The sequence below is a fragment of the Candidatus Thiodiazotropha sp. AKAK2 genome, assembly GCF_058244685.1.
Genome location: NZ_JBSYOP010000016.1, coordinates 57672 through 114382 on the forward strand (window position 1 = coordinate 57672; position 56711 = coordinate 114382).

Here is a 56711-nt window from a genome sequence, read left to right on the forward strand (position 1 = left end):
ACCCAACACTGATATTAAGGTGCCGGGTTTATATTACATGAAATCCCGTTATTGTCTGACTAGGACCTGTTAACACGAATCCAACCGGCACTGTTGTGACTATTTTTTATCAAACTGGGGGGTTGCCCCTGAAAAAGCACCACTCTGCGTCGCTCGTCGTTCATTTGGAATAGCCAAACCTCTCTCCCCGCGCCTTGATTGACGCTTTTTCAGGGGCAACAGGACCGATTGGATTCGTGGTAACAGGCCCTGGATCCCACTACTCCAGGCAAAAAAAAGCGGCAGTTGCAAAATTCAACTACCGCTAACTTTGGCAAATTCGTCCTTGAATCAGGGGTTACAAATGTGACTTCAGAAAACCGTTTTGGTCACCGGGTTGTCTCAACGGATCAATCATCCAGTTCAACCTTATCGATCGTGCCATCAAAACCTTCATCCTTGAGCTGGATGGTGCTACCAATACTCAATTCGGAAAAAAACTGCTCCATGCTCACTGATTCGTCATCAATCTCATATTCAGCTGACGATTCAACCGGAAATGTCGCACCAAGCAGGGTCAGCGAACTACCTGAAGCATAAGCTTCTAGCGGGGCTTCTATCTCCAGATCCGAGAGTTCATCCTCTCTTTTTGCCTTCACGGCAGTGAGTTCACCGGCAGACTGGATCGCTTCGATTTCGATGAAATCTCCAGACATCAGCTCACTCAGATTGAAGCTGTCATCATCATCCAGATCAGAATCCGAGTCATCTTTATAGTAAGTGGCATTGTTGAACTGCACCATCAGGGTTCTACCACCACCCAGATCCAATGTCACTGTACCGTTTTTCTCATCAGTTGCCGTCACATTGGAGACAGCCGCTTCTATTTCAATCTCACCCCCTTCTGACTCAACCTTTTCGGCTACCAGAAGTTCACCTTGCATATGACCTTCCACCTCGAGTCTCATGCCGGCTGTTAAGCTACCTTCAAGGCTTGAAGGCTTATAGACAGTGGTTGGGGAGACGACGAACTCAACGCCATCCAGTGAGTAAACCTGATCACCACTGACCACCAGAATACCCTCCAGCGAGATATCGTCATCGCGATCCTCAAGCCGATCGCTATCTTCCGTTTCAATGTGCACGGCTTCCACGATACCGCCCCGATCTCTCAACTCCACTTCCACAAACAGTCCGACTGGATCCTCGGGTATATCGAGCTCAACCTGATCACTCAATGGATAGGGGCCTGCAATCGCACCATTCTGCAGCACCAGCGCAATACCATTCTCATCATAGGAAGCCACAGTGCCTTTGATCTCAAAATCATCTTCACCATCCGACTGTAACTCAATGCGTGATGCGACAATCTGGCTACCATCGAAGTAACCACTCACTTCCAATTCCTGCCCTTCGGCCAGACCCTGGTAGCTGGCGCCGTCATCAAATACCGTCTCATTGATGTCAGCCTGTACCGCCATTCCCAATATGGTAAAGGTTGTCACCAGTTCGCCCTGAACCAGACTTCCGTTATCGATCGGTCCCTCCAGATCGTCATCATATTCAATATGATCCGCTATCCCTGTCGTACCATCATCACTGACCTGCCCTTCGACCCGAACCACCATGCCCAGACCCAGAGCACTGTCATCAAACTCCTGCTCGCCATCCACCTCGTAGCTGGTCTGGCTGGTATCAAACTTAATCCCATTCACATAGACACTGCCGAATCCATCGATTTTACCGACAGTTGTCACTGAGGAACTACTGCTACTACTACTGTCACCACCACCTCCTCCTCCACAGGATCCAAGACCGGTGGCAATGGCAACCATCAAACAAGAAATTTTTTTATACCGTGTCATGGCCTATCCTCCCGCTGGTTAGGGCCAGATGCGCTGAAGCAATCCTTAATCAAACTTTAAAAAATGGGAATATTTTCCCAATATTGGAAATTATAGCGCTCATTCTCATAACTTCAAGAAAAAAATCAAAAACGAGAATAAATATAAGGTATTGATTTATATCACTAAAATAAATTACGGTGTTTTTTAGTAATCAAACGGAGGGTATGAAAGGTCTTCAGAGGCGGAAATCAAACGATTTGGCTGCCGGTCAGGAAACGGTGATTATGATGAGATCTCGATACTTTCCGGGGGAGCGACTTTCAGAACCTCTTCTATGGTGGTCAGGCCCTTCATCACTTTCTGTGCGCCACTCAGGCGCAGTGGCCGCATACCGTCGCTGATCGCCTGACGGCGCAACTGATTGATGTCACAGTCACTGGTGATCAGGCGCTTGATCGCAGAGTTGATCACCATCATTTCATAGATTCCGACCCGCCCGTAATAACCTGTCTGTCGACACTCAAGACAGCCTACCGGCTGACAGACAGTCGTGGGCTTATTCTTCGCCCGCAGCGGTGTGATCATGGTCTCCCACATCTCCTCATCGAGAGAAACGCGCTCTTTGCAGTGAGGACACAAGGTACGGGTCAAACGCTGTCCAAGCACCCCCAACAGGGTGGCCTTCAAAAGATAGGGCGGCACACCGATCTCCAACAGCCTGGTAATCGCCGACGGCGCATCATTGGTGTGCAAGGTGGAGAAAACCAGATGACCGGTCAACGAAGCCTGTACTGCCATCTCAGCGGTCTCACGATCCCGGATCTCACCCACCATGATGATATCCGGATCCTGTCTCAACAGGGTTCTCACACCACTGGCGAAATCAAGATTGATATTATGCTGCACCTGCATCTGATTGAAACTTGGCTCAACCAGCTCGATCGGGTCCTCCACCGTACAGACATTGACCTCTGGTTTAGCCAGCTCTTTGAGGGTTGTATAGAGTGTGGTGGTTTTTCCCGAGCCGGTTGGCCCGGTCACCAGAATGATACCGTTGGGTCGGCTGATCATGTCGCCCCATTGAGCGGACTCCGCCTGGGAAAAGCCCAGTGCGCGATAGTCTTTGACCAACACCTCGGGATCGAATATCCGCATCACAAGCTTTTCGCCAAACGCGGTGGGCATGGTGGATAGGCGCAACTCCACCTCACCTCCCTGGTTGCTACGGGTCTTCAAACGGCCGTCCTGGGGACGGCGCTTCTCTGAAACATCCATACGACCCAGAATTTTGATTCGGGAGGTGACCGCCGTGCCGACAGAGGGAGGAATCTGGTAGACCATCTGCATCACGCCGTCGATGCGGAAACGAACATTGGTCTGGTTGCGGGTCGGCTCGATATGGATATCACTGGCCCGCTGGCTGTACGCGTACTGCAGCAGCCAGTCGACGATATTGACCACATGCTGATCATCCACATCCAGCTTGCCACTGCGTCCCAGCTCCATCAGCTGTTCCAGGTTCTGCACCCCGGAAGGCCCCGCCTCCTGACTATCATCATGGGCTGCCCGCACAGATCTTGAGAGACTGTAGAACTCGACCAGATAGCGCTCGATCTCGACCGGGTTTGCGATCACTCGGGTAATCGCTTTATTCAGAATCGGGGCAAGTTCCATCTCCCACTCGGTGAAAAACGGCTCTGCCGTGGCAATTACCACCTCATCGGGTTTGACCTCCAGGGCTATGATATTGAAGCGCTTGGCATAGGCGTAGGACATCACGGCGGTGATTGCCGGAACATTGATCTTCAACGGATCGATATACACCAGTGGGAGGTTCACCCGCCGCGCCAACCAGTCGGTCAACAGATCAAGGTCGAGAACTGTCTGGGGATTACGCTGATCTGGCCACTTATGTTCGGCGATCATCACCAGTGGATGACTGGTCCGCTTCGCTCCCTGATTGACCGCACTGACCGTCTCCGCCAGCTGTTTTTCGATCAATCCGTCTTCCACCAGCCAGTCGAGCAGATCAACCAGCTCCAACTGCCGATCATTGATTGTTTGATATATCATCGATTCATCAAATCCAGATGCGTTCAATCATAGTATACAGATCCCGAACCACAGTTATCGATCCTCTGCGCGCACACATTGCGAAGATTAAGACAACAGACTCCAAAGAAAATTGGTAACACGCCCTATACGCTGGGTTAACGGCCGTTTCCCTATTATTTAAAATCCTCAATCCAAGCCATTCCATTAGGGCCTGTTAGCACTGATCCAATACCTCCTGTTGTGCCGAAAAAAAACACATAACTACAACAGCCTCTATTTATATTACTTTTATCAGCAAGGAAACACTTTGGAGTAGGATTTTCAGGATACGCACAAAGCCAGTTATAATGTGCAGTATGCAAAACATTGATACCGGAAAAGTCACCCTCAGCCTGGAAGACAACCGCTATGTCCTAGCGGTTATCTATACCAATGATGAGATCGAAAAAGAGGATGTTAAACCGGTTACCGACTATCTTGATCAGTTCAAGGAACCGATTCCAATACTAATTGAACGCGCAGGACACTACTCAATCTCGGTTATGGTGCAGATTGTTATGCTGCAACAGACAAAGAACCGTCTCAAAGCCGCCGCCTTTGTCGAGCGAAATAACCGTGATGTACTGATGACCCGCATTGCAGCCAACACTTATTTCAAGGATATCGAAGTGAAATCCTTCTTCGAAAAGCAGCAGGCAGTGGCCTGGCTGACGGAAAACCATGCCACAGAACCACTTCTAGCCGACTCATAGCCTTCATAAAGGCAGGCTGGATTTATCCACGACCCGACGCAATACAAAGCTGGAATGGACACCGGTCACACCCTCGATTCTGGTGATCTTGTTCAATAACAACGCCTGATAGTCATCCATGTCACGCACCACCACCTTGATCTGGTAATCGGCGTCCTGACCGGTTATCAACAGGCACTCCAGTACCTCGGGCATGGCCTCGACCTTTGTTTCAAAATTCTCGAACCGCTCCGGGGTATGCCGATCCATTGAGATATGCACCAACGCCATCAGATTCAGACCAAGCTGCTTGCTGTCCAGATGGGCACGGTAACCGGCGATCACCCCGGATTCCTCCAAGGCCCGCACGCGACGCAGACAGGGGGAAGAAGAGAGGCCGATGCGCTCAGCCAGCTCCTGGTTACTGATCCGTCCCTCTTCCTGCAATATCTGCAGAAGATGTTTGTCGTAACGATCCAGATTCATTGCATATTTCTCTATTCTGTCCAAGTGAGCAATATTTTTGCTTTATTTTATTAGATATTAGAGTTATTTGCTATTTCTATTAAATATTAGGCTATAATTAGCAACCATTCACCGGCAGAATTGCATTAGGCTTTCCACATGGCCACAAGTCATACCAACCGCTCTTAAACCAAAAGTTGCAGAGCACGCGAGGCGCCCCACAAGGGCCACGACCGCTGTCATGCAAGCCCGTGGCAGCCAGACAGCAAGGACCCCTGCCAGGAGACAACCGTGAGACGTTTTGACCACAGAAAATATCGAGCCAACCCGGCCAATCCGATGCCGGGTCGCCAATGGCCTGACAACACCATTGAGGCGGCGCCCATCTGGAGCAGTGTCGATCTGCGTGATGGCAATCAGGCTCTGTTGGAGCCTATGAACGTGACCCAAAAGCGACGCCTGTGGAATCTCCTGGTAAGCCTGGGCCTGAAGCAGATCGAGGTCGGCTTTCCCTCAGCCAGCCAATCCGACTACGATTTTGTCCGCCTGCTGATCGAGGACGATCTGATCCCTGAGGATGTCACCATCCAGGTGCTGGTTCAGGCCCGCGAATCATTGATCAAGAAGACCTTCGAGGCATTGCGCGGCGCCCGCAGAGCGATCGTACATGTCTACAACTCCACTTCCACAATACAGCGGGAACGGGTTTTCAAACGGGACCGGGATGGTATCAAGGCGATTGCTGTCGAGGGTGCGGAAATGGTCAAAAAAGAGGCGGCCAACCACCCGCAGACCGAATGGATTTTCGAGTACTCCCCTGAGAGCTTTTCCAATACCGAATGGGACTACGCGGTGGAAGTCTGCGATGCAGTCATCGAGGTCTGGCAACCCAGCCCGGCAGCCCCCTGCATCATCAACCTGCCGGCGACCGTCGAGAGCTCCACCCCCAACCTGTTTGCCGACCAGGTGGAGTATTTCTGTCGACAGGTATCGAGACGGGATTCCGTGGTGATTTCGGTGCATACCCATAATGACCGGGGCAGTGCCGTGGCAGCCGCCGAGCTGGCACTGCTTGCCGGCGCCGATCGGGTCGAAGGCACTCTGCTTGGCAATGGGGAACGTACCGGCAACATGGACATTGTCACCCTGGCGATGAATCTCTATAGCCAGGGTATCGATCCTATGCTCGACCTCTCCAATCCGGATGAGATCATCCAGGTCTACCGTGACACCACCGGTCTGCCGGTTCACCCGCGTCACCCATGGATTGGTGAGCTGGTCTATACCGCATTCTCCGGCTCCCATCAGGATGCGATCCGCAAATGTCTGCATGAGCAGCAGGAGCAGGAACCCTGGCAGGTGGCCTATCTGCCCATCGATCCACGGGACATTGGTCGCGACTACCAGGCGGTGATACGGGTCAACAGCCAATCCGGGAAAGGTGGTGTCGCCTATGTACTGGAACGGGACTATGGTCTGGTATTGCCCCGTTGGCTGCAGGTGGAACTGGCCAACATCGTGCAGCAGGAGTCGGAGCAGCATCAGGGTGAGGTCAGCAGTGAGACCATACATCAGCTGTTCACTCAGCACTTCGTCAGCCAACAGGGACCCTATCAACTGGCGGGATACCGCATCGATCGCCAATCCGGCTCAGAGGAGATCCAGGCCGAATTGCAGACTGAATCGGGTAACGCCACCATCAAAGGAGAGGGTAAAGGCGCAATATCCGCGTTCATCGATGCCCTGTCACAACGGGCCGGTATACCGATTCAGGTCATCGACTATGTGGAACACGCGATTGGTGAGGGTGCGGATGCCGAAGCGGCGGCGTATGTCCTGTTGAACTATATGGGGCACCGTACCGCCGGTGCATCGATCAGCCGGGATACCGTTAATGCCTCATTGAATGCGGTACTCTCCGCAATCAACCTGGCGATAACCGAACAGCAGGCTGCCTGACAGATCAGATGAAAGGTGGCCCGCCTGTCAGACAGGTTAAGGCCACCTCGATTGATCCGTCAGCCAAAAGCTGAGCGGACGACTGATCAGCTACTGGCGAATCCCTTCTATCGAGAGTTCCAGCTGTACCGTTTTGGAGGCTGGTCCCAAATCGAACGGGATACCGAAATCGGCCAGGGCAATCTCAGTGGTGCCAAAGAAGCCGCGACGATAGCCGCCCCAGGGATCGTCACCATGTCCGATATGCTGCACATCGATCTCTACCGGCTTAGTGACACCACGCAGGGTCAACTCTCCCTGCAGACTGGCCTTGCCATCACCCAGCTCCTTAAAGCCGGTGGAGACAAATTTCGCGGTTGGATATTTATCCACATAGAGGAAGTCTTCCCCACGAAGGTGCTTATCACGCTCAGCGTGATTACTGTCGACGCTTGCCGGTTTGATATCGACCATCACTTTGGCCGCAGCAGGATTCTTTTCGTCATAGCTGAACTGACCACTGAAATCGTTGAAGCGGCCAAACAGCCAACTGTAACCCAGATGCTTGATCCTGAACTGTATGAAGGCATGAGCACCTTTTTTATCGATGGTGTATTCCGCAGCATTCAATGGCAGAACAACGGCAAATGAAAGTAAACCCAATAACAAATATCTCTTAATCATCTCCAATCACTCCTAAGTAGTATTTCGGGAATCACTCCCCGGTAAAAAAACCAGCAGACAAAACCTTCCATATCAATCTGCTGATAAATCTCTTCATGGCTGGGTGACCCTTAGGCTTCAGCCCGACCTCTATTCAGTTGCTGGGTAATGGTGGCCACCCGGGCGCCATAAGCTTCTGCCGTGGCCAGGTCACCCGTGGAAGGTGCATCTCCAGGATTGACCTGAAAACTGGCCGCCATTGGACCGATATAGGAACCGAGCCGATTCAACACTTCCGGCCCGGGCCCCTGAATATGGTTCATTGATTCCGGATCACTGGCCGCCGGATGCATCCCCAGACTGACAAAGATCATGCCCTGCTGCATAGCATTGATCATCAGACCGACCAGGGTGTTCATCTTGTCACCCGAGAAAGAGCTCGAATTGGTAAAGGCGCCGGCCACCTTATCCTTCCAGGCCTGGGTGAACCATTTGGCCGCCGCAGTCTCGAGGAACTTTTTCATCTCCGCCGACATGCTGCCCATATAGGTCGGACTGCCGAAGATAATGGCATCCGCATCATCCAGCCGATTCAGATCGGCACCGGCCTCCTCTGCGGTGAGCAGCAGGGCGTCGACACCATCGACAGCTGCGGCGCCCCGCTCCACCGCTTCTGCCTGTAACTTGGTATGCCCAAATCCGCTGTGATAGATAATGGCCACAGTTGTCATAGCGATTTCTCCTGATACTGAATTGAATCTTTGGTTTGACTGTTCATAGTGCCTAGCGACCCAACATCCGTAGCAGGGTCTGGTCACGATCGAAAAAGTGGTGTTTGAAAGCGGCCAACAGATGCAGTGCGGAGACCACGACCACACTCCAGGCCAGATAGAGATGCACTTTCCCGGCAATATCCTCCTGCTGATCCAGGCCACTGATGGTGGCGGGAATGGCAAACCAGTCGAATACCTCCAACGGCCTGCCATCGGCGGTCGAAATCAGATAACCACTGACCATCAACAGGAACAGCATCAGATAGAGCAGCTGATGAACCCACACGGCCGCCGCACGTTCATAGGGTTTGTGGGTCTGTAGATGGGCCGGCCTGGGATTGCCCAGCCGCCAGATCAGCCGGAACAGCAGCAGAAAGAACAGCATCACGCCGATCCCTTTGTGCCACCAGGGCCCAAGCTGGTACCAGGCATCGTAGTAACCAAGACTGCGCATCCACAGGCCCAGACCGAACAGACCATAGACGGCAACGGCCACCAGCCAGTGCAATCCGATGGCCACCGCGCCATAACGCTCCCTATCATTGCGCATCCTCATCCGAAGCGTCCCTCCTGGTAGTCACTGAAAGCTTGTTTGATCTCCTCCTCGGTGTTCATCACGAAGGGGCCACCTCGGGCGATCGGCTCACCCAACGGCTCTCCCGCAACCAGTATCATCCGGCTCGGCTGTTGCGCTGTGATCTCTATCCCTGGTGCTTGATCCAACACCGCCAGCCTCCTGCCGCTGAGTGACTGATCACCGATCTCAACAGCACCACTCAGCAGATAGACGAAGGCGTTGTAGTGGGCTTCGATCGGCTCGAAAAACTGCGCGCCCGCCTCAAGCGTGATATCAAAAAAGCGTGCAGGCGTCTTCAGATCCGTTACCGGCCCCCGGGTATGTTGTGAGGTCTCACCGGCGATGACACGAATCTCGACACCGTTACTCCGCTGTTCACGGGGGATCTGCTGTTGATCGAACTCCTGGTAGCGGGGTTCTGTCATTTTGTCTCTGGCCGGCAGATTGACCCAGAGCTGAAAGCCGGCCAGCAGCCCATCCTGCTGTTGCGGCATTTCCGAATGGATTACGCCCCGGCCTGCGGTCATCCACTGCACACCGCCGGTTTGCAAAATCCCGGTGTGACCGGCGTTGTCCCGGTGTTCCAGTTTTCCGGCCATCAGGTAGGTCACGGTTTCAAACCCCCGGTGAGGATGGGGCGGGAAACCACCGATATAGTCATCCGGATCATCAGAACGAAAATCATCCAACAGCAGAAATGGATCGAGTTGCATCAGTTGCGGTCCCCCAATCAGGCGGGTCAATCGAACACCCGCACCATCAGACGTCTCCTGTCCGGTGAGCACCTGCTGCACAGAGCGTGTTTTGTTGAGTACTTCCGACATGGCAACCTCCAAGCTAGAAACCTAGCGTTACAATTGGTTATAAGCCGATTGTAGATTGCCATTTCAGGATATAAAGACCCTAAAATAAGAAACACTATTGCATTATTTGCAACAATAGCCGATTCTATAAGAATAAATGTCCTATTTTTTCAGGAAATTCTAGAGGTTGCGGACCTTGAACATGAGGAGAGTCGGAGCATGAATCGCCTGGAGTCTCTGGAGAGTTTTGTCGCTGTGGTTGAGTCCGGCCAGTTCACTATTGCTGCGGATCGATTGGGTATCGGCAAATCGGTGATCAGCCGGCGTGTCTCCGAGCTGGAAGAGCATCTGGGCGCCCTGCTGTTGCACAGGACCACCAGAACCCTCTCGTTAACCGATGCAGGCAGGGAGTTCTATCCCCGGGCCGTTCAGGTTCTTGAGGATCTGGATGAGGCGGAACAGTCGGTTTCCCGCTCCCAGCAAGACCTGAGTGGACGGCTTCGGCTCGCCGCCCCCCTCTCCTTCGGCCTGTTTCATCTATCCAATGCATTGAACGGCTTCAGCAATCTACATCCACGCGTGGTACTGGACATCGATCTCAATGACAGTGAGGTGGATCTGGTGCAGGAGGGGATCGATCTGGCGTTGAGAATTGGGGATCTCGACAACTCCACCATGGTTGCCCGCCCCCTCGCACCGATCAACTTTGTGCTCTGCGCCAGCCCGGAGTATCTGCAGCGAATGGGCACTCCCCACTCAGCTGAGGATCTGGCCGGGCATCGGGGGCTCTGTTACAGCAATCTCCCGGAACCGCAGAAGTGGCCCTTCATCGACCCGACAGGTCGAGCGCTGACCATCCGTATTCCACTACAGATGCAGGCCAACAACGGTCAGCTGCTGCTGGATGCCGCCAGCGCTGGCCAGGGGATCTGCCTCTCACCCACTTTCATTGCCTATCAGGCGATCCTGGATGGTCGTTTGCAACCGATCCTTACCGACTACCACATACCCCCGGTCACCGCCTACGCGGTCTACCCGAACCGCCGTTTCATCCCCCAACGGGTAAGAGCTCTGGCAGACTATCTACGGCAGCAGTTCGGTGATCACCCCTATTGGGACGATGGGTTGGCGCATGTCATCTCATGAGATACCGGAGCGATCGAACTGCGAAAGAAAAGTCACCACGTCACAATCCTCAACGACTTTTAGTACATCAGCAGGGTGTTGTGCCTGCTCCACGCCCACGGCATCAGCAAGTCTTGTTTTCACTTCGTGCTGATAAGCCTTTAACAGGCTCACGACCTGATCCCTGGCATATTGCTGCACAATAGCCTGCTCTCGCTTGTCATGGTCCGGCAACAGGGTGACTTCGGCTGAGCGGCGGATCATGCAGGTCTTGCCACTCTCCTCCTCGGAAGCGGTCATCGGTCCTGTTTTGGTGTATCGCTTCTCCTGATAGATAAATTTCTGACCCGGTTTGAGAAGAGGAAAGCGCATAAAAAACCTCGCAACGAAATCCTGTCGGTTGAGTCACAGGTCACTCTGACCCCACTCCAGAAAACAGCTGATGATTTTAATCTGCCGGCACAGCCTTATAAATAGTCATACCTGAGAGATGATATCCGGGATGCGATCCGGCTGCTGTTGACACTTACCGCATCAAACGCTGTAACACCGTTGCCAGAAAGCCGTGGGGGGGAAAGTTTTCTGTATCAACGGTTATTGCCAGCTGACACTCTTCCTCTGTCAGCGGCTCAGCAACTCTCTGCTGCAGCTCCAACACAGACAGATCCGCCTCGGAAGCATCCCCGCCCTGATCGCGTCTGGCAATAATCCGTTCACACAGTTGAGCCGGGGAGGCATGGCAATCCAGAATCAGCAACGGCACCTGAAGGCGGTTGGCGAGCTGATGAATGGGGCTTCTCTGCCACCCTTTGAGAAAGGTCGCATCGATGATCACCGAGAAACCAGCCTGTAACAGCCCACGAGCTAAACCCGCCAGGTGATGATAGGTGGTCTTGGTTGCCTCAGAGCTATAGCGGTCTGAAGCTGTATCCACTGCCGCTCCCTCGGGTGGTGGAAAGAGCCGCTTTCTCTCGACATCCGAACGAATCCTGATCGCCATCAGCTGTTCGGCCAGTTGACCGCTGACTGTGCTCTTGCCCGATCCCGACAGCCCATAGGTAATCACCAGGGAGGCCGGTGGGTGACAAACCAGCTTTTCTGCCAGGCTGAGGTAACTCAGATACTCTTCCAGAGTCGCCATCTGATCCGCCGGGGAGAGATCCGCTTGGCAGACTCGAATGGCACTGACCTTGGCCCTGACCATGGCGCGATAGAGCAGATAGAACCTGAGCAGAGGCAGGCCGGCATAATCCCCCGTCGCCTCAAGATAACGATTCAACAACTGATCAGACAACGCATACAATCCACGATGCTGCAGATCCATCAACAAAAAGGCGATATCGCTGAGGGTGTCGATCCAACGCAAATCGGGGTTGAATTCGATCCCATCAAAGGGGGTGATCCGCTGCTGATAGAGGACGATATTGCCCAGATGAAGGTCTCCATGACACTCTCTGATCGATCCCCCCAGATAGCGCTCCTCAATCAGTTCGGCAAGTTGCTCTGCCTGATACTCGGTCCAGGTCTGCAGGGGATTGAGGCGCTCGATCTCAAGCAGCGGCTGTTTCAACGCCCTTATCACCCGGAAGTTCTCCATCATCGGCGCGATCACCTTCTCAACACCACCCTGAGGCAACTCCGAAGCCCGGTCGGCACGCCGATGAAAATCCGCAATCATCAACGCTAGACGGTCGACAAGCGGGGGATCCAGGGTCAATCTGTCAAACAGATCCTGTTGGCGAAAGCGGGCCATCTTCAGCGCAAACTCCTGTACCTCCCGCTGGCCACCGATCTCGGGCTGCTCCACGGAACCCCTTATCGCAACAACCCCTAGGTAGAGCTGGGGAGCGAAACGCTGATTGAGACGCAGCTCCTCGGCACAGCAGAGTTGCCGTCTCTCAAGGGTGGAGTAGTCGAGAAACCCCAGATTCAAGGGCTTTTTGATCTTGTAGACAAAATCCCCGATCAGCAGCAGGTGGGATATATGGGTCTCGATATGCTCGACCCGCTCAACCCCATGACCAAAGCACTCCGGATGCGCCAGCAACTGAGCCACAAGCTGATTTTGTCTCGCCAGATCTCTCATGTCGCCAGCCATGTTTGCGTGATCTCTTGACTAAATATTAGATAGTGCTAATATAGCGTCCACTTTTTGATCGTATGCAGCAGGTTACGATCCTCCACGCCGTTTAACGACATGCATACAAACGGTATTAGACTGATCAAAACTTACAGTTTAGAGGCCATTTCATGAATATTGACCGCATTGTGCTTGCCTTCGCAGGCTTCGCCATCCTATTGAGCGTAGCACTCTCACACTACCATCACCCCTATTGGCTTTTCTTCACCGCCTTTGTCGGTATCAACCTGTTGCAGTCCGCTTTCACAGGTTTCTGCCCGCTGGCGATGATTCTGAAAAAACTGGGTCGCAGCAGCGGTTCTGCTTTCTGATCCGCTCATCCCCCTACCGATTGGTTGGCATGGCGCAGGGATGCGCCAGTTTAGTCGACCTCAGTCTCATCCACTTCTATCGGTTCCGCCTGCAGATCATGAGCTGTCGCAGCGGTAATCTTCACTTTGATGAAGTCCCCCGGCTCAAGCTCCCACCCCCCCGGAATAATTACTCGCCCATCGATCTCCGGCGCATCGGCTGAACTGCGGGCAATGACCTGTTTCTGATTCACTTCGTCGATCAGCACAATCATCTCCTTACCCACTTTGGCCTGCAATCGCTGCCGACTGATCTCTGCCTGTACCTGCATGAAACGGGCCTGCCGCTCTTCCCTGACCTCCATAGGCAGCGCCCCGGGCAGTTGATTGGCAGCCGCCCCATCCACCGGGGAGTAGGCAAAACAACCGACTCGATCGAGTTGGGCCTCCTGGAGAAACGCCAGCAGGTCTTCAAATTCCGCCTCGGTCTCGCCAGGAAAGCCGACGATGAAGGTACTTCTCAGGGTCAGTTCGGGACAGCTTCTGCGCCAGCGGGCGATCCTCGAAAGTACTTTTTCCGTAGCCGCCGGTCTTCTCATCTGTTTCAGCACACGCAGGTTGCCATGCTGCAGCGGCATATCGAGATAGGGAAGGATATGGCCATCCGCCATTAGCGGGATCAGGTCATCCACATGCGGATAGGGATAGACATAGTGCATCCGTACCCAGGCCTGCAACTCACCCATGGCGGCGGCCAGATCTTTCAGTTTTGAGCTCACCGGCCGGCCCTGCCAAAAATCGGGGCGATATTTCAGATCCACCCCATAGGCGCTGGTATCCTGGGATACCACCAGTAATTCCCGAACACCGGACTCGACGAGGCGCTCAGCTTCCAGCATCACCTCAGCAAACGGGCGGCTCACCAGGGGACCTCGCAGATCCGGGATAATGCAGAAACTGCAACTGTGATTACACCCTTCGGAGATCTTCAGATAGGCGTAGTGCCTGGGCGTCAGTTTGATCCCTTCAGGGGGCAACAGGCTGGTGAAGGGATCATGCGGGGCCGGCATTTGATCATGTACCGCCTCGACCACCTCCTCATAGGCGTGGGGACCGGTTACCGCCAGCACTTTCGGATAGGTGGATCTGATTCTTGATTCATCCTTGCCCAGGCAGCCGGTAACGATCACTTTGCCGTTCTCCTGCAGTGCCTCACCGATCGCCTCCAACGACTCTTCCACCGCAGAGTCGATAAAACCACAGGTGTTGACGATCACCAGGTCGGCCTCTTCATAACTGCCGATAAGGTCATAACCTTCGGCGCGCAAACGGCTGAGAATACGTTCAGAATCCACCAGATTTTTGGGACAACCCAGTGAGACAAAACCGATATTCTTAGCACGATCTGGCATAGCCAACCTCTTTCAGGACAATCATTAACATCAGCGTCTTTTGTCCACACCATAGTCACAGATGACGCCAGTTTAATCTGTTCGGAATCGGGTTCAAACCAAACACACCCAAAAAACATGGGGAAGCGGAAAATTTCGCGTTGCGACACTCAAAAAATTGGCATCAGGAGAGGGAATCGGTCAATTGGACGGAGTTGTTGGTTTGGGCAGACCTGAATGAGCCCCCAGCGGGAAAAAGGGGATCAATCAACTTGCCTCATAATTGAGGCTCGTCATTCGGAGATATCGAACATACAGCTCCGCCCTGCAAGAGAGCACGAAGTACCTCAGGATAAGGATCCGGCGGTATCCGCAGCAGGCAGTTCAAAGACTGGATTGAGACGTTCTGCAGCCCGTTCAATGGTCGATGTCTCCAGAACTCCCCCGTTGCGTTTTAAAAGTATCATGGCATCGAGCAGGGACATCTCCTCAACTTCATATAACGGCAATCCGTTTGCTGGTAATATTTCTTTATTATTCATAATGATATATACCTTTATTAATCCTGTTGGTTAACTTATATGTTAGCCCGTTAAAAAAATAATGCAAATCCGCTATGATGCGGGGTCCATATAGATCACCCCGAAGCAAGCCGAGCATGTCAGATAACAGCAAAGAGATCGTTTTAGTTGGTATTGGTGAAATTGGCGGTGTACTCGCCAAGGGCTTCCTGCGCCTGGGATACACCATCCACCCGGTCACACGGGGGATGCGGATAGAAGAGAAAGCTGCACAAATCCCCGATCCTGCCCTGGTGATCGTGGCCGTTGGCGAAGCCGATCTGCCCACTGTCCTGGCCAACCTACCGGACACCTGGCGATCCCGTATCGGCCTGCTGCAAAACGAACTGCTGCCTGAAGACTGGCGTGAAACGGACAATCCCACAGTGATCTCCATCTGGTTTGAAAAGAAACCCGGCATGGACCCAAAAGTGATCATCCCATCCCCCGTATTCGGACCACAGTCGGCATTGATTGGGGAGGCTCTGCAGCAGGTCAACATTCCGACTAAAGTGTTGGCCGATGAAGCGCAACTGCTGTTTGAATTGGTAACCAAAAACCTCTATATCCTGACAACCAACCTTGCCGGACTGAAAACCGGCGGCAATGTCGCTGAGCTGTGGAAAAACCACCAATCTTTTGCCGAGTCAGTAGCCCGGGAAGTCATTCAGCTGCAGCAGGCGCTCACTGGACAACCCTTGGACGCGAAAGCTCTTATCGATGCCATGCTGGAGGCTTTCGATGGCGATCCTCAACACAAATGCATGGGCCGAAGTGCACCGGCCCGACTCGAGCGTGCCCTGGCGCATGCCCGGCAGCATGGATTGACTCTGCCGCAACTACTCAATCTACAGACCCTGGCAACCGCTTAACCAGATGAATCAAGCACCCCTTAGAATCGATCCGGGCTATCGTGTGACCATGCACTTCTCCCTGACCCTGAGTGACGGCACCGAAGTACTCTCCACCTACCAGGAATCTCCCCTGGAATTCACCCTTGGAGACGGCACCATGGAGCCGCTGCTTGAGTATGCCGTGCTTGGCCTACAGGCGGGTGATGAGCAGAATCTGGAGGTCTCCGGCGACGAGGTCTACGGGCCACGGGATGAAGCCAAACAGCATTGGCTCAACCGCACTGACTTTCCACAGGATATGCCACTGGAGGAGTCCCAAGTCGTAGCCTTCTCCACGGCCCAGGGTGAGGAGCTTGCAGGTACGATAGTAGAGCTTAAAGATGATCAATTACTGGTGGATTTCAACCACCCCCTGAGCGGCAGAACCTTTCACTACCGGGTATCCATCATCAGCGTCGAAATGGCGGAATAACACCATGCAACAGATTTTACTCGCCAACCCACGAGGATTCTGCGCCGGTGTAGACCGGGCGATCGAAATTGTCGAACGGGCCCTGGACCAGTTGGGTGCCCCGATCTATGTCCGACATGAAGTGGTGCACAACCGATTCGTGGTGGAGAGTCTGCGGGAGCGGGGAGCCATCTTCGTCGACGAGCTTGAACACGTACCGGATGGACATACAGTTATTTTCAGCGCCCATGGCGTCTCACAAGCCGTGCGTGAAGAGGCCAAATTACGCCAACTCAGAATCTTTGATGCAACCTGCCCCCTGGTAACCAAAGTACACCTGGAAGTTGCCCGTCGCTGCCGGGATGGTTACGAGGTGATCCTGATTGGCCACAGAGGACACCCTGAAGTCGAAGGCACTATGGGGCAATGCACCCAGGGCGAGGCTCAATCCCATATTCACCTGGTCGTCACCACCCAGGATGTGGAACAGCTACAGATCGACAGGACCGAGAAAATCGCCTTTGTCACCCAAACCACCCTCTCGATGGATGACACTCAACAGATCATCGAGGCACTGCAGCAACGCTTTCCCAATATCACCGGGCCGAAAAAGAACGATATCTGCTATGCGACGCAGAATCGCCAGGATGCGGTCAAAGCACTGGCAAAAAGCTGTGACCTGGTACTGGTTGTGGGTTCACCCAACAGCTCCAACTCAAACCGGCTCAGGGAGATTGCCGAAAAACATGGCCTACCCGCCTACCTCATCGATGGCGCCGAGGATATCGATCGAGCCTGGCTGACAGGCAAGCAGACCATCGGTGTTACCGCTGGCGCTTCAGCTCCTGAGGTTTTGGTCGAAAGTGTAATAGAGCAATTGAAGGGCTGGGGCGCTCGAGTGGTTGTCGAGGCCCAGGGGAAGAGTGAAGAGGTGGTGTTTGCCCTGCCTAAATCACTTGCTGGCCAGTAACAAAACCGATATGGAATTCTTTCGGCAGAAGACTGATTTCAGTTCACCGGCAACGTCTCAAGCGAGACTCTGAAAACGCACCCAAACACCGCATTATAACTTTCATTCCTACTGATCAGCGTCTTATTGTGCTGACTCTGGGAAATTTTGGATGTGTGGGGCCACTACACCGATAAACGGTATGACACGACCAAATCGCATAATCTAAGCTATTGGTCAGAATAGGTGAGGTTTAAATATGAAAGGGACAAAGGGTTTTACATTAATCGAACTGATCATGACCGTTGTCGTGGCCTCAATCATGCTGGCCATTGGTATACCCGCATTCTTAAATCTATCAGAACGGACTTCAGTTGCCACCACAAGCAATGAGCTTCTGGCCGGGGTTCTGTTGGCCAGAAGCGAGGCAGTTCGCCAGGAAGTGAATGTAACTTTCACCCCGCAAGCTGATGGCTGGCAGGTCGATGCCGGCGTTGTAAACCTGCTTACCCACACTGTTGATAGCGAATCCATTACAGTCGGCGGGAATGCTGTCACCTACAACGCACGAGGCAGGGCTGCCTTGGCCGATACAGACTCAATATCAATCAGTTTCGACGGCGAAGTGAAGTCCAGGGTCTGTCTCAGTCTCACCGGTCGACCCTTCATCAGATTGGCAGAGGACGGAGTATGCCCATGATTACCAGATGTACCCCGATACATAAATCAAAGTGTCGAGGCATGACATTGATTGAAGTGCTTGTAGCCGCCGTGATCATCGGCGTTGGCCTGCTCGGCGTGGCATCGCTTCAAATCACGGCACTGCAGGGAGCCAGTAATGCGGATTACAGATCCAGGGCTACGGATCTGACTGCTGCTTTAGCCGACCGAATGAGGGCCAATCTGTTCGGCGTGGATGCTAATGATTATATTACGGATGTCGCTGCTGATTGTACTACACCACCGGATGAGATCTGCGCCATGACCCCTGACGATACCAGCACCACCGGTATTGCAGATTGCTCACCTGCTGAAATGGCAACATTCGATCTGTGGGAAGTCAGTTGTAGAAATGGTGTTCAAACCTCACTGCCCGGTGGCGAGATGGCTGTCACCTGCATTGACAACGATGCTACAGACGCAGATCCCTGCTCCCCTGTTTCAACCATGGTGGTCACCATCACCTGGCAGGTACAAAGTGATACAGCTGCCCCGCAAACAGAAACTGTTGTGACCAGCATAGTACCTGGTGCACCCAGAGAGGAATAAGATGAAGAGCTTATCTAATATTCGCCGGCAATCAGGTATCTCCCTTATCTCCCTGATGATCGCAAGTGCAATCGGTTTCTTCATTATTGGTGGAGCCGGTAAAGTCTACGTTGACAGCAAGAACACCTTCAATGCCAGATCCGCAATCGCTGCTGCTACTGAAAACTACCGCTTTGCATTTCAGGATATGCGCCGGGTACTGGTGATGGCTGGTCGGGGCATCCTTCCAGAAAACGACAATGATACAACCTACGGTACCACCGACAACGGATTACGCACCTTTCCGGAGATCGGCACTGATGGAATCCAGGATATCGATGCCAATGGATCCAGCGTGGTTGCCGTTCGCTATGCCTCAGGACCGGCACCCTGTGGTCTGGCCGGCACCCTGGGCGGAGATGTTACAGATACTATCACCGTTCGGTTTTTTCTCGATACAGACGGTGATCTGATCTGTGAGGTACCAGAGCAGAACTATGCTCAAGCCCTGGTTTCCGGCATAGCCCGTATGCGGGCATTGTACGGTATAGATACCGATGGTGACGGCCTGGCCAATCAATATTTTACGGCAACCGCTGTTGATGACGACGCACGATGGGTCAATGTGGTTGCAATTCGTATTGGCCTGGTCGCTGGCTCAGGAGAGGGTCAGGAGCTACCTGAGATCTTCAGACCCGCTACAGCGGAAGAGATGGACGTGATGGGCGCCCCTTTCACCCCGACAGAAACCAGCAGGGCCTACAAATCATCGAGCACCACCATCACCTTGAGAAATCTGCGAAATGGCATCAACAGACAGGCCTCTTCATAGGGTTTGGAAACGTAAAATGAGACAGTACAGACACATGACTACATTTACGAACCGTCCGACCAGGCAGAGTGGTTTCGCTCTTGTCATCAGCATGATCCTGCTTGCGATCATTACACTTCTCAGTGTCAGTTCGATGCGCAATACAAACATCGAGACAAAGATAGCGGTCAACCACCAACTCAAAGAGCTGAGTTTTCAAGCTGCAGAGAATGCCCTCTCGATCATCACCGGCACATCAACCAGTGAGCTGGTGACTGATTACAATCTTGATGTACCAAGCGTCATCGATCAAACCCGTACGTCTGGCAACTTTTACCAATCAAACAGCGTAACTGACCAAGCAGACATCCGCGCCGATATCGACATGACCTATGAAGCGTTCATCGATCCAAAGCAGGGAATGGGCAACAGGCTCTTCTCCGGCTATCAATTTGATGTTTCAACCCATCTATTCCAGGTAGATGCCTTTGGCCATGTAGGCAGCAGCGGGTCTCAAACCCACAACAGGATGCAGGTTGCACTGATCAGGCAGTAAGGAGCACAGTATGTTACTCACGAAACAGATACCACAAATCAAACACCAACTGCCTTCATTTTGCAGTGCGCTGATCCTCAGCCTCTCTGCACAGATGTCTGTGGCAGACGATATCGAGATCTACCTGCAAGAGCCACCAGATCCCGTACCGCCGAATGTACTGTTCGTACTTGACGAATCCGGCAGTATGAGCTCCGGCTCACCCTCCCGGAGAAACCAGCTGGTCGACGCGATGACAGGCGTGGTCAACAACCCAGATCTTGCCAACACCAACGCGGCGCTGCTCGGTTATACAACCCGCTGGGGTAACAACGGCACCCTCTACATGCGCGCTCATTCCGGTGAGTTCAAGCTATTCGATGGGAATGAATCCAGCTTCACCTCTCAGGTCTCCAGCTTGCAAACCATCAGCTATACACCGACGGTTAAGGCAATGGAAGCTGCGGTAGACTGGTTCCGCCGCGATCGTACCTTTACCGACTATTTCGGTAACAGCATGACATCACCCATCGACGGTGATCCGGAAGACAACTGGTGCCGACCCAATCATATCGTATTACTCTCTGATGGTTCGCCAAACTCCAATTCACCAACCGATGGTCAAGCCTACGGACTTACCTCCTACGAAGGAACCAATTGCGTCAGAAACTCCACCTCAAGATGGCAAAATGGACGATGCGCAAAAGAGATTGCCCGTTGGGCTTATACAACTGATCTCGAAGAAGGGACCGGCTGGCATGAGACCCAGAACATAACCACCCATACCATCGGATTCGACACTTCGACCGGCAGTACCACGGAAATTTTTCTGCAGAGCATGGTGGGCGCTGATGCCGGTGGCGGTAACTACTATCAGGTGGACAGTAGCGCACCAGCCGACAGCGTCACCGGCCTGTCAAACGTTCTGACCTCGATCATTGTCGATGCACAGGAATCCATCCCCTATGCCTATACGGCTCCAGTAATTCCTTTCAATCCTGACAATGCCGCTATCAGTGGCGATCGTATCTACATACCACTGTTCGTACCGTCAACAACCACCTTCTGGAAAGGCAACCTGAAGAGCTACAGCTTTGCTGTAAGTGATGGCAACATTGTCATACTTGACGAATTAGGCTCTTCAGTGGTTAACGAAGCCTATGAGTTCACCGGTTCTCAAGACTATTGGAACGACTCATCCGACGGCGGGGAAACCCTTGAGGGTGGCGCCGCCTCACATATGGGTGGGCAAGGGGTCCGTAATCTCTACACCAATCTGAATGGCAGCGCTCCACTGTCCGACTCAACCAATCTGGTCAGCTTCAGTAACACCGCAATCACCAACGCCTTGATGGGCGTTGCAACAGACGAAGAGCGTGTTGATTTGCTGAACTGGATCACCTGGGATCCGACCTGGACCATAAACAATCCGGATGAAGAGTCACATCTCGGGGTAATGGGTGCTCCCATCCATACCCAACCGGCTGTTGTTAATTACGCAGGAGGCGATGTTGTCCTGTTACCCACCAGTGAAGGCGTCCTGACAGCGATCGATGCTGATACTGGTGCCGAACTCTGGGCCTTTATGCCGGTAGAGTTTTTGAGTGAAATCAACACAATCAAAACAAACAACCCATCAACCATCCCATTTTATGGTCTGGATGGTCCACTTACCGTTTATGAGGTAGGTAGCAGCAAGATGGCCATCGTCGGCATGCGTCGCGGTGGTAAAAAGTACTTCCTGCTCGACGTTACGGATAGGGATGCACCAGTCTTCGTGAGAGAGATATCGGCAGCAAGCGATGTCAATTTCACAGGCCTTGCGCAAACCTGGTCGAAACCTCTGTTTGTTAATATAAACATTGGTGGCACTGCAACTCCGGTGCTGATTTTTGGTGGGGGCTATGATAGCGACCAGGATACAGCCACATCACGCTCTGCTGACGACGAAGGTAACTATATCTTCATCGTGAACGCAGCGGATGGCAATCTGATAAGAACCGTTTCAAATACCGGAGCGGATGTCACTGTCAGCAACATGACCAACAGCATCGCAAGCGATGTTATGACCATCGACATCGACGGTGATGCGATGGTTGATCGTATCTACGCGGCCGATGTCGGGGGCAGAATCATTCGCGTGGATGTCGATGCCATGACAGGGGCCGTGATAGCCGACGTGAATTCCAGCGGCGGTTTCAGGCGCTTCTTCAACACACCGCAGGCCGGTTACTACTCCAAGGGTGGTGTACAGTTCGTATCGATCTTAATCGGCTCTGGTAATCGAACTGATCCACTGGATGGAAGCACGATTGACCGGTTCTACATGATCAAAGACCGCGCGGTCTGGAATGCGCCTACCAGCTACACGACCGTGACACAATCCATGCTTATCAACACGACAAGCACAGCGGCAACCCGCTCCGACATTCTCAATCCAGCGAATGGTGGTTGGTACTTCGATCTTTCGAACACGGAAAAATCCTACTCGAAAGCGATCCTGTACAACTATGCCGTTATTTTCACCACATTCAGTGCAACCCGTGCTGATGATCTGGGAGATTGTGAAGCACGTGGTTCAGCCGGTACAGCCAGGGTCTATGCCGTTGACATGATTGACGCCAATGCAAAATTCAACTGGAATGGCGGCAGCGAAGACAGCCTGACTGTGAATGATCGCTCTGACACCTTGAACATGCTTGGTATCCCACCATCACCCATGTTGGTGTTCCCGGGTGACCTGGATGACCAAGGCGGTCAAATCCTTGGTAACAAAGTCCACTTACTGGTTGGTATTGAGAAAAAACGTGATTGGGATGATTATTTCTTGCCCACCTACTGGGAAGAGGTTATTGATGATTAAGTCTAGAAACAAGATGCGCGGCTTCACGTTAGTTGAAGTATTAATTGCCATAGCGATAGTCGGCATCCTTGCCGCCATCGCCTACCCTCAATATGCGGATTCAGTTCGCAAAGGGCGGCGAAATGACGGCATGTCGGCCCTTTTGGATGCAGCACAAAAACTGGATGTCTACCGGGCACGTACAGCCAGTTATACTGAAATTCCGGCTGAAGCCAATATCGGCACCACCAGCCCGAATGGCTATTACGATGGACTTGCCATAACTCCGGGTGCTTGCGGGGATATCGCCAACTGCTATTCAATCGAGATTGACGTTACCACCAAGGATGGACAGAACGAAGATGATGTGATTGCCTACCGACTCAACTCGGCTGGTGTTAAAGAAAGAAATGAAGGCGGTTGGACAGAGGGTTGGAAATAGGCCAACTAACCAACTGATCAATTGATCAGACCTAACCTCAAAGGATCCACATTGTTCGATGTGGATCCTTTGTTTTTTCAGTATGGCCGCTATTTAATAAACACCTCAAATAAGCTGAAAATCAAATAACCGGGTATGTTATTCTTAAGATTGTTGGCAGATAGCATTACAGACATCAAAAAGAGCTTTTCAGCCCCTGAATCAAAAGGCAATTAAGGTAATATGACTGACTGTCTCATCGTTGGTGGCGGGATCATCGGCATGCTCACAGCACAGGAACTCTCTTCTGCAGGCATGAATGTCACCTTACTCGAACAAAGCCTCATTGGCCGGGAATCCTCCTGGGCCGGAGGGGGTATCATCTCTCCACTCTACCCATGGCGATACACCAATTCTGTCAACGACCTTGCTGAGTGGAGTCAGCAATCCTACCCAATACTCTCTGAGGAACTGAAGCAAGCCTCAGGCATCGATCCAGAGTATACAACCAGCGGTCTGTTGATTGTTGAGCCTGAAGATAGCGACAAGGCCGTGGATTGGTCATTCAACCGCAAACAAAATCTCAAACTCATTGATGGTAGCGATCTTGCCAATTATGAGCAGACACTGGAGATTGACGCACAACAAGCTGCTTGGATGCCCGATGTTGCCCAAGTACGCAATCCAAGACTGACCCAATCCCTCTACCAGGCTATCAAAGACCAAGTACAAATCCACGAGCATTGCAAAGTGGATGAGCTGATCATAGAGAACAAACAGGTCAAAGGCGTTATAACCGACAAACAGCGATTCGAAGCTGACCGGGTGGTGATCTGCGCCGGAGCCTGGAGCCGAACACTACTGCAATCACTTGCCACGCCGCCCACGATCGAACCGGTACTTGGGCAGATGATTATTTTCAAACATCAGCCGGAAAGGATTAACCGGATTACTCTCCACCAGGACCGCTATGTGATTCCCCGGCGTGATGGCCGGGTTTTGGTTGGCAGCACACTGGAACACAGAGGGTTTGAAAAAACCACAACAGAAGAGGCAAAGCAGGAGCTCAAAGCCTACGCACTGAACCACTTTCCGGAATTGGCGCAAGCTGAAATTGAGCACCATTGGGCAGGGCTCCGACCAGGCTCACCCAAAGGTATCCCATACATTGGCGAGCTGCCCGAAGTATCAGGTCTCTATGTCAATGCTGGACATTTCCGTAACGGAGTTGTACTTGGCCCGGCCTCATGCCGCCTTCTCGCTGACATCGTCCTCGAACGGCCACCAATACTTCCAAGCCAACCTTACAGCCTTGACGCGAAGAGATTTTAGTAATAAATTTCAGATAGTTAAGCTCGGATCACATCAATACGTCCAGATAATACAGGCTAGACCACGAGATCAAGATAGGTCTATAATTGCCCGCCTTCAGCCGGTGTAGCTCAGTCGGTAGAGCAACTGATTCGTAATCAGTAGGTCGGCGGTTCAATTCCGCCCATCGGCTCCATCAATTATCCCCCTGCCCGCCACGCATAAGTGGAAATTTTCTGACGATGAATTAAGCTATCCTCAGGCCAGAACATCAGCTATTATCTGCTGCCATTTTTCTCTTAGGAGCCGATCTACTCCCCATGCGCCTTTTTAAAATCGTCTTCTTAAATCAGGGGAAAGTCTACGAAATCTTCGCCCGCACCGTTCGCCAGGGTGAGCTCTATGGCTTCGTGGAGGTGGAGGATCTGATCTTCCAGGAAACCAGCAGTCTGGTAGTGGATCCGTCGGCTGAGAAATTGAAAGAGGAGTTCTCCGGCGTGCAACGCACCCGTATACCCATCCACTCCGTGATCCGTATCGATGAAGTGGAAAAACAGGAGCATGGACCGGGTAAGATCATAGAGATTGATGCGGATTCCAACATCACGCCATTTCCCAACCATTTTATCAATCCCAAAAACAATCCAGAGAAGTAACTCACCGATTGCGTTTACGCATTGATACATTGAGTGGAATATTGAGAATAACTGTGTGCTGCACAACTTCCTCTCAATATGAAACGGCTTACCTTACTACTCACAATTCTCCTGTTTGTCAGCGGCTGTTCTGATCAAAAATCTGATACTTCAGACTTTGAACTTTCAGAAAATCCGCCGTTGATTGTTGCCGCTGAAGCCGGCGACCTACCAACCATACGCAAATTGATCGAGGGTCAGAGCCACGTGGATGTACAGGATGCCTGTATGTGGACACCACTTATGAAAGCCTCGCTGAACGGGCACCTGGAAGCGACTCAACGTCTGCTTGATGCGGGAGCCAATGTTAATCAGGTTGATAAGGGTGGCTATTCAGCCATGATGCTGGCTGTCTCCAATAATCACCACCGGATAGCTGAGCTTTTGTTAAGCCATGGTGCGGATGTCAACCAAATTGAAAAAACGGGCGGTTGGAGCGCGCTGATCTGGGCGTCCAAACTGGGGCACACAGATTCGGTAGCAGTCCTGCTTGACCACAACGCCAACACCGAACTCAAAGACTTCGATCAGATGAGCGCCCTGGATTGGGCAAAAAAAAATCAACACAACGAAACCCTGGCATTACTCGATAGCCGAGAGCCGTAATAAGTTCCATTTATGATCCTCCCCAGTTGATCCGGTTGCTGATCAATTTGTTGAATACCTCAACCCAATGACCTGACAGGCTCTCGCCATACACACTTAACATAATTCTGTGTAAATAACGGATTCACTGATCTGGGTCATCAGTTGATGCCGGATGAAATTCTAAGATGTAGGGATGAGATGGAACTCTCCCCTAATTATCTAGGCTTTTGCTCTCTGGAGGTGTATCCCATGCCAACCCGTATTACCAATGATCAAAGTCTTCGCGATGCCATAGGCCAGCTCTCAGCAGCACAACAACGCGCCCTGGCGGGTAAGTTTGTTGCCAGTGTCGAGCATTTGAGTGCCGACCCGAGGATTTCCAGAGCCGTGCAAGCCGCTTCCAATCCGGAGCTGCATCCCCAAGAGATTGAAGCTGCCTACAAAGAAGTCAAAAGCTTTGCCACCCAAACCTATACGGCATGCGGCCGTGATGCTGACTGGGCGGCTCAAGCTGAACACTTTGTCGCTGCCGCTGCGGCAGCTTCGCTTGCGCCTGATGAACCAGATGAGAGTAAAGGTGCATGGCGCGCCGCCATGCAGGCACGGATGGCAAAGAACTGCGAAATGATTCTGAACAATGAAGGGGGATTGGCCAACGAATCTGAAAAGCAGTATGAGTTAGCTGAGGCATTCATACCTTAGCTATTTATGCAGGCTCTTATTATATTGGTCCGCAAATTAACGCCATCGCTTGATGACTGTTACTGGCGTTCATTTGCGGACTGAAATGCTTAAGCCTTTCCATCCATCAAGGTGATACCGTCCAGCCCGTCAACCAGCGAGTCACTGGTCTGGCTGGCACCGAGTTTTATCATCAGGCGTACATCATTGGCCGAATCGGCATGAGCCAGTGCGTTTTCGTAACTGATTACACCCTCTTCATAAAGCCGGTAGAGGTGCTGATCAAACGTGATCATGCCGTGTTCATTGGATCGCTTCATCAGCTCTTTTAGCTTGTGAATCTCACCTTTACGGATCAACTCAGCTGCCAGGGGGGTATTCAGCAATACCTCAATCGCTGCACGTCGTCCGCTGCTGTCGGCTTTCGGTATCAGCTGTTGGGCGACAATCGCCTTCAGGTTCAGCGATAAATCCATAAAGATCTGATCCCGATGGTCCTCAGGAAAGAAATGGATTACCCGGTCCAGCGCCTGATTGGCATTGTTCGCATGCAGGGTTGAGAGGCAGAGATGACCAGTCTCAGCAAATGCAATTGCATGCTCCATGGTCTCCCGGGTTCGAATCTCACCAATCAGTATGACATCAGGAGCCTGACGCAGGGTATTCTTCAGTGCCACCTGATAGGACTCGGTATCGATACCGACCTCCCGCTGGGTGATAATGCACTGATTATGGTCATGCATGAACTCGATGGGGTCTTCGATGCTGATGATATGGCCGTCCCCACGCATGTTTCGGTAGCCGATCATGGCGGCCAGAGAGGTCGACTTACCGGTACCCGTCGCCCCGACGAAGATCACCAGGCCACGCTTGGCCATCGAGAGATCCTGAAGTATTGAAGGAAGATAGAGGGATTCAAGGCTCGGGATGTTGGTCTCAATACGACGCAATACCATACCCACCGCATCCCGCTGGACAAATGCGCTGACACGAAACCGGCCTATCTTTTTTGCACTGATGGCAAAATTGCATTCATGGGTTTCATCGAACTCTTTCTGCTGGGCATCGGTCATGATGCTGTAGGTCAGGGCCTTGGTCTGTTGGGCTGTCAGGGCCGTCTTATTGACTGGATGAATCTTGCCATCGACCTTGATTGAAGGCTCCCGTCCAGCGGTAATGAAGAGATCCGAGGCCTTGTTCTTGACCATCATGGCTAGGAGTGTGTTCAGTTCCATAGTCTTGTCCTCTATACACTCGTATTCATAGGCTGATTCCACAGCGGCAGCTGTTGAGCCGGAAACCTGGGGGCTATTGAGACGATTTCAATCAACCCTGGATTTCTACCTGTTAAGAGTGGTTGTTAATCCTGGTTGTATTAATGATACAACATCAGACTAAAACTGATCCTTGTTCTGCGCTTTGGCTTTGGCATCCAATCGGCTGACCACACCCTTCTGCACCAGCTCTTTCAGTGCCTGGTCCATGGTCTGCATGCCTGCCGCCTGACCGGTCTGAATCGCTGAATACATCTGCGCCACCTTGTCCTCACGGATCAGATTTCGGATCGCCGGTGTACCCACCATGATCTCCCATGCGGCGATTCGGCCTCCACCGATCTTTTTCAGCAGGGTCTGGGCGACCACCGAGCGCAACGACTCGGAAAGCATCGAGCGAACCATCGACTTTTCACCCGCGGGAAACACGTCAATGATACGGTCGATGGTCTTCGCCGCCGAACTGGTGTGCAGGGTACCGAATACCAGATGGCCGGTCTCGGCCGCTGTCAGTGCCAAACGGATGGTTTCAAGGTCACGCAACTCACCCACCAGGATAATGTCCGGATCCTCACGCAGCGCAGAACGCAGAGCTTCGGCGAAACCCAGGGTATCCCTGTGGACCTCACGCTGATTGATCAGACACTTTTTACTGCTGTGGACGAATTCGATCGGATCCTCGATGGTAAGAATGTGGGAGTAATCGTTGTCGTTTTTGTAGTCCATCATGGCGGCAAGGGTCGTCGACTTACCGGAACCTGTCGGGCCGGTAACCAACACCAGCCCACGGGGCACATCGACAATGTCCCTGAAGATCTGAGGGCAGCCCAGATCATCCAGGGTCAAAACCTTGGAGGGGATGGTACGAAATACCGCGGATGCGCCACGAGCCTGATTGAAGGCATTGACACGAAAACGGGCAAGGCCGGGAATCTCAAAGGAGAAGTCGTTTTCCAGAAACTCTTCAAAATCCTTTCGCTGCTTGTCGTTCATGATGTCATACACAAGGGCATGCACCACCTTATGCTCAAGCGCCGGAACGTTGATGCGGCGAATGTCTCCGTCGACACGGATCATTGGCGGCAAACCAGCGGAAAGGTGTAAATCTGATGCGTTGTGTTTGACACTGAAGGCCAATAGTTCAGCGATATCCATTCATTCCCCCGTTGTAATCAGGCTTGTGAAGCCTACCATTGTTGATCGCAAATCGTGGTACTCTATTTCCAGCCGGACGGCCATTATCCCCTTATCGACATCCAGACAGATATATTTAACCGGCGCCTGGACTTGAAATGGCATCAGCCTGACCGCACTTTGCAATGTAGAACGTGCTACAGGATTAATGATATACCAAACCGCCTGACAATTAACTTATAGCCCCGCAAATACGGCATAGGCCCGAAGACGAACGTGACAGACAACACCGTATCAAATCCCGATCAGCTGCAACAACGCTTCGAGGCTGTAGCGCAGCGCATCGAACAGGCAACCGCTGCCTGCCAGCGGGAAACCGACTCAGTGGAGCTGCTGGCCGTCAGTAAGACCCGCAGCAGCGAGGAGATTCGCGCACTGGCCGCCCTGGGACAGAGCATGTTCGGTGAGAACTATCTGCAGGAGGCGATCAGCAAAATCGAACAATTGGCCGATCTCAGCCTCTGCTGGCATTTTATCGGCCATATCCAGAGCAACAAAACCAGGCCGATCGCCGAGCATTTCGACTGGGTACACAGTGTCGCCAGCCTGAAACACGCCACCCGCCTCAGCCAGCAGCGCCCGGAAGGGATGTCGCCCCTGAACATCTGCCTGCAGGTGAATACCAGTGGCGAGGCGAGCAAGGACGGGCACACACTGGAAGAGCTGGCACAATTGCTACCCGCCTACCAACAGCTGGACAGGATCAGTGTCAGGGGATTGATGACCATACCGGCACCGATTGCAGAGACTGAGAACCCCAAACAGTCACTGAAACTGTTACACACATTGCGTGACCAGCTGAAGACAGCGGATAATCCCCTGAACACCCTATCCATGGGAATGTCTGACGACCTGGAGGATGCAATCTGCGAAGGATCGACCATCGTCAGAATCGGCACCGCGATTTTTGGCCCACGAAACTATAACTAGTGTGGCGCCCCATGTTAATTGACAATAGTAGATGCCTCACTTGGCACCTGTACAAAATCCAGACGGACAGAAGCGCAGTATGAAAAGCGATAAAATTACATTCATCGGTGGCGGCAACATGGCAACCAGCCTGATCGGCGGCCTGATCGCCGACGAATATGAGAACCAGGCGATCACTGTCTCTGATCCTGACCTGGAAAAGTTGAGCCAGTTGGCCGCCCGCTATGGCATCACTACGGAACCGGACAACAACCTGGCCGTGGTTCAGGCTGACATCGTAGTGCTGGCCGTCAAACCCCAGATCATGGAGCCTGTGGCCCGGGCATTGGCCCCGGCGCTGCAGCAAAACAAACCCTTGGTCATTTCGATTGCGGCGGGTATTACGGCTGGCGCATTGGCCGACTGGCTCGGCTCAGAGCTGCCGCTGGTACGCAGCATGCCCAACACACCGGCGATGATTCAATCCGGTGCCACCGGTCTCTATGCGGGGGCGTCGGTAAACGAGCATCAGCGTAGTCAGGCTGAGAGTATTCTGCGCGCCGTCGGAATGACCCGCTGGGTGGAAGATGAATCCCTGATTGATGCCATAACGGCGGTCTCCGGTAGTGGCCCCGCCTATTTCTTCCTGGTCATGGAGGCCATGGAGGAGTCGGCCAGAGCCCTGGGGCTGGATGATGAGAGCGCCCGTCTGATGACCCTGCAAACCGCCTTGGGAGCGGCCCGAATGGCGATCGAAAGCAGCGACTCCCCGGCCCTGTTGAGGCAGAAGGTAACCTCTCCCGGAGGCACCACGGAGCGGGCATTGGGCATACTCGAAGCGGGTGGTTTGCGCTCTCTGTTCAATGACGCTCTGCAGGGTGCGGCAGAACGCTCCCGGGAACTCTCCGATCTACTAGGACATAAAGAAAATGGGTAGCAGCTATCTCACCAACCCACTGATATTTCTGGTTCAAACCCTGTTCGGTCTGTACATTCTTGCCATTCTGCTGCGATTTCTGCTGCAGATCGTGAGAGCGGATTTCTATAATCCGATCTCTCAGTTTCTGGTCAAAGTGACCAATCCACTGCTGAAACCGCTGCGCCGTATGATTCCCGGGTTTGGCGGTATCGATATCTCATCCCTGATCCTCGCCTGGGTGTTGAAGGCCGTGGAACTGTTTATTGTGATCATGATTGCAGGACAAAGCGCGAGCCTGTTAGCCCCTTTGTTGCTGGCAATCCCTGAGTTGGTCGAACTCACCATCAATATCTTTCTGTTTGCCGTACTGATCCAGGTGATTCTCAGCTGGTTTAGTCCCGGTAACTATAATCCGGCGGTGAGCCTGCTCTACAGTCTTACAGGACCGGTTATGCGGCCTGCGCAAAAGCTGCTGCCACCGGTCGGTGGGCTCGACCTCTCGCCGATGCTGGTGATGATCGGCCTGGTACTGCTCAAAATGCTTCTCATTCCGCCCCTGCAGCAACTCACCAACAGCCTCATTCAATGAGCTGGTACCAATGGCAGCAGGATGATCTGATTCTGCGCCTGCGGATACAGCCTAAGGCCTCCAGGGACCGGTTTATAGGCCCCTACGGCGATAATCAGTACAAAGTGTCGATCACCGCGCCACCGGTGGATGGACAGGCGAACGACCGACTGCTGAAGTTCATCGCCAAGGCGTTCAACCTGCCACGCAACAGAATCGAACTGCTCTCCGGGGAGAGCTCCCGCAGTAAGCGCCTGAAACTAAAGTCCCCAGGGCGTCTGCCGATAGAAATTGAGAAGTGAGACTGGGGCTATGGCACCAAGCTTGTTCCTCTAGTATTATTATTCCTAACAGCTGAACCGGGTGGTGAACCGCCCCTTACGGCTAACGTGAGACTGGGGCTAGTGCATGGAAAAAGTAAGATTTCAAGAACAGTTACAAGCTTACGAGCAGTGGAAAAAGGATATCATCAACACCATTGAAGAGTATGGTCCCTGGCTGGAAGAGAACGGCATGTCCACCGAGGATATCCAGCATCGCATCAACCATACTCTCGGTACGCTGAAAGGCGACAAGCTGACCATTGCCTTCGTTGCAGAGTTCTCCCGCGGCAAGACTGAGCTGATCAACGCCATATTCTTTGCCGATTACGGGCGCCGGCTGCTGCCTTCAGATGCCGGCCGCACCACCATGTGCCCGACCGAAATCTTTTACGATGACCAGCGGAATGAGGCCTATGTTCGCCTGCTGCCCATCGAAACCCGTCTGCAGGACAATACCCTGTCCCAACTCAGACACGATACCAAACAGTGGGTCCATTATCCGCTGGAGACCGACTCCGTGGAGCAGATGCAGGCGGCTCTGAGCGAAGTGGTACAGACCAAAGAGGTCTCCCTGGAGGAGGCCAAGCATCTCGGTCTCTACAGTCCGGACCTGCATCCGCATCAGAATCAGCCACCGGAAACCGTCGAGATCCCGAAATGGCGTCATGCACAGATCAGTTTCCCCAACCCGATGCTGAAAAAAGGCCTGACCATTCTCGACACCCCCGGACTGAACGCCTTGGGCACAGAACCTGAGCTGACCCTGAACATGTTACCGGCTGCTCAGGCCGTGCTGTTTGTGCTTGGCGCCGATACCGGCGTCACCCGCAGCGACATGGAGATCTGGCAACACCATATCAAGGGTTTCCAGAGCGGCCGGCAACGGGGTCTGATGGTGGTGCTGAACAAGATAGACACCATGTGGGACGATCTCAGAGAGCATGAGGATATTCATGAGGCGATCCGCAACCAACAGACCAATACAGCTGAATTATTAGGTGTTGAACCGAATGTGGTCTTCCCGGTCTCTGCGCAAAAGGGGCTGCTTGCTAAAGTCAAAGGCGAGAAACAGCTGCTTGAGAAAAGTGCCTTGCTCGACCTGGAGAACTATCTCGGCCAGGACGTTCTGAATATCAAACAGCAGATCATTCTCGATACCGTCAGTGCCGATGTGGGGCAGATGCTGGACAACAGCCGCAGCATGCTCTCCGGCAAACTGAATGACACCAAATACCAGCTCGAGGAGCTTGAAGAGCTCAGCGATAAAAGTGATGACGTGATCACCAATCTGATGGAAAAAACCCGCAGCGAGCAGGCGCAATACCTACGCGACGTGGACACCTTCCAGCAGAGCAGGAAACAGCTGAAACAGCAGGCCAATCTGCTTGCTGAGATTCTCAGTCTCGAAGCATTAGAGGGCACCATCGAACAATCCCGCAAGGATATGTCCAACAGCTGGACCACCAGCGGCATGAAGAGTTCGATGAAAAAGCTCTTCGACGAGACCCGCCGCACCATGCTCAAAGTGGTCAATCAGAGTGAACAGACCCGCAAGCTGATTCGCGCCATCTACCGCAAGTTTCAGAATGAGCACGGCTTTGCCGTGGTGCAGCCGAAGATGTTCTCTATCGTGAAGTATCGTGTTGAACTGGAACTGCTGCATCAGGAAGCGGAGATCTTCAGAAACAGCCCGGTAACGGCCATGATGGAACAGAACTTTGTGGTAAAAAGGTTCTTCTCAGCACTGGTCAAACGGGCTCATGACATCTTCAAACGGGCCGATGAAGAGGTCAATCAATGGCTCGGTTCCACGCTGGAACCGCTGGTTATCCAGATCAAGGATCATAAGGAGATGATGGAGAAACGCCTGACCAATCTGCAGAAGATCGGCCAGTCCCGCAATACGCTGCAATATCGAATCCTGGAGTTACAGGAGCAGTATACCGAGCTCGCCAGGCAGCTGACCGCACTGCGTAATATGTCGAACCGACTGAGCAACAGCCGGCCTCTACACCATGCGCAGCGACAGAAACCCACCCTGGTCAAGCAGAACGTCGGCTAAGCCCAACAGAACCGGCAGAACGGTTACATAACAACCATCAATAAGCGCCCCCTCTCTGAGGTGGGCGCTTGTTGGTTATGGATGATCATCTCAACCAGCAGACTCAATATCCGCACTCATCTCCAACGGGCAGACTTTGTTCCACTTCACCCTCCGGTCCTGATCGTCTAAACTGTTTTTCATGCCCTGTTCCTTGTGGAGGATGAATCTGCTCGAAAGCAGATCGCGTATCCACTTTATATCGGCAGAAAAGAATCAACCTAGCTTAATAAGGGCTATCACAACCTAGACCGGCCAATCAGGCCGGCACAGATGGAGGAGTTTATATGTCCGTATTCAACCTTTTAGCCAGAGTACTGCTTTTATCACTGTTCGCTTTCCCTGTTCTGGCTGAAAACAGTACAGCCATTCCAGGATTCACCATTCACCACAATGCCATACCCAGTGCCTCGTTGGAGCCAGGCGTTGCCCGTCAATACGGTATTCAACGCAGTAAATACAGAGGCATGCTGAATGTCAGTATCATCAAGTCAGTTGAAGGAACCACCGGCACCGCTTCAGAAGCTGTTGTCATGGCCAAAGCAAACAATATTCGCGGTCAGCTGATCAGCATCCCGATGCGCAAGGTCACTGAGGGCGATGCGGTCTACTACATTGGTGAATTTCGTATCGCAGACCAAGAGACACTGAATTTCGAGATTAAAGTACAGCCCAGAGGTGAGAGACGCTTTTACACCGCCAAACTGAGTCAGGATTTTTATATCGACTAAAGAATAGATAGAACAACTGATCGACTCGGCTGATCAGACTGCTTTCAGGACTGAACAAACAGTCCTGAAAGCTATTCAACAAGCGCCAATCCCTGGCTCTGAAGCACCTTCAAAATGCGCGATAGAGCATTACCAGGCCGAACAGGATTACCATCAATCCAGCCACCCTTCTGATACGGATATCCTTGAACCATCTGGCCAAAGACCCGGCCAAAATGCCCATGGCAAACAGATTTGGCAGGGTACCCAGGCCAAACGCCAGCATCAATCCAGCCCCCTGCAACACCCCACCGGCAGAAACGGTCCAGATCAACATGCTGTAGACCAGGCCACAGGGGATCCAGCCCCATACCAGGCCCAACACCCAGGCCTGGCCAGGTGTCTTGACCGGCAGAAGCTTGCGCGCAAAAGGCTCGATGCTCTTCCACAATCGACTGCCCAGGTGTTCGATTCTCGACAGACCCAACCACCATCCCCCAAGGTAGAGACCCAGCAGGATCATGAACAGGGAAGCGATCACCAGCAGGACCTGTTGTGCGGCATAGACGGGCACCAGTTGTGCCAACAGCACACCCAGGCCACCCATCAAGGCACCGGCGATAACATAGCTGGTGATACGGCCCAGGTTATAACCCAGCTGGTAGGGCAGCGTCTGCCCAAGCCGGTTGCGGATCGGCTCGGGTAGACCGAAGGTTAAAGCACCGACAATACCACCACACATACCGGCACAGTGGGCGCCCCCAAGTAATCCGACAACAAAGGCGGCCAGATAACTACCCTGTTCAACCATTCAGCTCACTCCTACAAAACATCGACCAACGCCTTTGAATCCAATCAATCCCACACATTGCCGCACCTCAAGCCGTTGACTCATCCGGTTTCGCATCGACAGCCGGTAAGTATCGCATAGCCAGCATAATCAGCACGATCACCGGGATACCCATCGATGCGGTGATCATGAAGAACGATGTATAACCGATATTGTCCACCATCAGACCCGAGAAACCGCCGATAAACTTCGGTAACAGCAGCATCACTGAACTGAACAGGGCGTACTGGGTTGCTGAATAGGAGGCATTGGTCAGACTCGACAGATAGGCAACAAAGGCAGCTGTCGCCAGACCGGCGCTTAAATTGTCCGCGGAGATTACCAGGGTCAGAAAAATCACGTTATGTCCCACACTGGCCATCCAGGCAAACAGCAAGTTGGTGGCTGCAGCCAGCACCCCACCCAACAGCAGTATCGGCATCACCTTGTATCGGGCTACCAGCATGCCGCCGGCAACCGCACCAATCAAAGTCATCGCAACCCCGAATACATTGACCACCAGAGCAACTTCACCTTTGCTGAAACCCAGGTCGACATAGAAAACACTTGAAATGACTCCAAGCACCACATCAGAGATCCGATATGTCGCGATCAGTGCCAGAATCAATACCGCCTGCCAATGATAGCGCCTGATGAAGTCGACGAATGGACTGACCACCGCATCGAACATCCACTCGGTAAATTGACGCAGCCGTCCCGGCATCCATTGTTGCTGCTCGATCAGCTTTTCAGCCTTGGCTTCCTGCGCCAAGGTGTCACGGTCAGGCTGCACATCCGGCTCGGCGATCAACAATACAGTAATCACACCAATTAACATCAACAACGCCATACAGAGATAGGCAACCGTCCAGGCATGTAATTGATAGCCACTCCCCTCCGGCGCAATCCAACCAGCTATACCCAGGGCTCCACCACCACTGACGATCATCGCCAACCGGTAACCAATCATATAATTGGCCGCCATATAACCCTGCAATTTGACCTCGGCGGATTCGATCCGATAGGCATCAATGGCGATATCCTGAGTGGCAGAGGCAAAAGCCACCAACAGGGCCAGCAGGGCAAAAGTGTAGACACCCTGCAAAGGATCGGAGAGTGCCAGACTGCAAAGCCCGAGAATCACCAGACCCTGGGCGAAAATCATCCAGCCTCTACGGCGCCCCAAGCGCCGGGTCAACCAGGGTAACTGCATACGATCCACCAGAGGCGCCCAAACCCATTTGAAACCATAGGCCAGCGCCACCCAGCTTAGGAAACCGATGGTTGAGCGGGCGATACCCGCCTCGCGCAGCCAAAAAGAGAGAGTTCCGAAAACCAGCAACAGGGGCAATCCGGCTGAGAAGCCGAGAAAGAGCATATTCCGTACACCCGGCTGCCAATAGATGGAGAGCGTTTGGCGCCAATCGGATAATTTGCCGGCGGTCATCACAGATACCTCTTATTCGTGGAAAGAGCAGCCATTATAGGCTGCTACCCGGATACTGTCTCATAACAGAGACTATTTTGAGAAAATCCGGGTTACCCCTGATTAGGGCCGGTTACCACTAATCCAATACGCCCGGTTGTGCCTGAAAAACTGCCAATCAAGGCGCGAGGCATGTAGTTTGGTTGTTCCAAATGAGTGACGAGTAACGCTTCGTGACGCTTCTTCAGGCGCAACCCCCATATTGATCTTAAAGAGGGGGCTGGGTCTGTTTTTGCGCCCAGCGGCGCGATCATTCACTCATGTAGCCGGGCTACACCACGCGCATTCCGCCTTGCTGGACTTAAAACAGTCCCAGCAGGGCGTATTGGATTAGTGGTAACAGGCCCTAGGGGATTAATAATGGGTTACAATGCGCACCTTGCTCAAAACAGGTATTCAATCATGCAGGATTATCAACGGGAATTTCTCGACTTCGCACTCGATGTCGAGGTACTGCGATTTGGTGAATTCACTCTGAAATCCGGTCGTGTCAGCCCCTATTTTTTCAATGCGGGTCTGTTCAACACCGGAGCCAGCCTGGCCAGATTGGGACGCTACTACGCCCAAGCCATTGTTGATTCCGGGATTGAATTCGATGTGCTCTACGGACCGGCCTACAAAGGCATTCCCCTGGCCGCAGTAACGGCAGCCGCCCTTTACGATCAGCACGGCCTGGACCTGCCCTACGCCTTCAACCGCAAAGAGGCAAAGGATCACGGTGAAGGGGGAGTCATCGTCGGACATCCCCTGGAAGGCAGAATCATGATCATTGATGACGTAATCTCGGCCGGTACCTCGGTACGTGAGTCTGTGGAGATCATCAAGCAGGAGCAGGCCACCCCAGCCGGTGTGGTGATTGCCCTGGACAGACAGGAGAGAGGACAGGGTGAGCGATCTGCCATTCAGGAGGTCGAAGCCGACTACGGCCTGCCGGTCAGCGCCATTGTCAGGCTTAAGCAGTTGATTGAGTATCTGCAACAGAAAGAGGACTCCGCAACGGACCTTGAGCGGATTCAGGCCTATCGCCAAACCTATGGTGTCTAGGGCGTGTTAACACTAATCCAATCGGCTCTAGTGGTGAATGGCACTTACTTAATCACTATTTGGTAGGGCATGGCCCCACCCTACTGTTGAATTCATGGTGTAGGGTGGGGCCATGCCCCACCAAAACCCTTTGATAAAACGAGATGCAATGAGTTTTAGTGCTTAAGTAAGTGCCTTTTCCCCAATGGCCGATCTCCTATAGTTACTCAGGATCTCTGGCAGCACCTCTGCCGGAGATGCCTGCAGACCTCATAGACACTTAACATCTAACCCACAATCAGTTTGATCCCCACCAGCAGGGTTACCGTTTCAAATCCACGTTTGATCCATCGGTTGCCTTTGGCAATCGACAGATGGGCACCGAGATAGCCGCCAATCAGTGAACCGACAATCAACACCGGTAACCACTGCCACCAGATCTCTCCCAGTATTCCCAGGGTGATGGCGCCGGCACCATTCCAGAACACACCCACCAGCACCAGCGTATGCGCTACGGCACGTCGGTAATCGAGCCCAAACCAGCGGACCAGCCAAAGGGTGACGAACAGGCCGGTACCCGAGGTGAGTGAGCCGTTCAGCACACCGATCAGAAACAGTCCCACGGCACCGTAGAGCATCCCCTTCCAGTCTCTATGAATAGCTCGATACTCCTGGCCCAGCTGGGGACTCATGAACGAATAGAAACTCAGACCCAGCGTCAGGATACCCAACGCCACCTCAGCGATCCGATCAGGTATCTGCAGAATCAGACTGGCGCCGATGATCACCCCGGGCAATCCGGCACCGAGCATAAAGATGACAAACTGCCGCTCCAATCCCCCTTCCCGCAAATGCCTTATGGTGGCGCCTATCCCAAGGGCCACTGAGGCCACTTTATGGGTCGCCAGGGCGATACCGAAGGGTAACCCAAGGAATATCAAGGCGGGCAATTGGACCAAGCCGGCACCGCCGCCGGAGAAGGCGGAAAAGAGATTTGCCAGAATAGAAATAGTTAAAAGGGTGAACTGTTCCACAAAGCAGCTATCTTAAGAGATGAGTCGAGCAGTATAATCGAAGTTGGTGTATATTCGATAAGTCAGAATTTTCAGTGGATATGGGTTTGAAAAATCTCAGTATTATTTTCTTCTTGTGCTTCAATCTGTCGCTCAGTTGTTACGCAGGAAAGCTCTACAAGTGGGTGGATGACGAAGGTCGCACCCACTACTCAGATAAGCTACCGCCCTCCGAGACTCATCGCGCAAGATCCCACCTGGACCAACAAGGTATCACCGTGAGAAAGGTGGATGCGGCGAAAACAGATGAGGAGATGAGGCAGGAACTGGAGCAGGAGCGTCTCAGAATCGAGCGTCAGCGGGTGCTGGAAAAGCAACAGGCGCTGGATCGTGTCCTGTTGAGAACTTTCCGTACGGAAGACGATATCATAATGACCCGTAACGGTCAGTTGCAGGCCGTGGATACTCATATTCGCGTCACCCAATCGAATGTCAAACGTCTCAAATCAACCCTCGATGATATGGAACAGTTTGCCGCTCAAAGAGAGCTGAGTGGTAAGCCGGTATCGAAAAAGATGCTGAAAGACATCAGTATCAAACGCCAGGCACTGCAGGATGCCTACAGTTCAATCATCGACCGTGAACACCATAAGAACCGCATTCGCCAATCCTTTGCCATGGATCTGAAACGCTTTCGCGAACTGAGAAAGCTCAACAGCACCACCAATCCTATCGAAGAAGCAGAGGATAGTTTCAATGATGCTCTGCAGAACGTCTTCAATTGTCAATCGGATATGGCGTGTAACAAGCCCTGGAGACTGGCCAAGCAATATCTTAAAAAGCACAGCACGACTGCCGTGAAGGTCGATGGTTCAAACATTGTCATCACCGCAGAACCGGTCAAAGAGGGTGACATCAGTATCTCAATGTCACGCATTGAGGACCCGAAAAAAGGTCATACCGTCATCTTCATGGATCTGCAGTGCAAAAAGGATCCCTCGCTGAAAATGGCCTGTGAAAAGACACCGGAAGTTATGCAGATAAAAGCAGGTTTCCAACAGGCACTGCTTCAGTAACCCCGGCTGTGATCTCCGCTTAGGCGGATAACACCTTCTTATTGGCGGTCGGAAGCGTTTTTCGGAAACAGGGTCGAGGCAAGCAGCGGCCACTGGGTCTGCCAATGCTGTAGCGGTGATATTTTGAAACGACTGCGCAGATACTGATGCATCAATCCCTCGGCCAAGCTTGTCATCATATTCGCAGAGATAGCGCTGTCCAGAGCGTATGGTCGACCTTCACTGCGCAGCTCACCCTCTCTCAGCACCTGTTTGAGCTGGGTTTCAAGGCGCTCGAAAAACTGTCCTACCCGGGACAACAGTCGCTCCGTCTCACCGACCAGCGCATCTCCCAGCAAAACCCGGGTTATGCCTGGATTGCGCTCAGAGAAGAGCAGCAGCAGATAGAGTATCTGGGCACATCGGGTTTCAGCATCGGCATGCTCCTGAAGGATCTGATTGATCCTTAAAAAGACACTCTCTTCAGCAAAATCGATCAACCCCTCGAACATCTTTGCCTTACTGGCAAAGTGGCGATAAAGCGCAGCTTCGGAAACGCCAACCGCCCGGCCAAGCGAGGCGGTTGTTATCCGGTCACCAGGGTTCTGTTCAAGCTCCCGGGCCAGCGCTTCAAGGATCAACTGCCGGCGGGGAACCTTGGTCTGCTTACTCATCAGCGGCGCCGAATCAATGTTCCCACGCCTTCGTCCGTGAACAGCTCAAGCAGTACCGCATGAGGAACGCGGCCATCAATGATATGTGAGGTCGAAACACCTGCCTTGACCGCTTCCAGGGCGGTTGTGATCTTCGGCAGCATCCCTCCATGAATGGTGCCATCCTCGATCAGCTCATCCACCCGCTCAGCAGACAGACCGGTAAGCAATCCCCCATCCTTATCGAGCAGACCCAGTGTATTGGTCAAAAGAATCAACTTCTCAGCCTGCAGTACCTCAGCCACTTTGCCGGCCACCAGATCCGCATTGATGTTGTAGGAGTGACCATCCTTGCCAATGCCAATCGGAGCTATAACAGGAATGAAGTCACCCTGCACCAGCATGTTCACCACACTGACGTCGATACTCTCAACCTCACCCACGTGGCCGATATCGATAATTTCCGGGACATCCAGCTCCGGGCCTCGGCGGCTGATTACCATCTTTTTCGCATGGATCAGGTCACCATCCTTGCCGGTCAATCCGACTGCAGAGCCTCCGGCTCGGTTGATCAGACTGACAATATCCTTGTTGACCAAGCCACCCAGCACCATCTCCACCACATCCATGGTCTCACTGTCAGTGACCCGCATACCCTCAATGAACTGCGAATCCTTACCCAATCGCTGCAGCAGGTTGCCGATCTGAGGGCCACCACCATGAACCACCACCGGATTGACACCCACCAGTTTCAACAACACAACATCCATCGCAAAACTGTTTTTCAACGCCTCATCAACCATGGCATTTCCGCCATACTTGATGACCAGGGTTTTACCGCTGAAACGCTGGATGTAGGGCAGAGCCGAGGTTAAAACATGGGCGACATTCTGCGCCTGATCGGTGGATAAACTCATCTTAAGGTGACTACTTTCTGAGGAAACCTAACAGTATGCCAAATAATCTAGCGTCTTACACATGATTAAAACGGTAATTCAAGCTGGGGATCAACTTTGTTGACCAACTCACGGAAGACCCCTTTGACCTCATCAAGCTCAGCCTCTGACTCCGCTTCAAATCGGAACAGCAAAGCCGGAGAGGTATTTGAAGCGCGCACCAATCCCCAACCCTGCTCAAATTCGGCCCTCAGACCATCGATCTTCACCATTCTGGCGTTGGGAATGTCCGGCAGCAGATCGAGGGCTTCCATCACCGTTTCCGCATGCCCCTCTTCGAGACGCACGACATATTCTGGTGTTGAAAGACTCTCCGGCAGCTCTGCGAACACCTCAGCACTGGTACGATAATCCAGTGAGAGAATCTCCAGCAATCTGGCCCCGGTATAGATGCCATCATCAAAACCGTACCAGCGTTCAGAGAAGATAATATGACCACTGTACTCACCGGCCAGCAGTGCATGGGTCTCCTTCATCTTGTGCTTGAGCATGGAGTGACCGCTCTTCCACATCAATGGCCGACCGCCATTCGAGAGCACGACATTCGCCAGGTGTCTTGTACATTTTACATCGTAGATGATGTCACCACCGGGCTCCCGGGTCAGCACATCGATCGCCAGATACATCAGCAGTCGGTCTGGCCAGATGATCTTTCCGGAAGAATCCACCAGTCCAATACGGTCACCATCGCCATCAAACGCAAGGCCCAATGCGGCCTGGTGATCGACCACCGCCTTCTGCAGGTCGGCCATGTTGTTTGGATCACCTGGATCAGGATGGTGATTGGGGAAGTCACCATCGATATCGCAGTAGAGTTCCACCACTTCACAACCAAGCTGACGATAGAGTTCCGGTGCAACCACCGACGCTGCGCCATTACCGCAGTCGACAACCACCTTTAGGGCCTGCCCCATGCGCACATCGGAGACCACCCGTTCGATGTAATCCTCGATGATATCCCTGGAATCGAAGCTACCCTCACCCACCAGCAGCTGATCCGCATCGATGCGACGGCGAAGCCCCTGGATAGCCTCGGTAGATGGACTCTCCCCGCTGATGATCATTTTCAATCCATTGTATTGAGAGGGGTTGTGGCTTCCGGTGACCATGGCGCCACACTCCGCGTCCAGCTCATTAACCGCAAAGTGCAGCAGGGGAGTCGGCACCAATCCCAGGTCGATCACATCCCGACCGCTACTCTGCAACCCCTGAATAAGGGCACTCTGCAACCTTTCACTGGAATTGCGGGCATCACGGCCCACCACCACGGCAGTATGGCCCCTTTCAAACACCTCGCTGCCAAATCCCTGACCCAGCCGGGCAACCACATCTTCTGAGAATGTCTCGCCAACCACACCGCGGATATCGTAGGCACGGAAGATCGTTGCGGAGATATCGACTTTGGGAGCCAGGGCTGTCGCTTCCGGTGCCGTCTCCACGGCTGGCAAACCCTCTTCGACAGAGATTCCCATTTCCGCTTGACCTGAGGTGGTTGCAGTCCGTGTAGCCCCCTTGCCAGCCTGATTGCTTCGATACTCCCGGATCTGATGCTCCATCACATCGAAGGTAGGCTGCAGATCGTTCAACAGAGCTGATTGAGATTTTGGCGGACGACCAACCACCAAGGCTTCAACCAGAGAAAGGATACTGGTCTGATCCGTTTTCAAAGCTTTGGTCATTCGCTGTGAGAGCATCATCAACAAAACAGCGGCCAGCAGGAACAGAATCGCTGCAGGTGCAGCCTGTATCCCTAATGCAACAGGATCCAATACTGTGCCGACGGAACCCCAGTAGGCAATCTGCCAGATACTGCCAGCGATCGATACCACCCCATCAGGTTGTGATTTTGATGTGGGAGTGCCCCCTTTGGCGGCGAGCATCAGTGGCGGTTTACCGGGAATCACCTGCTGCCATTCGATACGGCCGTTTAAGTTGCCCAATGAATCCAACAGACTCTGAATCTCCTGAGTGGGATAGGCCACGTGCAGGACACCTTTAATCTCTCCGGCCTGATCCCGGACCGAGGAGGCAACGGCAATATGTTGATGTGGGGTACCGAACTGGTGCAATTCCGCAGCCATGGCTTGGGAGCTGTTTTCGGCTTGTCTGAGTAACAACAGGGATGCATATCCCATATTCGGCGCTGAACTTGTGTCCGGCTCACTGAATCCCAACGGCAGCAAGCGAACCATTAGGGCGTCAGGCACCAGTTGCGCCAATCGTTGCTGTTCCAGGCTTAGATGCTGTGGATCGTCCAACTCGAGTGCGGCTGCGGTCATCTCCTGATTGGCCAGCCCGTTGATCAGATCGGTGCGCTGTTGGATATTTGCACTGAGCCCTCTCGCGAGAACTTCAGCAATGGTTTGAACCTGATGCTGCTGTTTTATCTGATTCGCGTTATCCATCAGGTAGAAGTTTGCCGCCCAACTGGCAGCAACAAGAACCAAGATCCCTAACACACCGATCGTCCAATAACCTTTTATTGAACGTCCACTTCCCTGTTTAGCCATCTGCTCCCCGTTGTTTTTAGAGAAAACCATATTTAACCCTGAATTCTATTCAGTACTGACCAGCGCTTACCTACTGGCATGATATTGTTCTGAAATCCGCTCTACGAGCTGCTTTGCCAGCTGATGCTTGGACATCATGGGCAGAACTTCCCGCCCCCCTTGCCACAGCAGCAACAGAGCATTCTGATCCGACTCGAAGCCACCTTCCTTTGTAGCAACCTGATTGGCTGCAATCAGATCCAATCCTTTGGCTTGTCGCTTCGCTTCGGCATAGGCTTCCACATTTTCTGTCTCAGCTGCAAAACCGACACAGAACGGAGCGCCATCGAGACCGGCCACCTCTGCGAGTATATCCGGATTCTTCACGAGTTCCAGTGTAACTAATTCCCTATCCTTCTTGATTTTTTCACTTGCGACCTGGCGAGGTCGATAATCTGCCACCGCAGCAACACCGATAAAGATATCCGCATCAGCGGCCCGGTTGATAACTTCCCGGCGCATCTCATCGGCTTGCTCCACATCGATGCGAGTAATACCCATCGGCGGCGACACCGTCGCCGGACCGCTGACCAGGGTGACCTCAGCCCCCTGCTCACTGAGTGCCTGTGCCAATGCAAAGCCCATCTTGCCTGAACTGCGGTTGCCAATAAATCGAACCGGATCAATGGGTTCGCGGGTAGATCCTGCAGTCATCAGAACCCGCACACCGGATAGAGTCCCTTGGGTGAAAAAGTGCTGAACCTGCTGCAACAACAACTCAGGCTCGACCATTCTGCCCGGCCCATTCTCACCACAGGCCTGATCCCCCTCGGCCGGTCCCCAGCAGATCACCCCTCGGGCACACAGCTTCTCAAGATTCTCCTGGGTTGCCCCATTCAGCCACATCTGATGATTCATCGCCGGTGCGATTGAAATGGGTGCCGTCGTCGCAAGGCAGAGGGTTGTCAGCAGATCATCGGCCTGCCCCGTGGCCAGCTTTGCCATGAAATTGGCCGTAGCAGGAGCCACCAACACCAAATCCGCCCAACGAGCCAGACTGATATGATCCATGGCCGATTCCTGCTCAGGATCCAGTAGTTCAGTATGAACCGGATGACCGGACAGGGCCTGAAAGGTCAGTGGTGTGACAAAACTCCTGGCGGCTGCGGTCATCACCACACGCACCTCGGCACCCTCTTTCAGTAATCCGCGCAACAGTACAGCACTTTTATAGGCTGCAATGCCTCCGGTAACCCCGAGGAGGATTTTTTTATTCTTGAGACAGCTCATCCCTTATGCCTAGACCATTTGCTCATTCCGACAAGATTACCCCATGCACCTGAAAATGTTAATAAATCCGTGTTATATAAGATATTAATGATGCACCTGCCGCGAAAAACCGGCTATTATCCCAACCCTGCTTCTACACAAAGACATGGAGGTCTGGATGCCCATCACCGACTGGCCCTGCGACGATCGCCCACGGGAAAAACTGCTTAACGGGGGCGCTGCAAGCCTATCCGACGCAGAACTGCTGGCGATATTTCTGCGCACCGGCATCAAAGGCTTCACAGCCGTGGATCTCGCCCGCAACCTGCTTGGTGAATTTGGTGGTCTTGGTGCGCTGCTGCGTGCCGACCAGAGCCGATTGTGCCGAGCCAAAGGGATGGGAGTGGCCAAATTTACCCAACTTCAGGCCTCCCTTGAGATCTCAAGACGATATCTTCATGAGCAACTGCAGCAGAACGACAGCCTGACCAATCCGCAACAGACACGCCACTACCTCCACAGCAAACTTCGTCACTATACCTATGAGGTCTTCGCCTGCCTGTTTCTGGATAACCGTCACCGGGTCATCTGCTATGAAGAGCTGTTTCGCGGTACGATCGATGGCGCCAGTGTGCATCCGCGCGAGGTGGTAAAAAGGGCACTGCAGCACAATGCTGCGGCACTGATTTTCGCCCACAACCACCCATCCGGCGTGGTCGAACCCAGTCAGGCCGACAGGGCCATTACCGATCAGCTGAAGAGCGCCCTGGCACTGGTGGATATCCGGGTGCTGGACCACTTCATTATCGGTGAAGGAATACCCACCTCACTGGCTGAACGGGGAATGATCTGAGTCGTTCGCCATCCCCGATACCTACCGCCCCACCCCAGTCCTGGGCTGGGGTACCTGAATTCGTACAACCCAGATCCGACAAATCATGGAATTCCCTTGCTTCAAAGCTGGCACTCTGATATAAATACGCGCCTTTCGCCCCCAGGGATAACCAAATTTTGAGGTTTTGACGATGTCAAAAGTCTGCCAAGTTACCGGAAAGCGCCCGGTTACGGGAAACAACGTTTCCCATGCGCACAATAAAACCAAGCGCCGTTTTCTCCCCAACCTGCATACGCATCGGTTCTGGGTCGAGAGTGAAAACCGCTGGGTTCGTCTGCGTCTCTCTTCCAAGGGTATGCGCATCATCGATAAAAAAGGCATCGACACGGTTCTCTCCGAGATTCGTGCCCGTGGCGAAAAAATCTGATCTGAGGAGCAATGAGTCATGCGTGATAAAATCAAACTTGTCTCGAGCGCCGGGACCGGACATTTCTACACCACAACCAAGAACAAGCGTAACCAGCCTGGCAAAATGGAGATCAAGAAATTTGATCCCAAGGTACGCAAACACGTGATGTACAAGGAGTCCAAGATCAAATAGATCTTGAGCAATCCCTGGAAAGAACCCGCCCTTCCGGCGGGTTTTTTTATGCCCCGATTGTTTTGGACCTGTTAACGCGGACCCGCTCAGCCCTGCTGCCGCTCCAACAACAGGTTTCCAGCCGGGTCCACCTCACAGCGCCAACCTCTTGCCAACCAGGTTGTGGAAGCCATCTCATTGATCAGCGCAGGCCCTTCAATCGATTGACCGAGGGCCAGTTCAGCCCGCTCGTAGCGGGGCACAGCGCCCTCTTCTCCAGGGAGATCCAACCACTCCCGCACCTCACCCATGACACTTGACTCAATCCGGGGCAACGCCATCTCGGCCCGGGCACCATGCAACGCCACTCTCAGGTTGACCAGCTCGACATCACCGCTCATTCGGTGACCGTAGCGAGACTCGTGCAGACGATGAAAATCCCGTTCCACCTGGGGCAGACTCTGCCACGCAACATTCAGGGTATAGGACTGCCCCAGATAGCGCAGATCCAGAGAGTATTCCACCTCGATTTCATCCTCACCAACCCCCTCCCTGATCAGATCCTCGCTGGCCTCAGCCGCCAACTGCTTGAGCGCCTGATTGATCGTGAGCTCGTCCAGGCTCTGAAGCACCCCCAGCTTGGTGCGGATCTGCTGCCGACCGGGTCGGGTGGCGAGCATACCCAGGGCTGAAAGCACCCCCGCACTCACCGGCACCAGCGCGCAGCTCATACCCAGCGCGTCGGCCAAGGCGCAAACATGCAGCCCCCCGGCACCACCAAATGAGACCAGCGTGTAGTGTCTCGGATCGACACCCCGCTGTACCGAGGTGACACGCAGAGCGTGGGCCATATGCTCATTGGCCACCCGCACAATCCCCTCTGCCACTGCGGTCAATGGCAGGGACATCTGTTCGGCCAGACGACCTACGGCCGCCTCTGCTGCCGGCCTTTGCAGTCTCATTCGACCGCCCAGAAAGGCATCCTCTCTCAACCGACCAAGCAACAGGTTGGCGTCGGTGACTGTCGCCTCCTCTCCTCCCCGGCCATAACAGGCCGGCCCGGGGTCCGCCCCGGCTGACTCCGGCCCCACCAATAACATGCCACCGGCATCCAGTCGGGCGATGGAGCCGCCACCGGCACCGATGGTATGCATATCGACCATCGGAACAGCCACCGGCCAGGGCCCGATCCGTCCCTCCCGGGTCAGTCGCGGTTGACCATCGATCAGCGCAACATCGGTGGAAGTGCCCCCCATATCCAGAGTCAAGAGTTGTGTCCTTGCCGATTCCGCCGCCACGAAACCGGCCCCCACCAGGCCGCCAGCCGGCCCCGACAACAACATCCGCACCGCCTGTCGTGCTGCCTGATCTGCCGCTATCGCCTCTCCGGAACTCTGCATCACCGACAGACGTACCCCGGGCAAAGCTTCATTGAGACGCTTCAGGTAGCCCGCCACAAGGGGACCAACCCAACTGTTCAGCCAGGTGGCAATACCACGTTCATACTCACCGCTGGCAGGCAGCACTTCCGATGACCGGGAACAGAAGAGCTGTTCCGGCACCAGCTGCTCAATCATTCGTTCAAACCGATCATCAAGAAAACTGAACAGCAGATTAATCGCCACCGCCTGGGGATCCAAGCGCTGGATTTCCGCTTTCAGTCGGGCCAGGTCCTGCTCGCTGAGGGCTTCGACCACTTCCCCATCCGCACCCAGCCGCCCGCCAGTCTCGACACAGAGCTCAGCTGGCACCGGAGACTGCTTGGCTTCAGGTTGCAGGTTATAGAGCTCTGTACGGGCCTGGCGCCCGATGGTCAGCAGATCGGCCAACCCCCGGTTACCGATATAGAGGGTGCGAACCCCTTTCCCCTCCAAGGCCGCATTGGTGGCAACGGTGGAGCCATGAATCAGGATCAGCTTCAAGGGTTCCAGGTTCAGTTCGCGGATACCCTGAAGGATCGCCTGTTCAGGAGCCTGCGGGGTGGAGAGCACCTTGTGTGTTTCGATCTGCTCACCTCTGAGCAGAACAAAATCGGTAAAGGTACCGCCGGTATCGACCCCCAGCATGAGTGGCGCAGCACTGTTTGAAACCTGACTTGTCATCAACTAACCTGAATCGGGAAATTATTCTGAGTGGCGAAGTGTACCCGCCGAATGCAACTCATTGAAACACTACTGTTAAAAAGCTCTCAGGCGTCCGGCAATCCGTTCAACTTAGCCAATTAACGCTTTGCAACTTGGGCAGGCGAATCTCTAGCTGGGTATTTGCCCCGGACCTGATGAAAAATGCGCAATGGTTCTTGTCCCACCCCTTGCATAGTGGGCCAAGAGTGTTATGTTTGGCCGGAGCCAATTCGGCTATTAACCCGGTGACTGAGCTCCAACTGGCGCGAATAATCTCTCTTCAATCAATCGAATATGCTGAACCTGCTGACAACCAACCAGTTATCCAGAAGCTTTCATCAAGAGCAGATTGTGCAGCCCCTCGACCTTCAGCTCAGCCGGGGAGACATACTGGGTCTGCTGGGTCCGAACGGTGCGGGTAAATCGACCATCATGCGGATGATTTGCGGGGATCTTGCACCCAGTAGCGGCGATGTGGAAATCTGCGGCTTCGATCTGCTTGAGCAACCGCAGCAGGCCAAGCGCAACATCGGTTACCTGCCTGAACGCCCGCCGCTCCACCCGGACCAGACCGTGGATGAGTTTTTGACAGACTGCGCCTACCTGCATGGGCTGAAAAGAGCTCAGATCGGCGAAGCCAGATCAATGGCAAAAACACATTGTGGCCTGGAGCAGAGTGGCAGACGGCTGATCCGCAAGCTGTCAAAAGGTTACCAGCAACGGGTTGGCCTGGCTCAAGCGATCATCCACGACCCACAGCTGCTGATTCTTGATGAACCCTCCGATGGATTGGATCCGGGTCAGATACGTCAACTGAGGGAGCTGATCAAAGCGCTGGCAGCAGACAAGGCGGTGATACTCTCCAGCCATATTCTGTCAGAGATCCAGGCCACCTGTAACCGGGTGGTTATCCTGCAGCAGGGCAAGACCGTATACAATGGGGATATCACCCCAGCCGAACAGACCTGCTATCGCCTGGGTTTGGAACAGAACCCCCTGGAGTCGGAAATCGCGGCATTGCCGGCCATCGCCACAGCGGAACAGCTGCATACCGACTATTTTCTGATCACGCTGGAGCCTGGCTACCGACCCAATGAGTGTCTTGAGCAACTGCTTGGCCGTGGCTGGCAGGTGTGCGAGTTGTCACCCGCCTCCAGAAGCCTGGAGCAGCTGTTTCTGCAAGCCACCACCGGAGGTCTGCAGTGAGCCTCTCTCTGGCCTGGATAGAGTGGCGGCGACTGATGCGAACTCCGTTCGCCTGGGGCACATTGGCACTCTGCCTCTGCCTGCTGAGCTGGCAGTTTCTCGGCACTCTTGAGTCATTCAGCGGCATGCAGACAGCTCACCGGGAGCTGGGACTCAGCCACCATTTAAGTCTGCAGCTCTACGGTCTTGCAGCGGTATTGATTCTGCTGATCACGCCGATTCTGACCGCCCGTCTCTTCAGTGAGACATTCCGCAACGGCAGCTATGCACTGCTGAGCAGTGCCCCGCTCTCAAATCTGTCCATATTGACCGGTAAATTCATTGCGGTGGTCGGATATCTCAGCATGCTGGTGTTGATCCCCCTGCTGCTCTGCCTGACCCTCTCCTCAGGAACAGATCTCGATCTGGGGCTGCTGTTGGCCGCCACCCTTGGCCTGCTACTGCTCAGCGGCACTTTTACCGGTATCGGCCTCTACTTCTCCGCTCTGAGCGAAAACCCGGGTATTGCCGCAGCGGCCAGCTACGGCATGCTGATGTTGCTCTCCCTGCTCGATCAACATACCCAGGCCAGCAGTTTCATTCACTGGCTGGCCTGGCCCTCACACTATCTCGATCTGCAGCTGGGGCTGGTTCGTCTCAGTGATATCGCCTATTTCCTGCTGCTCACCCTGTTCTTTCTCGGGCTGGCCCTGCACCGACTCGATAGAAGACGGAGAGGATAATGGGCTGGCTCAGAATCGGATTCAACGATCTGCTCTTTTACCTGATGATGCTGGTGATTCTGGTTCTGCTGGCCTGGCTGAGTGGCCGCTATGATAACCAGTGGGACTGGACACACCAGGGCAGCAACAGCCTGAGCCCGGTCAGTATCGATATCGTACAACGTATCCCCGGTCCGCTGACAGTCACCGCCTATGTACCGGAAACGGCCAAAATCCGTGATCAGCTGACTCGCTTCATGGCCCGCTATCAGCATCTGAAACCCGATATCGAGCTCTCCCTTATCGATCCCTTGCGCCATCCGGATCAGACCCGCCGCCAGGGCATCAGTCTTTCCGGTGAAGTGGTGCTCAACTACAACAATCGGGAAGAGCGGATTCAACAGTTGGATGAGGAGCAGTTCACCAACGCCCTGCTGCGACTCTCGCAAACCCATACCCGCTGGATCGCCGGACTCACCGGCCATGGTGAGCGGGATCTGCTCGGAAGGGCCAATCATGACCTGGGAGATTTCGGTAACGCCCTCAAGCAGCAGGGGTATCAGGTCATCAACATCGACCTGGCAACCACCCCAACGCCACCGGACAATACCGCCCTACTGATCATCCCCTCACCTCAGAGACCCCTGCTGGAAGTGGAAATTGTCCGCTTGAGAGCCTATGCAGCCGAGGGGGGCAATCTGCTGTTGCTGAGTGAACCGGAGAGCCGAATCGGAGACTCACTGATGCGCCAGCTGACGGGCATCAAACAGTTACCGGGAACCATTGTCGACGCCAACGTCAAAGAGCTGGGGATCGACAACCCGGCGATTGCACTGGTTCCCAGATACCCGGATCACAAGGCCACCCGGGCATTCAATCTGCTGACCCTGTTCCCCCAGGCCGCCGCCCTGGCGATACCCGAACAGAGTATGTGGTCGGTGGTGCCGCTGCTGAAGACCCTGGATAAGAGCTGGAATGAAACCGGCGCCCTGCAGGGGGAGATCGAGCGAAACCCACTCGCCGGCGAAGAGGCGGGGCCATTGACACTGGGCGTGGCGCTGACCCGACTGGTCAACCGGCAGCAACAACGCATCATGGTGATTGGCGATGGTGATTTTCTATCCAACAGTTTTCTCAGCAATGCGGGCAACCAGGATCTGGGATTGACCCTGAGCCGCTGGCTGGTGGGCGATGACAAACTGGTCGGCATCCCGGTCAAACAGGCCAACGACCGGGAATTACACCTGTCGAATCTGGCCATTGGGGTGATTGGCATCGGCACACTGATTGTTGCACCACTGCTACTGCTGCTGTTTGGCGGCTTGATGGTGTGGCGTCGTAACCGGGCCTGAGGCATAGTAGCCGTCCATGTCCCATAAGCTGCGTCTTAATCTGATCCTGATGGTGGTTATCGGCCTGCTGGCCGTGCTGGTATGGCAATCCCAGCCTGAACCCATGGCACCACTCAGCCAACTTGCCCCAGCAGAGATCCGCAATATCACCATCCTTTCCGGGACAAACAGCTTGACCATGAGACTTGAGCAAGACCAATGGTTGATTGACGATCGACCGGGACTCACCTCACGCATTGAGCAACTACTGACGATCAGTCAGACCGCCAGTCTCAAACAATTTCCCGCCCCACCGGACCTCACACCTTTCGGCCTGGATAATCCCGGAATCGTGCTGCTGCTCGACCAGGCGCGTTTTTCCTTCGGTGATATCGACCCACTCAATGGCTGGCGCTACGTACTATACAATGGGGTGATTCACCTGATCGGCAATGGCTACCACCACCATCTGACAGCACCTTTAGAGGCCTGGTTGGCGCAACCCGATGCCTGAACTGCCTGAAGTCGAGACCACCTGCCGGGGGATTGCACCGCACATTACCGGGAAAAAGGTGAAACAGGTGGTGATTCGCCAGCCCCGTCTGCGCTGGCCGATACCCATCGATCTGCCCCAGCAACTGAAAGGCCGCAAACTGCTCAATGTATCCCGGCGGGGTAAGTATCTGCTGCTGGCCTTCCACCACGGCACCCTGATCATCCATCTGGGCATGTCCGGCAGTCTGAGGATCCTCCCCCCCGATTGCACCGTTCAAAAACACGACCATTTCGATCTCCAGGTAAGCGGTGGCAAACTGCTCAGGCTGAGAGACCCAAGACGCTTCGGCGCGGTACTGTGGACCGACCACCCCCCCTCCCAGCACCCCCTGATCGCTCAGCTGGGGCCTGAGCCACTGGAGGAGAGTTTCAACACCGCCTATCTGCACGAACAGGGGCAACATCGGCGGGTGACCATTAAACAGTTGATTATGGACAGCAAGATTGTGGTTGGGGTGGGGAATATCTATGCCAGCGAATCCCTGTTCAAATCGGCCATACACCCCACCAGACCGAGCAATAGAATCGCCGAATCCCGCTATGGGAAGCTGGTCGAGGCGATCAAAGAGACCCTGACCGCAGCAATCGCTCAGGGCGGTACCACGCTGCGGGATTTCCAGCGGGAGGATGGCAATCCGGGCTATTTCGCCCAGCAGCTCCAAGTGTATGGCAAGACCGATCAAGCCTGTCCCAGATGCGCCTCGCCGATCCGCCAGAAAACCATCGCACAACGCTCCACATTCTATTGCGCGACATGCCAGCGTTGAGCGTCCCCATTGATTTATCCTGACCACTCATCTAGCATGCGCTGGTTTGTTTCAACCGACACCAGCTATGGATATTAAAGCTCTACGCCAACTCATCGCCGACGACATGGATGCTGTAGACAAGCTGATCATTCAACAGCTGAAGTCCGATGTGGTGCTGATCAATCAGATTGGCGCCTATATCGTCCATAGTGGTGGCAAGCGCCTGCGCCCGATGATCGTGCTCCTGGCAGCACGGGCCTGTGGCTATGATGCCGCCCAGCATATCAACCTGGCTGCCATCATCGAATTCATCCATACCGCGACCCTGCTGCACGATGATGTGGTGGATGGCTCCGATCTACGCCGCAACCGGGAGACAGCCAATGCGGTCTGGGGCAACGAAGCCAGCGTACTGGTCGGGGATTTTCTCTACTCCCGCTCCTTCGAAATGATGGTGGAAGTCGGTCAGATGCCGGTGATGGATATCCTCTCTCATGCCACCAACCGAATCGCTGAAGGTGAAGTGCTGCAGTTGCTGAATGTGCACAATCCAGAAACCAGCGAAGCTGAGTACATGGAAGTGATCAAGCGTAAAACCGCCACCCTGTTCGAGGCCGGATCCCGTCTGGGCGGCGTGGTGGCTGAAATATCGGAGCAACAGCAGCAGGCATTGGCCGACTACGGCCTTCATCTGGGGATTGCCTTCCAGCTGGTGGATGACGCCCTGGACTATCACTCAAGTAATGAAGAGATCGGCAAGAACGTCGGTGACGATCTGGCTGAGGGTAAACCCACCCTGCCCCTGATCCAGGCCATGAAAAAGTCGGATCAGCAGCAGCGCCAACGGCTGGCCACAATCATCGAAAATGGTGGCCTGGATGAGATCGATTTCGTTCTGCAGGCGATACACAGCAGTGATGCAATCACCTACACCCAGCAGCTTGCCCAACAACATGCCGAGCAGGCCAAACAGGCACTGAAACTTTTACCTGACAGCGACTACCGTCAGGCACTGGCGGATCTTGCCGATTACTCTGTCGCCAGAACCCATTGAACCGGCCTATCGATTCCGCTAACATCAGCTGTTCGCCGTATCGGTTTGATAACCGATCGGATCAAGCATCGGGGTGTAGCTCAGCCTGGTAGAGCACTGTCTTCGGGAGGCAGGGGCCGGAGGTTACAATTAACCTCACAATCAAATAGTTACACTCACTCAAGAACCTCACTGTATCAATCCTGTATCAGTTGAGGTGATCAAATGGCGACCATCACAAAGCGATCAAACCGTTATCGGGTTCTGATTCGCAAACAAAACTTTCCCACAATCTGTAAAACCTTTTCCGACAAGTCTACAGCTCTGACATTTGCCAAAGATGTTGAAGCAAAGATGGAACGAGGGTTGTTTGTGGATGCATCAGCTGCAGAAAAAACAACCTTGAATGAACTCCTTGATAGTTATTCAAAAACAATCCTGCCAAGTAAAAAAGGCAAGGAGATTGAACTAATCAGGATTAATACTCTACGAACTGCTCTAGGTCATTACACACTGAGCCAATTGCAGCCTCATGTAGTCACTAAGTACAGAGATAAACGCCTGGAATCGATCCAGTCAGGTACAACGAGAAGAGAACTCAGTTTACTTTCCACTATCCTGAATACAGCTGAAACAGACTTCAACATTCACCTCCCTAAGGGAAATCCAGTTTCAAAAATCAGATTACCCAAGGAATCCAAAGGCAGATCCAGAAGATTAGATAGACAGGAGGAATACAAGCTCCTTTTAGCCTTGAAAAACACTATAGTCCGAGGGTTAGTCGAATTAGCTCTTGAAACAGCTCTACGTCGATCTGAGATCCTAAGAATCACTAGATTTGATATCTCATTCTCTTCTAGAACACTCTATATACCAAATAGTAAAACAGATACACCTCGACGTATTCCACTCAGTAAGAAGGCAACCAAGATACTTCATTCAAGACTGAGCAAGGTAAAGGATGGTTACCTATGGAATATTAAGGCACATTCAGTAAGCACGGCTTTCAGAAGAGCCTGTAAACGAGCTGGTATCGATGACTTGAGGTTCCACGACCTGCGCCACGAAGCCACATCCCGACTCTTTGAAAAAGGTCTATCCATAATGGAAGTGAGTTCCATAACCGGGCATCAGGACCTGAGAATGTTGAAACGATACACACACATTAGACCTGAGAGCTTAGTGAAAAAGCTTGAGTAGTTTGGTTGTTATACGTGATACAAACCACACTTAACAACACCCTTAAATTACCCATGATAACAGTTGGTTATGATGATCACTGTTATACCCACTGGGCAGGGACCAGGGTGGGGCTGTATATGCATGTATATAGAAGCCGAATAATTTTTCTTAAGTTTTTAATTGTATTATTTTTGAATCTGAGGAATTTACGAAGTAATCTAATAATTAAGTGTCGATTAATTTAACAGACTTTTCTGATAGGTTTTTATAATACTTTGATTTTGATAGAAATATTGTTTTGGTTTAGTTTTTGCTTGAGCATTAACACAAAAGGAAAAAATAGACATACTGTTAATAAAATGTTTACACATACAGTTTTTCAATTTATCTGACGAAGTGTTTAACAAACAATCTCTTCAATATTGCAGACAATACGTACCTAAATGGATTTTTAAATGGAATCATATTCAACTAAATTTCGATTGTTTTTGTTTTTGTCAATCGCATGGTTTGTGATCGTCATTTTAGCTGTTTCAGTAAACGATAAAAGCTATTGGGATATACCAGACTATGCAATACGAATCTTAATCTTTACAAGCCCAGTTTGGATATTTTGGTCGATCACATGGATTTGGCCATCAATATTTAATAGTTTTTTTACGCACAAATCCAATTCTAAAGATTTAAAGAAATGGATTTATGTTGAAGAGTCAGTAGCACAAACACATGAGTACTATGGAATTTCTGGATGGGCTTTTTTAATTGTCCTTGGGCTGTTGCTATCGCCAGCTAAGATTTTAATTGAATTTTATGCGGAAGATATTATTGTATCCGATTTTGCTCATATTAATGGGATAGTAGCACTATACAGAATAGAGGAAATCACCAATTGGTTGTTGGCATGTTTTTGCTTACTTACCTT

Annotated in this window: 57 protein-coding genes and 1 tRNA gene (1 of these 58 only partly in view); 37 read left to right on the plus strand and 21 right to left on the minus strand. The window is 53.0% G+C overall.

The annotated features are described in order from the left end of the window. Positions 1-389 precede the first annotated feature (389 nt). Entirely contained in the window at positions 390-1844 is a 1455-nt protein-coding gene (locus tag AC4IE8_RS05595; RefSeq protein WP_490790516.1) for a DUF5666 domain-containing protein, read from the minus strand. Positions 1845-2108: 264 nt separating this feature from the next. Further along, entirely contained in the window at positions 2109-3899 is a 1791-nt protein-coding gene (gene tfpB / locus AC4IE8_RS05600; protein WP_490790517.1) for a type IV pilus assembly ATPase TfpB, read from the minus strand. A 338-nt stretch (positions 3900-4237) separates the two neighbouring features. On the opposite strand from tfpB, the gene AC4IE8_RS05605 reads away from it, so the two are divergent. Next, a complete protein-coding gene (locus AC4IE8_RS05605) occupies positions 4238-4633 on the plus strand; it encodes a hypothetical protein (protein ID WP_068990128.1) in 396 nt (131 codons plus the stop codon). A gap of 3 nt (positions 4634-4636) precedes the next feature. Here AC4IE8_RS05605 and AC4IE8_RS05610 read toward each other — a convergent pair whose 3' ends face one another. Beyond that, positions 4637-5098 carry an Lrp/AsnC family transcriptional regulator gene (locus AC4IE8_RS05610; protein WP_490790518.1) on the minus strand — a complete coding sequence of 154 codons (462 nt, stop codon included), beginning with the start codon at positions 5096-5098 and terminating at the stop codon, positions 4637-4639. A gap of 270 nt (positions 5099-5368) precedes the next feature. On the opposite strand from AC4IE8_RS05610, the gene leuA reads away from it, so the two are divergent. Further along, on the plus strand, positions 5369-7036 hold the full coding sequence (gene leuA, locus AC4IE8_RS05615; protein ID WP_490790519.1) for a 2-isopropylmalate synthase: 1668 nt from the start codon (positions 5369-5371) through the stop codon (positions 7034-7036). 90 nt (positions 7037-7126) lie between these two features. Here leuA and AC4IE8_RS05620 read toward each other — a convergent pair whose 3' ends face one another. From AC4IE8_RS05620 to AC4IE8_RS05635, 4 genes are all read right to left on the minus strand, one after another. Further along, positions 7127-7699 (minus strand): YceI family protein, encoded by a 573-nt coding sequence (locus AC4IE8_RS05620; RefSeq protein WP_490790520.1) that lies wholly within the window; start codon positions 7697-7699, stop codon positions 7127-7129. A gap of 110 nt (positions 7700-7809) precedes the next feature. Beyond that, positions 7810-8409: a flavodoxin family protein gene (locus AC4IE8_RS05625; RefSeq protein WP_068990127.1), complete on the minus strand. Its 600-nt coding sequence runs from the start codon at positions 8407-8409 to the stop codon at positions 7810-7812. A gap of 52 nt (positions 8410-8461) precedes the next feature. Next, positions 8462-9007, minus strand: coding sequence for a cytochrome b (locus AC4IE8_RS05630; RefSeq protein WP_490790521.1), 546 nt, complete (start codon positions 9005-9007; stop codon positions 8462-8464). Further along, positions 9004-9852 carry a pirin family protein gene (locus tag AC4IE8_RS05635; RefSeq protein WP_068990123.1) on the minus strand — a complete coding sequence of 283 codons (849 nt, stop codon included), beginning with the start codon at positions 9850-9852 and terminating at the stop codon, positions 9004-9006. Before AC4IE8_RS05635 ends, AC4IE8_RS05630 begins: the two co-directional genes overlap by 4 nt. Before the next feature lie 198 nt (positions 9853-10050). Here AC4IE8_RS05635 and AC4IE8_RS05640 point away from each other — a divergent pair, with 198 nt between their 5' ends. After that, positions 10051-10977: a LysR family transcriptional regulator gene (locus AC4IE8_RS05640; RefSeq protein WP_068990121.1), complete on the plus strand. Its 927-nt coding sequence runs from the start codon at positions 10051-10053 to the stop codon at positions 10975-10977. Here the strand turns inward: AC4IE8_RS05640 and AC4IE8_RS05645 are convergent. Continuing rightward, complete coding sequence (locus tag AC4IE8_RS05645; RefSeq protein WP_068990118.1) at positions 10972-11328, minus strand: hypothetical protein; 357 nt, start codon at positions 11326-11328, stop codon at positions 10972-10974. The genes AC4IE8_RS05640 and AC4IE8_RS05645 overlap by 6 nt on opposite strands. Positions 11329-11482: 154 nt before the next feature. After that, positions 11483-13054: a bifunctional aminoglycoside phosphotransferase/ATP-binding protein gene (locus AC4IE8_RS05650; RefSeq protein WP_490790522.1), complete on the minus strand. Its 1572-nt coding sequence runs from the start codon at positions 13052-13054 to the stop codon at positions 11483-11485. 152 nt (positions 13055-13206) lie between these two features. On the opposite strand from AC4IE8_RS05650, the gene AC4IE8_RS05655 reads away from it, so the two are divergent. After that, positions 13207-13407 (plus strand): YgaP family membrane protein, encoded by a 201-nt coding sequence (locus AC4IE8_RS05655; RefSeq protein ID WP_068990115.1) that lies wholly within the window; start codon positions 13207-13209, stop codon positions 13405-13407. Between the two features lie 50 nt (positions 13408-13457). Here the strand turns inward: AC4IE8_RS05655 and rimO are convergent, their stop codons facing one another. Both rimO and AC4IE8_RS05665 read right to left on the minus strand, forming a co-directional pair. Then, positions 13458-14798: a 30S ribosomal protein S12 methylthiotransferase RimO gene (rimO, locus tag AC4IE8_RS05660; RefSeq protein WP_068990113.1), complete on the minus strand. Its 1341-nt coding sequence runs from the start codon at positions 14796-14798 to the stop codon at positions 13458-13460. A gap of 326 nt (positions 14799-15124) precedes the next feature. Next, on the minus strand, positions 15125-15319 hold the full coding sequence (locus AC4IE8_RS05665; protein WP_068990109.1) for a hypothetical protein: 195 nt from the start codon (positions 15317-15319) through the stop codon (positions 15125-15127). Positions 15320-15435: 116 nt separating this feature from the next. On the opposite strand from AC4IE8_RS05665, the gene AC4IE8_RS05670 reads away from it, so the two are divergent. The 14 genes from AC4IE8_RS05670 (at position 15436) to AC4IE8_RS05735 (ending at position 26744) form a co-directional block, all read left to right on the plus strand. Continuing rightward, positions 15436-16209: a hypothetical protein gene (locus AC4IE8_RS05670; RefSeq protein ID WP_490790523.1), complete on the plus strand. Its 774-nt coding sequence runs from the start codon at positions 15436-15438 to the stop codon at positions 16207-16209. A gap of 4 nt (positions 16210-16213) precedes the next feature. Continuing rightward, positions 16214-16663, plus strand: coding sequence for an FKBP-type peptidyl-prolyl cis-trans isomerase (locus AC4IE8_RS05675; protein ID WP_068990102.1), 450 nt, complete (start codon positions 16214-16216; stop codon positions 16661-16663). Positions 16664-16667: 4 nt separating this feature from the next. Continuing rightward, positions 16668-17612: a 4-hydroxy-3-methylbut-2-enyl diphosphate reductase gene (gene ispH, locus AC4IE8_RS05680; RefSeq protein ID WP_068990099.1), complete on the plus strand. Its 945-nt coding sequence runs from the start codon at positions 16668-16670 to the stop codon at positions 17610-17612. Positions 17613-17850: 238 nt separating this feature from the next. Further along, positions 17851-18291, plus strand: coding sequence for a GspH/FimT family pseudopilin (locus tag AC4IE8_RS05685; RefSeq protein ID WP_068990097.1), 441 nt, complete (start codon positions 17851-17853; stop codon positions 18289-18291). Then, positions 18288-18860, plus strand: a complete 573-nt coding sequence (gene pilV, locus AC4IE8_RS05690) for a type IV pilus modification protein PilV (protein ID WP_490790524.1) — start codon at positions 18288-18290, stop codon at positions 18858-18860. Before AC4IE8_RS05685 ends, pilV begins: the two co-directional genes overlap by 4 nt. A gap of 1 nt (position 18861) precedes the next feature. Then, entirely contained in the window at positions 18862-19671 is an 810-nt protein-coding gene (locus AC4IE8_RS05695) for a PilW family protein (protein ID WP_068990091.1), read from the plus strand. Between the two features lie 34 nt (positions 19672-19705). Beyond that, the gene (locus AC4IE8_RS05700) at positions 19706-20206 is read left to right on the plus strand and encodes a PilX N-terminal domain-containing pilus assembly protein (RefSeq protein WP_068990088.1); all 501 of its coding nucleotides are present in this window, start codon (positions 19706-19708) and stop codon (positions 20204-20206) included. A gap of 10 nt (positions 20207-20216) precedes the next feature. Then, a complete protein-coding gene (locus AC4IE8_RS05705; RefSeq protein ID WP_490790525.1) occupies positions 20217-23048 on the plus strand; it encodes a pilus assembly protein in 2832 nt (943 codons plus the stop codon). Next, a complete protein-coding gene (locus AC4IE8_RS05710; protein WP_490790526.1) occupies positions 23041-23469 on the plus strand; it encodes a type IV pilin protein in 429 nt (142 codons plus the stop codon). Before AC4IE8_RS05705 ends, AC4IE8_RS05710 begins: the two co-directional genes overlap by 8 nt. A 222-nt stretch (positions 23470-23691) precedes the next feature. Further along, positions 23692-24780 carry a glycine oxidase ThiO gene (gene thiO, locus AC4IE8_RS05715; RefSeq protein WP_490790527.1) on the plus strand — a complete coding sequence of 363 codons (1089 nt, stop codon included), beginning with the start codon at positions 23692-23694 and terminating at the stop codon, positions 24778-24780. Between the two features lie 99 nt (positions 24781-24879). Then, positions 24880-24955: transfer RNA gene (locus tag AC4IE8_RS05720), tRNA-Thr, on the plus strand. A 124-nt stretch (positions 24956-25079) separates the two neighbouring features. Beyond that, complete coding sequence (locus tag AC4IE8_RS05725) at positions 25080-25415, plus strand: DUF1820 family protein (RefSeq protein ID WP_068990075.1); 336 nt, start codon at positions 25080-25082, stop codon at positions 25413-25415. 78 nt (positions 25416-25493) lie between these two features. Then, positions 25494-26060: an ankyrin repeat domain-containing protein gene (locus tag AC4IE8_RS05730; protein ID WP_490790528.1), complete on the plus strand. Its 567-nt coding sequence runs from the start codon at positions 25494-25496 to the stop codon at positions 26058-26060. Positions 26061-26291: 231 nt separating this feature from the next. After that, positions 26292-26744 carry a hypothetical protein gene (locus AC4IE8_RS05735; RefSeq protein ID WP_490790529.1) on the plus strand — a complete coding sequence of 151 codons (453 nt, stop codon included), beginning with the start codon at positions 26292-26294 and terminating at the stop codon, positions 26742-26744. Positions 26745-26833: 89 nt separating this feature from the next. On the opposite strand, the gene AC4IE8_RS05740 is transcribed toward AC4IE8_RS05735, so the two are convergent. Continuing rightward, positions 26834-27958: a PilT/PilU family type 4a pilus ATPase gene (locus tag AC4IE8_RS05740; RefSeq protein WP_490790530.1), complete on the minus strand. Its 1125-nt coding sequence runs from the start codon at positions 27956-27958 to the stop codon at positions 26834-26836. Positions 27959-28117: 159 nt separating this feature from the next. Beyond that, positions 28118-29152, minus strand: a complete 1035-nt coding sequence (locus AC4IE8_RS05745) for a type IV pilus twitching motility protein PilT (protein ID WP_068990062.1) — start codon at positions 29150-29152, stop codon at positions 28118-28120. 255 nt (positions 29153-29407) lie between these two features. On the opposite strand from AC4IE8_RS05745, the gene AC4IE8_RS05750 reads away from it, so the two are divergent. The 6 genes from AC4IE8_RS05750 (at position 29408) to AC4IE8_RS05775 (ending at position 34742) form a co-directional block, all read left to right on the plus strand. After that, positions 29408-30121 carry a YggS family pyridoxal phosphate-dependent enzyme gene (locus AC4IE8_RS05750; RefSeq protein WP_490790531.1) on the plus strand — a complete coding sequence of 238 codons (714 nt, stop codon included), beginning with the start codon at positions 29408-29410 and terminating at the stop codon, positions 30119-30121. 79 nt (positions 30122-30200) lie between these two features. Next, positions 30201-31037 (plus strand): pyrroline-5-carboxylate reductase, encoded by an 837-nt coding sequence (gene proC / locus AC4IE8_RS05755; protein ID WP_068990059.1) that lies wholly within the window; start codon positions 30201-30203, stop codon positions 31035-31037. Beyond that, the gene (locus AC4IE8_RS05760) at positions 31030-31608 is read left to right on the plus strand and encodes a YggT family protein (RefSeq protein WP_068990057.1); all 579 of its coding nucleotides are present in this window, start codon (positions 31030-31032) and stop codon (positions 31606-31608) included. Before proC ends, AC4IE8_RS05760 begins: the two co-directional genes overlap by 8 nt. Continuing rightward, positions 31605-31889 (plus strand): DUF167 family protein, encoded by a 285-nt coding sequence (locus tag AC4IE8_RS05765; protein ID WP_068990054.1) that lies wholly within the window; start codon positions 31605-31607, stop codon positions 31887-31889. The genes AC4IE8_RS05760 and AC4IE8_RS05765 overlap by 4 nt, the downstream gene beginning before the upstream one ends. Positions 31890-31995: 106 nt before the next feature. Continuing rightward, positions 31996-33972, plus strand: coding sequence for a dynamin family protein (locus tag AC4IE8_RS05770; protein WP_490790532.1), 1977 nt, complete (start codon positions 31996-31998; stop codon positions 33970-33972). Between the two features lie 326 nt (positions 33973-34298). Continuing rightward, the gene (locus AC4IE8_RS05775) at positions 34299-34742 is read left to right on the plus strand and encodes a DUF4426 domain-containing protein (protein WP_068990049.1); all 444 of its coding nucleotides are present in this window, start codon (positions 34299-34301) and stop codon (positions 34740-34742) included. Between the two features lie 109 nt (positions 34743-34851). On the opposite strand, the gene AC4IE8_RS05780 is transcribed toward AC4IE8_RS05775, so the two are convergent. Both AC4IE8_RS05780 and AC4IE8_RS05785 read right to left on the minus strand, forming a co-directional pair. Then, positions 34852-35532, minus strand: a complete 681-nt coding sequence (locus AC4IE8_RS05780; protein WP_068990047.1) for a sulfite exporter TauE/SafE family protein — start codon at positions 35530-35532, stop codon at positions 34852-34854. A gap of 67 nt (positions 35533-35599) precedes the next feature. Continuing rightward, complete coding sequence (locus tag AC4IE8_RS05785; protein ID WP_490790533.1) at positions 35600-36997, minus strand: AmpG family muropeptide MFS transporter; 1398 nt, start codon at positions 36995-36997, stop codon at positions 35600-35602. A gap of 441 nt (positions 36998-37438) precedes the next feature. On the opposite strand from AC4IE8_RS05785, the gene pyrE reads away from it, so the two are divergent. Beyond that, the gene (pyrE, locus tag AC4IE8_RS05790) at positions 37439-38080 is read left to right on the plus strand and encodes an orotate phosphoribosyltransferase (RefSeq protein ID WP_490790534.1); all 642 of its coding nucleotides are present in this window, start codon (positions 37439-37441) and stop codon (positions 38078-38080) included. A gap of 266 nt (positions 38081-38346) precedes the next feature. Here pyrE and AC4IE8_RS05795 read toward each other — a convergent pair whose 3' ends face one another. Further along, a complete protein-coding gene (locus tag AC4IE8_RS05795) occupies positions 38347-39093 on the minus strand; it encodes a sulfite exporter TauE/SafE family protein (protein ID WP_068990036.1) in 747 nt (248 codons plus the stop codon). Between the two features lie 86 nt (positions 39094-39179). Here AC4IE8_RS05795 and AC4IE8_RS05800 point away from each other — a divergent pair, with 86 nt between their 5' ends. Beyond that, positions 39180-40148 carry a DUF4124 domain-containing protein gene (locus AC4IE8_RS05800; RefSeq protein ID WP_490790535.1) on the plus strand — a complete coding sequence of 323 codons (969 nt, stop codon included), beginning with the start codon at positions 39180-39182 and terminating at the stop codon, positions 40146-40148. A gap of 38 nt (positions 40149-40186) precedes the next feature. On the opposite strand, the gene slmA is transcribed toward AC4IE8_RS05800, so the two are convergent. The 4 genes from slmA to coaBC all read right to left on the minus strand — a co-directional run bounded on the left by slmA (position 40187) and on the right by coaBC (position 45515). Then, complete coding sequence (gene slmA / locus AC4IE8_RS05805; RefSeq protein WP_068990030.1) at positions 40187-40801, minus strand: nucleoid occlusion factor SlmA; 615 nt, start codon at positions 40799-40801, stop codon at positions 40187-40189. Beyond that, positions 40801-41697 (minus strand): acetylglutamate kinase, encoded by an 897-nt coding sequence (gene argB, locus AC4IE8_RS05810; RefSeq protein WP_068990027.1) that lies wholly within the window; start codon positions 41695-41697, stop codon positions 40801-40803. Before argB ends, slmA begins: the two co-directional genes overlap by 1 nt. Positions 41698-41762: 65 nt before the next feature. After that, positions 41763-44276: a phosphomannomutase/phosphoglucomutase gene (locus AC4IE8_RS05815; RefSeq protein WP_068990021.1), complete on the minus strand. Its 2514-nt coding sequence runs from the start codon at positions 44274-44276 to the stop codon at positions 41763-41765. 36 nt (positions 44277-44312) lie between these two features. Continuing rightward, positions 44313-45515 (minus strand): bifunctional phosphopantothenoylcysteine decarboxylase/phosphopantothenate--cysteine ligase CoaBC, encoded by a 1203-nt coding sequence (gene coaBC, locus AC4IE8_RS05820; protein ID WP_068990019.1) that lies wholly within the window; start codon positions 45513-45515, stop codon positions 44313-44315. Between the two features lie 157 nt (positions 45516-45672). On the opposite strand from coaBC, the gene radC reads away from it, so the two are divergent. From radC to rpmG, 3 genes are all read left to right on the plus strand, one after another. Beyond that, positions 45673-46347 carry a RadC family protein gene (radC, locus tag AC4IE8_RS05825; RefSeq protein WP_490790536.1) on the plus strand — a complete coding sequence of 225 codons (675 nt, stop codon included), beginning with the start codon at positions 45673-45675 and terminating at the stop codon, positions 46345-46347. A 172-nt stretch (positions 46348-46519) separates the two neighbouring features. Beyond that, a complete protein-coding gene (gene rpmB / locus AC4IE8_RS05830) occupies positions 46520-46756 on the plus strand; it encodes a 50S ribosomal protein L28 (protein WP_068990018.1) in 237 nt (78 codons plus the stop codon). 18 nt (positions 46757-46774) lie between these two features. Next, a complete protein-coding gene (rpmG, locus tag AC4IE8_RS05835) occupies positions 46775-46930 on the plus strand; it encodes a 50S ribosomal protein L33 (RefSeq protein WP_068990016.1) in 156 nt (51 codons plus the stop codon). An 86-nt stretch (positions 46931-47016) separates the two neighbouring features. On the opposite strand, the gene AC4IE8_RS05840 is transcribed toward rpmG, so the two are convergent. Continuing rightward, on the minus strand, positions 47017-49011 hold the full coding sequence (locus tag AC4IE8_RS05840; protein WP_083226005.1) for a hydantoinase/oxoprolinase family protein: 1995 nt from the start codon (positions 49009-49011) through the stop codon (positions 47017-47019). A gap of 315 nt (positions 49012-49326) precedes the next feature. On the opposite strand from AC4IE8_RS05840, the gene AC4IE8_RS05845 reads away from it, so the two are divergent. The 8 genes from AC4IE8_RS05845 to AC4IE8_RS05880 form a co-directional block, all read left to right on the plus strand. Next, positions 49327-50238 (plus strand): ABC transporter ATP-binding protein, encoded by a 912-nt coding sequence (locus tag AC4IE8_RS05845; protein WP_490790537.1) that lies wholly within the window; start codon positions 49327-49329, stop codon positions 50236-50238. After that, positions 50235-50960 (plus strand): ABC transporter permease, encoded by a 726-nt coding sequence (locus AC4IE8_RS05850; protein ID WP_068990010.1) that lies wholly within the window; start codon positions 50235-50237, stop codon positions 50958-50960. Before AC4IE8_RS05845 ends, AC4IE8_RS05850 begins: the two co-directional genes overlap by 4 nt. Continuing rightward, complete coding sequence (locus tag AC4IE8_RS05855; RefSeq protein WP_490790538.1) at positions 50960-52291, plus strand: GldG family protein; 1332 nt, start codon at positions 50960-50962, stop codon at positions 52289-52291. The genes AC4IE8_RS05850 and AC4IE8_RS05855 overlap by 1 nt, the downstream gene beginning before the upstream one ends. Positions 52292-52307: 16 nt before the next feature. Then, positions 52308-52784: a hypothetical protein gene (locus tag AC4IE8_RS05860; protein ID WP_490790539.1), complete on the plus strand. Its 477-nt coding sequence runs from the start codon at positions 52308-52310 to the stop codon at positions 52782-52784. Further along, a complete protein-coding gene (gene mutM / locus AC4IE8_RS05865) occupies positions 52777-53592 on the plus strand; it encodes a bifunctional DNA-formamidopyrimidine glycosylase/DNA-(apurinic or apyrimidinic site) lyase (RefSeq protein WP_490790540.1) in 816 nt (271 codons plus the stop codon). The genes AC4IE8_RS05860 and mutM overlap by 8 nt, the downstream gene beginning before the upstream one ends. A gap of 67 nt (positions 53593-53659) precedes the next feature. Continuing rightward, a complete protein-coding gene (locus AC4IE8_RS05870; protein WP_068990002.1) occupies positions 53660-54628 on the plus strand; it encodes a polyprenyl synthetase family protein in 969 nt (322 codons plus the stop codon). 204 nt (positions 54629-54832) lie between these two features. After that, a complete protein-coding gene (locus AC4IE8_RS05875) occupies positions 54833-55807 on the plus strand; it encodes a site-specific integrase (RefSeq protein ID WP_490790541.1) in 975 nt (324 codons plus the stop codon). Positions 55808-56244: 437 nt separating this feature from the next. Next, a protein-coding gene (locus tag AC4IE8_RS05880) for a DUF2569 family protein (protein WP_490790542.1) crosses the window boundary here: on the plus strand, positions 56245-56711 show its 5' portion. Its footprint extends 304 nt past the window's final position; 467 of the gene's 771 nt are visible here — the first part of the coding sequence; the start codon lies at positions 56245-56247; the stop codon falls past the right edge of the window.

What these genes read in the sequence shown, in the direction of transcription:
- AC4IE8_RS05670 (WP_490790523.1), top strand. Translation starts at nt 15,436, where the DNA reads ATGTCAGATAACAGCAAAGAGATCGTTTTAGTTGGTATTGGTGAAATT.
- AC4IE8_RS05875 (WP_490790541.1), top strand. Translation starts at nt 54,833, where the DNA reads ATGGCGACCATCACAAAGCGATCAAACCGTTATCGGGTTCTGATTCGC.
- AC4IE8_RS05620 (WP_490790520.1), bottom strand. Translation starts at nt 7,699, where the DNA reads ATGATTAAGAGATATTTGTTATTGGGTTTACTTTCATTTGCCGTTGTT.
- AC4IE8_RS05705 (WP_490790525.1), top strand. Translation starts at nt 20,217, where the DNA reads ATGTTACTCACGAAACAGATACCACAAATCAAACACCAACTGCCTTCA.
- AC4IE8_RS05675 (WP_068990102.1), top strand. Translation starts at nt 16,214, where the DNA reads ATGAATCAAGCACCCCTTAGAATCGATCCGGGCTATCGTGTGACCATG.
- pilV (WP_490790524.1), top strand. Translation starts at nt 18,288, where the DNA reads ATGATTACCAGATGTACCCCGATACATAAATCAAAGTGTCGAGGCATG.
- AC4IE8_RS05860 (WP_490790539.1), top strand. Translation starts at nt 52,308, where the DNA reads ATGTCCCATAAGCTGCGTCTTAATCTGATCCTGATGGTGGTTATCGGC.
- rimO (WP_068990113.1), bottom strand. Translation starts at nt 14,798, where the DNA reads ATGCCAGATCGTGCTAAGAATATCGGTTTTGTCTCACTGGGTTGTCCC.
- mutM (WP_490790540.1), top strand. Translation starts at nt 52,777, where the DNA reads ATGCCTGAACTGCCTGAAGTCGAGACCACCTGCCGGGGGATTGCACCG.
- tfpB (WP_490790517.1), bottom strand. Translation starts at nt 3,899, where the DNA reads ATGATATATCAAACAATCAATGATCGGCAGTTGGAGCTGGTTGATCTG.
- pyrE (WP_490790534.1), top strand. Translation starts at nt 37,439, where the DNA reads ATGCAGGATTATCAACGGGAATTTCTCGACTTCGCACTCGATGTCGAG.
- AC4IE8_RS05765 (WP_068990054.1), top strand. Translation starts at nt 31,605, where the DNA reads ATGAGCTGGTACCAATGGCAGCAGGATGATCTGATTCTGCGCCTGCGG.
- argB (WP_068990027.1), bottom strand. Translation starts at nt 41,697, where the DNA reads ATGAGTTTATCCACCGATCAGGCGCAGAATGTCGCCCATGTTTTAACC.
- AC4IE8_RS05685 (WP_068990097.1), top strand. Translation starts at nt 17,851, where the DNA reads ATGAAAGGGACAAAGGGTTTTACATTAATCGAACTGATCATGACCGTT.
- rpmG (WP_068990016.1), top strand. Translation starts at nt 46,775, where the DNA reads ATGCGTGATAAAATCAAACTTGTCTCGAGCGCCGGGACCGGACATTTC.
- AC4IE8_RS05595 (WP_490790516.1), bottom strand. Translation starts at nt 1,844, where the DNA reads ATGACACGGTATAAAAAAATTTCTTGTTTGATGGTTGCCATTGCCACC.
- AC4IE8_RS05725 (WP_068990075.1), top strand. Translation starts at nt 25,080, where the DNA reads ATGCGCCTTTTTAAAATCGTCTTCTTAAATCAGGGGAAAGTCTACGAA.
- AC4IE8_RS05655 (WP_068990115.1), top strand. Translation starts at nt 13,207, where the DNA reads ATGAATATTGACCGCATTGTGCTTGCCTTCGCAGGCTTCGCCATCCTA.
- AC4IE8_RS05775 (WP_068990049.1), top strand. Translation starts at nt 34,299, where the DNA reads ATGTCCGTATTCAACCTTTTAGCCAGAGTACTGCTTTTATCACTGTTC.
- AC4IE8_RS05650 (WP_490790522.1), bottom strand. Translation starts at nt 13,054, where the DNA reads ATGGCTGGCGACATGAGAGATCTGGCGAGACAAAATCAGCTTGTGGCT.
- AC4IE8_RS05605 (WP_068990128.1), top strand. Translation starts at nt 4,238, where the DNA reads ATGCAAAACATTGATACCGGAAAAGTCACCCTCAGCCTGGAAGACAAC.
- AC4IE8_RS05770 (WP_490790532.1), top strand. Translation starts at nt 31,996, where the DNA reads ATGGAAAAAGTAAGATTTCAAGAACAGTTACAAGCTTACGAGCAGTGG.
- AC4IE8_RS05645 (WP_068990118.1), bottom strand. Translation starts at nt 11,328, where the DNA reads ATGCGCTTTCCTCTTCTCAAACCGGGTCAGAAATTTATCTATCAGGAG.
- radC (WP_490790536.1), top strand. Translation starts at nt 45,673, where the DNA reads ATGCCCATCACCGACTGGCCCTGCGACGATCGCCCACGGGAAAAACTG.
- AC4IE8_RS05780 (WP_068990047.1), bottom strand. Translation starts at nt 35,532, where the DNA reads ATGGTTGAACAGGGTAGTTATCTGGCCGCCTTTGTTGTCGGATTACTT.
- AC4IE8_RS05815 (WP_068990021.1), bottom strand. Translation starts at nt 44,276, where the DNA reads ATGGTTTTCTCTAAAAACAACGGGGAGCAGATGGCTAAACAGGGAAGT.
- AC4IE8_RS05840 (WP_083226005.1), bottom strand. Translation starts at nt 49,011, where the DNA reads ATGACAAGTCAGGTTTCAAACAGTGCTGCGCCACTCATGCTGGGGGTC.
- AC4IE8_RS05630 (WP_490790521.1), bottom strand. Translation starts at nt 9,007, where the DNA reads ATGAGGATGCGCAATGATAGGGAGCGTTATGGCGCGGTGGCCATCGGA.
- AC4IE8_RS05740 (WP_490790530.1), bottom strand. Translation starts at nt 27,958, where the DNA reads ATGGAACTGAACACACTCCTAGCCATGATGGTCAAGAACAAGGCCTCG.
- slmA (WP_068990030.1), bottom strand. Translation starts at nt 40,801, where the DNA reads ATGAGTAAGCAGACCAAGGTTCCCCGCCGGCAGTTGATCCTTGAAGCG.
- ispH (WP_068990099.1), top strand. Translation starts at nt 16,668, where the DNA reads ATGCAACAGATTTTACTCGCCAACCCACGAGGATTCTGCGCCGGTGTA.
- AC4IE8_RS05700 (WP_068990088.1), top strand. Translation starts at nt 19,706, where the DNA reads ATGACTACATTTACGAACCGTCCGACCAGGCAGAGTGGTTTCGCTCTT.
- AC4IE8_RS05870 (WP_068990002.1), top strand. Translation starts at nt 53,660, where the DNA reads ATGGATATTAAAGCTCTACGCCAACTCATCGCCGACGACATGGATGCT.
- AC4IE8_RS05730 (WP_490790528.1), top strand. Translation starts at nt 25,494, where the DNA reads ATGAAACGGCTTACCTTACTACTCACAATTCTCCTGTTTGTCAGCGGC.
- AC4IE8_RS05635 (WP_068990123.1), bottom strand. Translation starts at nt 9,852, where the DNA reads ATGTCGGAAGTACTCAACAAAACACGCTCTGTGCAGCAGGTGCTCACC.
- coaBC (WP_068990019.1), bottom strand. Translation starts at nt 45,515, where the DNA reads ATGAGCTGTCTCAAGAATAAAAAAATCCTCCTCGGGGTTACCGGAGGC.
- AC4IE8_RS05735 (WP_490790529.1), top strand. Translation starts at nt 26,292, where the DNA reads ATGCCAACCCGTATTACCAATGATCAAAGTCTTCGCGATGCCATAGGC.
- AC4IE8_RS05610 (WP_490790518.1), bottom strand. Translation starts at nt 5,098, where the DNA reads ATGAATCTGGATCGTTACGACAAACATCTTCTGCAGATATTGCAGGAA.
- thiO (WP_490790527.1), top strand. Translation starts at nt 23,692, where the DNA reads ATGACTGACTGTCTCATCGTTGGTGGCGGGATCATCGGCATGCTCACA.
- AC4IE8_RS05760 (WP_068990057.1), top strand. Translation starts at nt 31,030, where the DNA reads ATGGGTAGCAGCTATCTCACCAACCCACTGATATTTCTGGTTCAAACC.
- AC4IE8_RS05695 (WP_068990091.1), top strand. Translation starts at nt 18,862, where the DNA reads ATGAAGAGCTTATCTAATATTCGCCGGCAATCAGGTATCTCCCTTATC.
- AC4IE8_RS05785 (WP_490790533.1), bottom strand. Translation starts at nt 36,997, where the DNA reads ATGACCGCCGGCAAATTATCCGATTGGCGCCAAACGCTCTCCATCTAT.
- rpmB (WP_068990018.1), top strand. Translation starts at nt 46,520, where the DNA reads ATGTCAAAAGTCTGCCAAGTTACCGGAAAGCGCCCGGTTACGGGAAAC.
- AC4IE8_RS05745 (WP_068990062.1), bottom strand. Translation starts at nt 29,152, where the DNA reads ATGGATATCGCTGAACTATTGGCCTTCAGTGTCAAACACAACGCATCA.
- AC4IE8_RS05640 (WP_068990121.1), top strand. Translation starts at nt 10,051, where the DNA reads ATGAATCGCCTGGAGTCTCTGGAGAGTTTTGTCGCTGTGGTTGAGTCC.
- AC4IE8_RS05855 (WP_490790538.1), top strand. Translation starts at nt 50,960, where the DNA reads ATGGGCTGGCTCAGAATCGGATTCAACGATCTGCTCTTTTACCTGATG.
- AC4IE8_RS05665 (WP_068990109.1), bottom strand. Translation starts at nt 15,319, where the DNA reads ATGAATAATAAAGAAATATTACCAGCAAACGGATTGCCGTTATATGAA.
- AC4IE8_RS05845 (WP_490790537.1), top strand. Translation starts at nt 49,327, where the DNA reads ATGCTGAACCTGCTGACAACCAACCAGTTATCCAGAAGCTTTCATCAA.
- AC4IE8_RS05625 (WP_068990127.1), bottom strand. Translation starts at nt 8,409, where the DNA reads ATGACAACTGTGGCCATTATCTATCACAGCGGATTTGGGCATACCAAG.
- AC4IE8_RS05710 (WP_490790526.1), top strand. Translation starts at nt 23,041, where the DNA reads ATGATTAAGTCTAGAAACAAGATGCGCGGCTTCACGTTAGTTGAAGTA.
- proC (WP_068990059.1), top strand. Translation starts at nt 30,201, where the DNA reads ATGAAAAGCGATAAAATTACATTCATCGGTGGCGGCAACATGGCAACC.